This window comes from Bradyrhizobium xenonodulans, from assembly GCF_027594865.1.
In the GTDB taxonomy this organism is placed as follows: Bacteria; Pseudomonadota; Alphaproteobacteria; order Rhizobiales; family Xanthobacteraceae; genus Bradyrhizobium; species Bradyrhizobium xenonodulans.
Map to the genome: position 1 here is coordinate 1,133,509 of NZ_CP089391.1, position 56,693 is coordinate 1,190,201.

General features: G+C 64.9%; 51 protein-coding genes (2 of these 51 only partly in view). 30 read left to right on the forward strand and 21 right to left on the reverse strand.

Features of this window, described 5'->3' with window-relative positions:
• A protein-coding gene (locus I3J27_RS05345; protein WP_270166109.1) for a TetR/AcrR family transcriptional regulator crosses the window boundary here: on the reverse strand, window positions 1-57 show its 5' end (the start). The gene continues 552 nt to the left of window position 1, outside the view; 57 of the gene's 609 nt are visible here — the first part of the coding sequence; its start codon is at window positions 55-57; its stop codon lies beyond the left edge, outside the window.
• Window positions 58-158: 101 nt separating this feature from the next.
• Between I3J27_RS05345 and I3J27_RS05350 the strand changes: the two genes are divergently transcribed.
• The 11 genes from I3J27_RS05350 to I3J27_RS05400 all read left to right on the forward strand — a co-directional run bounded on the left by I3J27_RS05350 (window position 159) and on the right by I3J27_RS05400 (window position 9,651).
• Window positions 159-854, forward strand: a complete 696-nt coding sequence (locus I3J27_RS05350; RefSeq protein ID WP_270166111.1) for a PspA/IM30 family protein — start codon at window positions 159-161, stop codon at window positions 852-854.
• A 51-nt stretch (window positions 855-905) separates the two neighbouring features.
• Window positions 906-1,181, forward strand: coding sequence for a YiaA/YiaB family inner membrane protein (locus I3J27_RS05355; protein WP_014491840.1), 276 nt, complete (start codon window positions 906-908; stop codon window positions 1,179-1,181).
• A gap of 199 nt (window positions 1,182-1,380) precedes the next feature.
• A complete protein-coding gene (locus I3J27_RS05360) occupies window positions 1,381-2,436 on the forward strand; it encodes a GNAT family N-acetyltransferase (RefSeq protein ID WP_270166114.1) in 1,056 nt (351 codons plus the stop codon).
• On the forward strand, window positions 2,433-3,308 hold the full coding sequence (locus I3J27_RS05365) for a HesA/MoeB/ThiF family protein (protein ID WP_270166120.1): 876 nt from the start codon (window positions 2,433-2,435) through the stop codon (window positions 3,306-3,308). Before I3J27_RS05360 ends, I3J27_RS05365 begins: the two co-directional genes overlap by 4 nt.
• Window positions 3,305-4,504, forward strand: coding sequence for a hypothetical protein (locus I3J27_RS05370; protein ID WP_270166122.1), 1,200 nt, complete (start codon window positions 3,305-3,307; stop codon window positions 4,502-4,504). Before I3J27_RS05365 ends, I3J27_RS05370 begins: the two co-directional genes overlap by 4 nt.
• Window positions 4,501-5,622 (forward strand): GNAT family N-acetyltransferase, encoded by a 1,122-nt coding sequence (locus I3J27_RS05375; RefSeq protein ID WP_270166124.1) that lies wholly within the window; start codon window positions 4,501-4,503, stop codon window positions 5,620-5,622. Before I3J27_RS05370 ends, I3J27_RS05375 begins: the two co-directional genes overlap by 4 nt.
• The gene (locus I3J27_RS05380; protein ID WP_270166126.1) at window positions 5,619-6,614 is read left to right on the forward strand and encodes a nitroreductase family protein; all 996 of its coding nucleotides are present in this window, start codon (window positions 5,619-5,621) and stop codon (window positions 6,612-6,614) included. The genes I3J27_RS05375 and I3J27_RS05380 overlap by 4 nt, the downstream gene beginning before the upstream one ends.
• A gap of 148 nt (window positions 6,615-6,762) precedes the next feature.
• Window positions 6,763-7,824 (forward strand): amidohydrolase family protein, encoded by a 1,062-nt coding sequence (locus tag I3J27_RS05385; protein WP_270172575.1) that lies wholly within the window; start codon window positions 6,763-6,765, stop codon window positions 7,822-7,824.
• 15 nt (window positions 7,825-7,839) lie between these two features.
• On the forward strand, window positions 7,840-8,952 hold the full coding sequence (locus I3J27_RS05390; protein ID WP_270166128.1) for an amidohydrolase family protein: 1,113 nt from the start codon (window positions 7,840-7,842) through the stop codon (window positions 8,950-8,952).
• A 5-nt stretch (window positions 8,953-8,957) separates the two neighbouring features.
• Complete coding sequence (locus I3J27_RS05395) at window positions 8,958-9,371, forward strand: Rieske (2Fe-2S) protein (RefSeq protein ID WP_270166130.1); 414 nt, start codon at window positions 8,958-8,960, stop codon at window positions 9,369-9,371.
• Between the two features lie 73 nt (window positions 9,372-9,444).
• A complete protein-coding gene (locus tag I3J27_RS05400) occupies window positions 9,445-9,651 on the forward strand; it encodes a zinc ribbon domain-containing protein (protein WP_270166131.1) in 207 nt (68 codons plus the stop codon).
• A 157-nt stretch (window positions 9,652-9,808) separates the two neighbouring features.
• On the opposite strand, the gene I3J27_RS05405 is transcribed toward I3J27_RS05400, so the two are convergent.
• A complete protein-coding gene (locus I3J27_RS05405) occupies window positions 9,809-10,654 on the reverse strand; it encodes an SDR family NAD(P)-dependent oxidoreductase (protein WP_270166133.1) in 846 nt (281 codons plus the stop codon).
• A gap of 184 nt (window positions 10,655-10,838) precedes the next feature.
• Between I3J27_RS05405 and I3J27_RS05410 the strand changes: the two genes are divergently transcribed.
• From I3J27_RS05410 to I3J27_RS05425, 4 genes are all read left to right on the forward strand, one after another.
• Entirely contained in the window at window positions 10,839-12,335 is a 1,497-nt protein-coding gene (locus I3J27_RS05410) for an aldehyde dehydrogenase family protein (protein ID WP_270166135.1), read from the forward strand.
• 119 nt (window positions 12,336-12,454) lie between these two features.
• The gene (locus I3J27_RS05415) at window positions 12,455-13,582 is read left to right on the forward strand and encodes an alkene reductase (RefSeq protein ID WP_270166137.1); all 1,128 of its coding nucleotides are present in this window, start codon (window positions 12,455-12,457) and stop codon (window positions 13,580-13,582) included.
• Between the two features lie 43 nt (window positions 13,583-13,625).
• Window positions 13,626-14,129 carry a GFA family protein gene (locus I3J27_RS05420; RefSeq protein WP_270166138.1) on the forward strand — a complete coding sequence of 168 codons (504 nt, stop codon included), beginning with the start codon at window positions 13,626-13,628 and terminating at the stop codon, window positions 14,127-14,129.
• Between the two features lie 273 nt (window positions 14,130-14,402).
• Window positions 14,403-16,064: a thiamine pyrophosphate-binding protein gene (locus I3J27_RS05425; protein ID WP_270166140.1), complete on the forward strand. Its 1,662-nt coding sequence runs from the start codon at window positions 14,403-14,405 to the stop codon at window positions 16,062-16,064.
• Between the two features lie 146 nt (window positions 16,065-16,210).
• On the opposite strand, the gene I3J27_RS05430 is transcribed toward I3J27_RS05425, so the two are convergent.
• Window positions 16,211-17,590: an LLM class flavin-dependent oxidoreductase gene (locus I3J27_RS05430; RefSeq protein WP_270166141.1), complete on the reverse strand. Its 1,380-nt coding sequence runs from the start codon at window positions 17,588-17,590 to the stop codon at window positions 16,211-16,213.
• A 264-nt stretch (window positions 17,591-17,854) separates the two neighbouring features.
• On the opposite strand from I3J27_RS05430, the gene I3J27_RS05435 reads away from it, so the two are divergent.
• The 6 genes from I3J27_RS05435 (at window position 17,855) to I3J27_RS05460 (ending at window position 23,519) form a co-directional block, all read left to right on the forward strand.
• Entirely contained in the window at window positions 17,855-19,240 is a 1,386-nt protein-coding gene (locus I3J27_RS05435; protein ID WP_270166143.1) for a M20 family metallopeptidase, read from the forward strand.
• A gap of 85 nt (window positions 19,241-19,325) precedes the next feature.
• Window positions 19,326-20,237 carry an amino acid ABC transporter substrate-binding protein gene (locus I3J27_RS05440; RefSeq protein WP_270166145.1) on the forward strand — a complete coding sequence of 304 codons (912 nt, stop codon included), beginning with the start codon at window positions 19,326-19,328 and terminating at the stop codon, window positions 20,235-20,237.
• 126 nt (window positions 20,238-20,363) lie between these two features.
• Window positions 20,364-21,095: an amino acid ABC transporter permease gene (locus I3J27_RS05445; protein ID WP_270166147.1), complete on the forward strand. Its 732-nt coding sequence runs from the start codon at window positions 20,364-20,366 to the stop codon at window positions 21,093-21,095.
• Between the two features lie 3 nt (window positions 21,096-21,098).
• Window positions 21,099-21,791, forward strand: a complete 693-nt coding sequence (locus tag I3J27_RS05450; RefSeq protein WP_270166149.1) for an amino acid ABC transporter permease — start codon at window positions 21,099-21,101, stop codon at window positions 21,789-21,791.
• A gap of 12 nt (window positions 21,792-21,803) precedes the next feature.
• Window positions 21,804-22,535, forward strand: a complete 732-nt coding sequence (locus tag I3J27_RS05455; RefSeq protein ID WP_270166151.1) for an amino acid ABC transporter ATP-binding protein — start codon at window positions 21,804-21,806, stop codon at window positions 22,533-22,535.
• A gap of 123 nt (window positions 22,536-22,658) precedes the next feature.
• Window positions 22,659-23,519 (forward strand): D-amino-acid transaminase, encoded by an 861-nt coding sequence (locus tag I3J27_RS05460; protein WP_270166153.1) that lies wholly within the window; start codon window positions 22,659-22,661, stop codon window positions 23,517-23,519.
• Between the two features lie 134 nt (window positions 23,520-23,653).
• Here the strand turns inward: I3J27_RS05460 and I3J27_RS05465 are convergent, their stop codons facing one another.
• From I3J27_RS05465 to I3J27_RS05475, 3 genes are all read right to left on the reverse strand, one after another.
• Complete coding sequence (locus I3J27_RS05465) at window positions 23,654-24,115, reverse strand: carboxymuconolactone decarboxylase family protein (RefSeq protein ID WP_270166155.1); 462 nt, start codon at window positions 24,113-24,115, stop codon at window positions 23,654-23,656.
• 29 nt (window positions 24,116-24,144) lie between these two features.
• Window positions 24,145-25,755 (reverse strand): MDR family MFS transporter, encoded by a 1,611-nt coding sequence (locus tag I3J27_RS05470; protein ID WP_270166157.1) that lies wholly within the window; start codon window positions 25,753-25,755, stop codon window positions 24,145-24,147.
• Between the two features lie 115 nt (window positions 25,756-25,870).
• Window positions 25,871-27,052 carry an HlyD family secretion protein gene (locus I3J27_RS05475; RefSeq protein ID WP_270166159.1) on the reverse strand — a complete coding sequence of 394 codons (1,182 nt, stop codon included), beginning with the start codon at window positions 27,050-27,052 and terminating at the stop codon, window positions 25,871-25,873.
• Between the two features lie 298 nt (window positions 27,053-27,350).
• Between I3J27_RS05475 and I3J27_RS05480 the strand changes: the two genes are divergently transcribed.
• Complete coding sequence (locus I3J27_RS05480; RefSeq protein ID WP_270166161.1) at window positions 27,351-28,259, forward strand: LysR family transcriptional regulator; 909 nt, start codon at window positions 27,351-27,353, stop codon at window positions 28,257-28,259.
• A gap of 113 nt (window positions 28,260-28,372) precedes the next feature.
• Here the strand turns inward: I3J27_RS05480 and iaaH are convergent, their stop codons facing one another.
• The gene (iaaH, locus tag I3J27_RS05485; RefSeq protein WP_270166163.1) at window positions 28,373-29,791 is read right to left on the reverse strand and encodes an indoleacetamide hydrolase; all 1,419 of its coding nucleotides are present in this window, start codon (window positions 29,789-29,791) and stop codon (window positions 28,373-28,375) included.
• 75 nt (window positions 29,792-29,866) lie between these two features.
• Window positions 29,867-33,316 carry an indolepyruvate ferredoxin oxidoreductase family protein gene (locus I3J27_RS05490; RefSeq protein WP_270166164.1) on the reverse strand — a complete coding sequence of 1,150 codons (3,450 nt, stop codon included), beginning with the start codon at window positions 33,314-33,316 and terminating at the stop codon, window positions 29,867-29,869.
• A gap of 152 nt (window positions 33,317-33,468) precedes the next feature.
• Between I3J27_RS05490 and I3J27_RS05495 the strand changes: the two genes are divergently transcribed.
• Window positions 33,469-33,924 (forward strand): Lrp/AsnC family transcriptional regulator, encoded by a 456-nt coding sequence (locus I3J27_RS05495; protein ID WP_270166165.1) that lies wholly within the window; start codon window positions 33,469-33,471, stop codon window positions 33,922-33,924.
• 121 nt (window positions 33,925-34,045) lie between these two features.
• On the opposite strand, the gene I3J27_RS05500 is transcribed toward I3J27_RS05495, so the two are convergent.
• The 3 genes from I3J27_RS05500 to I3J27_RS05510 are packed head-to-tail and all read right to left on the reverse strand — an operon-like array spanning window position 34,046 to window position 37,286.
• Window positions 34,046-34,831, reverse strand: a complete 786-nt coding sequence (locus I3J27_RS05500; protein ID WP_270166167.1) for a fumarylacetoacetate hydrolase family protein — start codon at window positions 34,829-34,831, stop codon at window positions 34,046-34,048.
• Between the two features lie 12 nt (window positions 34,832-34,843).
• Window positions 34,844-36,211: an LLM class flavin-dependent oxidoreductase gene (locus tag I3J27_RS05505; RefSeq protein ID WP_270166169.1), complete on the reverse strand. Its 1,368-nt coding sequence runs from the start codon at window positions 36,209-36,211 to the stop codon at window positions 34,844-34,846.
• Between the two features lie 22 nt (window positions 36,212-36,233).
• The gene (locus I3J27_RS05510) at window positions 36,234-37,286 is read right to left on the reverse strand and encodes an Ldh family oxidoreductase (protein WP_270166171.1); all 1,053 of its coding nucleotides are present in this window, start codon (window positions 37,284-37,286) and stop codon (window positions 36,234-36,236) included.
• 296 nt (window positions 37,287-37,582) lie between these two features.
• Between I3J27_RS05510 and I3J27_RS05515 the strand changes: the two genes are divergently transcribed.
• Entirely contained in the window at window positions 37,583-41,149 is a 3,567-nt protein-coding gene (locus I3J27_RS05515) for a bifunctional diguanylate cyclase/phosphodiesterase (RefSeq protein ID WP_270166173.1), read from the forward strand.
• Here I3J27_RS05515 and I3J27_RS05520 read toward each other — a convergent pair.
• The 5 genes from I3J27_RS05520 to I3J27_RS05540 all read right to left on the reverse strand — a co-directional run bounded on the left by I3J27_RS05520 (window position 41,123) and on the right by I3J27_RS05540 (window position 47,075).
• The gene (locus tag I3J27_RS05520) at window positions 41,123-41,464 is read right to left on the reverse strand and encodes a hypothetical protein (protein ID WP_270166175.1); all 342 of its coding nucleotides are present in this window, start codon (window positions 41,462-41,464) and stop codon (window positions 41,123-41,125) included. The genes I3J27_RS05515 and I3J27_RS05520 overlap by 27 nt on opposite strands.
• A 344-nt stretch (window positions 41,465-41,808) precedes the next feature.
• Window positions 41,809-42,801 (reverse strand): UDP-glucose 4-epimerase GalE, encoded by a 993-nt coding sequence (gene galE, locus I3J27_RS05525; protein ID WP_270166177.1) that lies wholly within the window; start codon window positions 42,799-42,801, stop codon window positions 41,809-41,811.
• 19 nt (window positions 42,802-42,820) lie between these two features.
• The gene (locus I3J27_RS05530; protein ID WP_270166179.1) at window positions 42,821-43,624 is read right to left on the reverse strand and encodes a WecB/TagA/CpsF family glycosyltransferase; all 804 of its coding nucleotides are present in this window, start codon (window positions 43,622-43,624) and stop codon (window positions 42,821-42,823) included.
• Complete coding sequence (locus tag I3J27_RS05535; protein WP_270166181.1) at window positions 43,617-45,995, reverse strand: exopolysaccharide transport family protein; 2,379 nt, start codon at window positions 45,993-45,995, stop codon at window positions 43,617-43,619. The genes I3J27_RS05530 and I3J27_RS05535 overlap by 8 nt, the downstream gene beginning before the upstream one ends.
• A gap of 279 nt (window positions 45,996-46,274) precedes the next feature.
• The gene (locus tag I3J27_RS05540; protein ID WP_306417066.1) at window positions 46,275-47,075 is read right to left on the reverse strand and encodes a class I SAM-dependent methyltransferase; all 801 of its coding nucleotides are present in this window, start codon (window positions 47,073-47,075) and stop codon (window positions 46,275-46,277) included.
• Between the two features lie 398 nt (window positions 47,076-47,473).
• Between I3J27_RS05540 and I3J27_RS05545 the strand changes: the two genes are divergently transcribed.
• A complete protein-coding gene (locus tag I3J27_RS05545; protein WP_270166185.1) occupies window positions 47,474-48,502 on the forward strand; it encodes a glycosyltransferase family 2 protein in 1,029 nt (342 codons plus the stop codon).
• A gap of 15 nt (window positions 48,503-48,517) precedes the next feature.
• Here I3J27_RS05545 and I3J27_RS05550 read toward each other — a convergent pair whose 3' ends face one another.
• Entirely contained in the window at window positions 48,518-49,510 is a 993-nt protein-coding gene (locus I3J27_RS05550; RefSeq protein ID WP_270166187.1) for a glycosyltransferase, read from the reverse strand.
• 244 nt (window positions 49,511-49,754) lie between these two features.
• Here I3J27_RS05550 and I3J27_RS05555 point away from each other — a divergent pair, with 244 nt between their 5' ends.
• From I3J27_RS05555 to I3J27_RS05565, 3 genes are all read left to right on the forward strand, one after another.
• Window positions 49,755-50,822: a glycosyltransferase gene (locus tag I3J27_RS05555; RefSeq protein WP_270166189.1), complete on the forward strand. Its 1,068-nt coding sequence runs from the start codon at window positions 49,755-49,757 to the stop codon at window positions 50,820-50,822.
• A gap of 38 nt (window positions 50,823-50,860) precedes the next feature.
• Window positions 50,861-52,213 carry an O-antigen ligase family protein gene (locus I3J27_RS05560; protein ID WP_270166191.1) on the forward strand — a complete coding sequence of 451 codons (1,353 nt, stop codon included), beginning with the start codon at window positions 50,861-50,863 and terminating at the stop codon, window positions 52,211-52,213.
• A gap of 118 nt (window positions 52,214-52,331) precedes the next feature.
• Complete coding sequence (locus tag I3J27_RS05565) at window positions 52,332-53,465, forward strand: GNAT family N-acetyltransferase (protein WP_270166193.1); 1,134 nt, start codon at window positions 52,332-52,334, stop codon at window positions 53,463-53,465.
• A 4-nt stretch (window positions 53,466-53,469) separates the two neighbouring features.
• On the opposite strand, the gene I3J27_RS05570 is transcribed toward I3J27_RS05565, so the two are convergent.
• Window positions 53,470-54,009, reverse strand: coding sequence for an RBBP9/YdeN family alpha/beta hydrolase (locus I3J27_RS05570; RefSeq protein ID WP_270166195.1), 540 nt, complete (start codon window positions 54,007-54,009; stop codon window positions 53,470-53,472).
• Between the two features lie 122 nt (window positions 54,010-54,131).
• On the opposite strand from I3J27_RS05570, the gene I3J27_RS05575 reads away from it, so the two are divergent.
• Window positions 54,132-54,608 carry an Lrp/AsnC family transcriptional regulator gene (locus I3J27_RS05575; RefSeq protein WP_270166197.1) on the forward strand — a complete coding sequence of 159 codons (477 nt, stop codon included), beginning with the start codon at window positions 54,132-54,134 and terminating at the stop codon, window positions 54,606-54,608.
• A 102-nt stretch (window positions 54,609-54,710) separates the two neighbouring features.
• The gene (locus tag I3J27_RS05580; RefSeq protein WP_270166199.1) at window positions 54,711-55,595 is read left to right on the forward strand and encodes a protein-L-isoaspartate O-methyltransferase family protein; all 885 of its coding nucleotides are present in this window, start codon (window positions 54,711-54,713) and stop codon (window positions 55,593-55,595) included.
• A gap of 8 nt (window positions 55,596-55,603) precedes the next feature.
• Here the strand turns inward: I3J27_RS05580 and I3J27_RS05585 are convergent, their stop codons facing one another.
• The 3 genes from I3J27_RS05585 to I3J27_RS05595 all read right to left on the reverse strand — a co-directional run.
• Window positions 55,604-55,738, reverse strand: a complete 135-nt coding sequence (locus tag I3J27_RS05585; RefSeq protein WP_270166201.1) for a hypothetical protein — start codon at window positions 55,736-55,738, stop codon at window positions 55,604-55,606.
• 101 nt (window positions 55,739-55,839) lie between these two features.
• On the reverse strand, window positions 55,840-56,439 hold the full coding sequence (wrbA, locus tag I3J27_RS05590) for an NAD(P)H:quinone oxidoreductase (protein ID WP_270166203.1): 600 nt from the start codon (window positions 56,437-56,439) through the stop codon (window positions 55,840-55,842).
• A gap of 48 nt (window positions 56,440-56,487) precedes the next feature.
• A protein-coding gene (locus I3J27_RS05595) for a pirin family protein (RefSeq protein WP_270166205.1) crosses the window boundary here: on the reverse strand, window positions 56,488-56,693 show its 3' end. The gene runs 493 nt beyond the window's last position; the window shows 206 of its 699 coding nt (coding positions 494-699); its start codon lies beyond the right edge, outside the window — the gene reads right to left on this strand; the stop codon is at window positions 56,488-56,490.

Consider the following 56,693-nt stretch of genomic DNA (forward strand, 5'->3'; position numbering starts at 1 on the left):
CGCCGCCAGGATCAGGTCGGCCCGCAGTTTCTCTCGACGTTCCAAGGCTTTAGACATCCGTTAACCAAATTCGTGAGCGCCGCTCAAATTTCTCTTGAGCGACGCTCAAGATGTGCTACACAGCATCTGTGAGCAATGCTCATAACAGGGAGCAGCAAATGTTCAAGACCGTAGTGACACTTTTCCGCGGCAGCGTGGCCGCCGCGGGCGAAGAACTGGAAGACCGGACGGCCCTCCTGATCCTCGACCAGCAGATGCGCGATGCGGCCGCCGCCGTCGAGCGCAGCAAGCGGACGCTGGCGCTGGCGATCGCGCAGGACCAGCAGGAGGGCCGCAAGCTCGAGGCGACCGTCGCCCGCATCGCCGATCTCGAGACCCGCGCGGTTGCGGCGCTCGACGGCGGCCGCGAGGATCTCGCCAAGGACGCCGCCGAGGCCATCGCGGGTCTGGAAGCCGATCGTGATGCGGCGATGACGGCCCGGGCCTTGTTCGCGACCGAGATCGTCAAACTGAAGCGCCACGTCGCAACCGCGCAGGCCCGCATCACCGAGCTCGACCGCGGCCGCCGCGTCGCCCGCGCCTCGGAAGCGGTGCGCTCGCTCCGCCGCAGCGGCATCGAGGCAGCCCGTCCCTACGAATCCACACTGCCGGAGGCGGAGAGCACATTGCGGCGCCTGCGCGAGCGGCAGATGGAGGCCCAGGCCGCCGACGATGCCCTGGTCGAGCTCGATGCGGCCACCGGTCCGCTCGCCACTGCCGAGAGACTCGCCGAGCAGGGCTTTGGTCCCCGGCTCAAGACGACCGCCGACGACGTGCTGGCGCGGCTGAAGTCCAAGCGTCCGCCGACGGCCTGATCAGACCAATTTCCCCAATTCGATCTTCATTTGAACCAATAGGAGACCATCATGAACCAGAACGGCCAGCCCCACAGCAGCGCCTGGGTGACCTTCACTTACGCGTCCTTCGCCGCCTCCGCCTTCCTCGTCGCCATCGGCATCTTCTTCCTGCCGATCGACCTCTGGATGAAGGGCTATCTCACGATGGGCATCGTGATGCTGATCCAGACCTGCATCACTCTCACCAAGACGGTCCGCGACAATCACGAGAGCAGCCGGCTGGTGAACCGGATCGAGGATGCCAAGGCCGAGCGCCTGCTGATGGAAGTGTCCAAGGCGGCTTGACCAGGACGGCGGCTTGAAGCCGGTCAGGGCTGCCAAGCAAGACAGCGGCGGAGCAACACGCTCCGCCGCTGCTGCGTCCGAACCGAAACTGTCGATGTCTCTGAAGACATAATTTACCTTGCCGTGACACCGCCAGGTTGTGCTTAGCGCTCCTTAATGCGTGCAAGTGCACAGATCCCGACCGATCGAGGGCAGGCAGATGGCGTCTCTGGAGAACGGCGAGCAAGCACCGCGCGCGAAGAAGGGCTTTGCGAAGCTCGGTGCTGCCGCCACGAGGCTGCGCAGCCAGACCGGCTTCTGGCTGGGCGCGCTGTTGCAACCGGCCATCGACCTGAGCTTGCGGACATCGCCGGGACTGCGGACGCGGATCATCGAATTCCCCGGGCTGTCGCTGCCCAGGTCAGAGCTCGATGTGCTGGTCGACCAGCTTCGTATCGTCGCGGCCAAGACGTTGCCGCAGGAGAGCCTGACCTACGGCATCTTCTCCGGCGAGCCGGAGCGGCTGGCGCGCGCCGTCGTCACGCTGATCTGCGAAGAGGAGACCGGGCGCCCGATCGCGTTCAACGCGCTGTCGGTCATGGACGTCACGCTCGACGGCCGGCCGGTCGAGGTCACCCATCTTGGTCTGGTCATGGTCGACCCTGACGTTCGCGGGCAGGGCCTGTCCTGGGTCCTCTACGGACTCACGGCGCTGGTGCTGTTCGCGCGTGACGGCTTGCGCCCGAAATGGATATCCAACGTCACGCAGGTGCCGTCGGTGGTCGGCATGGTCAGCGATACCTTCTCGGATGTGTATCCCTCGCCGCTGCCGGGCGCGCGCCAGAGCTTTGCGCATTTGCAGCTCGCTCGCGGCATTCTGGCCCGTCACCGCGCGGTGTTCGGTGTGGGTGAGGAAGCCGGCTTCGACGAAGCGCGCTCCGTGATCACCAACGCCTATACCGGCGGTTCGGATGCATTGAAGAAGACGTTCGAAGTCGCGCCGAAGCATCGTAACGCCATCTACAACGAGTTTTGCGCGCGCGAGCTGGATTACGCACGCGGCGACGATGTGCTCCAACTCGGCCGTATCGATCTCGCGGGCGCGCGCCGCTACGTCATGAGCGAGGTGCCGCACGGCTCGCTGCCGGCGTTGCTTGCCGCGTCGGCGATGCTGGCCCTGCAACGGCTGGTGCTGCCGCTGGTCTACTGGCTGGACGACACCCGCGCGTATGGTTCGCTGAGGCCGCGCCGCAATGATGCGGAGGGCGCCCGATGAGTTTCGACTATTATTCCTTCACCGGCCGCAACCTCGGCTTCATCGACGAGCGCGAGCAGCAATTGCTGCGGCAGGCGCGCGTCTTCGTCTGCGGCGTCGGCGGCATGGGCGGCGCGGCCTTCATGGCATTGGCCCGCGCCGGGGTCGGCAAGTTCGTCATTGCAGACATCGACCGGTTCGAGGTCTCCAACCTGAACCGACAGGTGTTTGCCTTCGCAGACGAAGTCGGCCGCGAGAAGGCCGAAGTCGCCGCCGAAGCCGCGAGGCGCATCAATCCGACGATCGAGATCGACGTGCTCGGCGAAAGCTGGACCAGCGAGTTGAGCGGCATCGTGGAGCGCTGCCCCGTCGTCGTCAACGGCATGGACGACATTGCCGCCGGCGTGCACCTCTATCGAACCGCGAGGAACGCAGCCGCGACCGTGATCGACGCCTATATGTCGCCGCTGCCATCGGTCATCGTGGTGCGTCCGGACGATCCGAGGCCTGAAGAGCGGCTCAATTTTCCGACGCGGAACAAGGATTGGCGCGACATCAATGAGGATGACCGGCGCGCGGCGATGCTCGCCGAAATCGAGCACGTGATGCTGCACTCCTCCTCGCGCAACTACGTTGATCTCGCCATCGCGGGCGAGGTCGCCGCCGGGCGACGGAGCCGGATGTCGTTTGCGCCGATGGTGATCTCGACCGGCATGCTGATGGCCTATGAGGCGATTGCGCTCATTCTCGGCCGCAAGTCGGGAACCGATTGCCGGGGCTGGTTCCTGAACCCGCATCAACCCGCGATCGAGAAGCCGCGGAACGCCATCGTGGCTGCGCTGATGCGACCGCTGGTGCGCCGCGCCATCGCAGAATTCACGAGCGGCAAATGAGCGCGGGCGCGATCGCCGATTCCATCGTCAATTTATGCGGCGCCATCGGCCTGATCGTGGCGATGATGACGTTCTATCGGCGCGATCCCCGCAGCCCGCTGACGCACCGGTTGCTGGTGGCGCTTGGCGTGATTGCGGCGCTGTTTCTGATCCGCGGCGCGGCGTGGTGGACCGGCAGCGTCGCTCTCGACCGCCTGTCGGTGCTTCCGGCATCGTTGATCCCGCTCGGTGCGCTGATCGTGACCGAAGGCATCTTGCGGCGCCACGCGCCGCGCGCGGCGAAGATTGCTGCGCTCGCCGGCGCTGCGGTGCTGGGGCTCGGCGGCGCGCTCGGTCTCGAGCAGCTCGCAAAACCCTATGCGATGGCGCTGGCGCTGTTCCAGCTTGCCGGCTTCATGACCTGCGGCCTGCTGCTGGCGCGGCGCGATCGCGCAGAGCTGATGGGGTCCGAAAACCGCAGCATCGGTCGGCTCGCCGTCGGCGCGCTGCTGGTGCTGCCCTTCATCCTCACCGACTTCCGCACGCTGTGGCCGGATATCCCGGTTCGGCTGGGCGCACTCGGCGCGCTGCTCACGGTCACCGTGATGCTGATCGCCGGCGGCGGCGCCGAGACGCGGCGGCACGGGCTGACGCTGATGACCCTGCGGCTGGCGAGCTCGGCCCTGCTTGGGATTGCCGCCGCTTTCATGGCATCGGACGTCGATGCGGCGCAGATCATCCGATTTTGTGCGGTCGCAGTGGCCGGCGTGCTCACCATCGGCATGATGACGGACGCACTTCGGGCCCTGTTCGAGTCGCAGGAGCCGGGCCTGCTCAATTCGATGGCCGCGTCTCCGGCGCAGACCCGCGCGGAGCTGGTGGCCGAACTCGCGCGCCATCCGATCTTCGAGAGCGCGCGGCGCTTTCGCTCCACCGAGCTTGCTGCTTACGATCCGCCGCTGCTCCAGGAGCTTCTTGCGACGTCGCGTGTGTTGCGCTGCGCCGAGGCGCCGTGGGGGCTGGCTCTGACCCATCCCGCGGTCGAGCGCATGACCTCCCTGATGACCGCGCACAGTGCGACCCATGTGATCGCGCTCGGGCAGGACCCGATCGATCTGATCGCGCTGGCGGTGCCCGTCACCTCGGCCGATCCCGCCACCGAGACGGCGCTCACTTTGGTGCAGCGGCTGCTGACCCTCACGCCGGAGGCTGCATGACGATCGACATTCGCGAGGGCGACCGCAAGTCCGCGTTCGATGCTGCGCTGAACGCCTATGGGGCCGACAGTCCCTATGTGCCGCCGCTGTGGAGCGATTTTGACCGGACGTTCGATCCCGCCAAAAATCCCTTCGTCACGGAGGGGCATGGCCGCTACGCGCTGTTCTCCGCGCATCGCGACGGCCGGCCGGTCGGCCGGATCGCTGCCTCGATCCATGATGCCTCCAATCGCAAGCACGGCACGACCAATGGCGCGTTCGGCTTCTTCGATTGCGTCGACGACGTCGAGGTCGCCGACGCGCTGTTGCGCGCCGCGGAGCGCTGGCTCGCCGATCGCGGCATGACGGCGATCACAGGCAATTTCAATCTCACGGCGATGCAGCAGATCGGCGTGATGACCGATGGCTTCGACAAGGCGCCCTTCACCGACATGATGTGGAGCGCGCCGCATATCGCCCGCCATCTCGCGCGCGCCGGCTACAAGCCGGTCTTCCCGATGACGACGTTCGAGATCGCGCTGGACCAGGGCCATCCGGAGCAACTGCTCGGCGACAAGCAGCGCGCGGTGCTCGCTGACACCGATTTCGTCTGGCAGCCGATCAAGCGCTCTGCGTTCAAGGTGCGACTGGAGGATGCGAGGCTGATCCTCAACGACGGCTTTGCGGAGAACCCCATGTTCGTGCCGCCGACGGCGGCCGAATATCTGTTCCAGGCCGGCGACATGATGTGGATCATCGACAAGCGGATCTCGACCGTGGTCTATCACCGTGGGCGCCCCGCGGGCGCCATCATCGCGATCCCCGATCTCAATCCGCTGGTGAAGTTGGTCGGCGGCCGGATCGGCCTGTCGGCGCCGTTTCGCTTCCTGAAGCACCGCTTCAGCAACACACGCGCCGTCCTGATCTATCAGTCGGTCTGCCGCAACCTGCACAATCGCGGCCTCAACGGCGCCATGCTCTATCGCACAGCGCTGGCGCTGCGCGAGGCCGGTTACCGTACGCTCGGCGGAACCTGGATCGTCGACGTCAATGGCGCCTCGTTGCGCCAGGTGGAGAAGGTCGGCGCCAGGCCGCTGCACCGGCTGCACCTGTTCACCAAGCCCTTGGCAACGTCATGAGCCTTCTCACGCCGGACCTGTTGCGCGAGCTCGTCGCAGAGGCGCGGCTGGCGCCCAGCGTCCACAACATTCAACCGACGCGCTGGCGGCTGCTGGCCGACGGCCGGCCGGCGCTGGTCGATGACACGACGGTACGGGCACCTATCGCCGATCCCACGGGACACGATGTTCGTATCTCGCACGGCGCGGCGCTGGAGGGGATGAGCCTCGCGCTCAACCGGCGCGGACTGTCGATTGTCGATATCGCGATCGAGGATCAGCCGCTTGCCTCGCCCCATGCGGTGCTGTGTAGGCTGACGATCGGTAGCGGCGCTGATTCCGATCCGCTTGCCGACAACGTGCCCCGACGGATGTCCTGGCGCGGCACTTTCGCTGCGTCCCCGCAGGATGAAGCCGCGCTGGCGCAGCTTGTCGCCTCTCTCGACAATATCGTGTGCATCCGCGATCGCAAACAAATTGCGGACATTGCTGCCTGGGCGGACGAGGCTGAACTCTCCTTCACGCGCGAGGCCGATTTTCGGCGCGAGTTGCTGACATGGATGCGGCTGTCGCCGAACGATCCGCTGTATCTGCAAAGTGGCCTCAACCGCGAGGCGCTTGCGATGAACGCCATCGAGGCGGTCGGCGCCCGCTTGGTGTTGGGTCCGCTGTTCCCGCTGCTCGATAAGCTCGGTCTCGCCGCCGCCTTGCTGTCCGACCGCGCCAAAACCTCATCGGCGGCCGCCATTGTCCTGTTCTGCCGGCCACGTGGCGAGGACCCGCTGGTGAGCGGGCGTCATTTCTATCGCTTATGGCTCGAGATTGATCGTGCGGGCCTCGCCGCCTGTCCGATGTCATCACTTGCCGATAACCCCGCCTTCAATGACAGACTGCGCGCCACGGCCGGGCTGGGTGACGAAGTCCGTCTCGTCAACGCGTTCCGCGTCGGTCGCCCAACGGCATCGATGGCGCCGCGACATTTCCGGCTGCCAGTGGATCAATTGATCGTCTAGCGCCGCCGCGCCTCATATCGCGCCTGCGAGATGCAACCGAGCCATGACGGATCGCGCGGGTGCGCGCCCTTGCGGAACCGGACCGGCAGGGGCACTCTGCGCTGGCGGCGCACAAGAACGTCGCCAATGAGATTGCGTGAGGAAGCTCATGGTGGCGACGCGGATCGACTGCGACATCCACCCGGCGGTTGGCGGCACGCGCACGACGCTGCTGCCCTATCTCAGCGATCACTGGAAAGAGCAGGTGGTGAGCCGTGCCATCGACGGGCTCGATCTCACCTCCTATCCGCCGAGCATGCCGCTGTCAGGCCGCGCCGATTGGCGGCCGAGCAACGGCGCCAAGCCGGGCTCCGATCTTGCCATGGTGCAGAAAGGCGCGTTCGAGCAACTTGGCGCCAGCCACGCGATCCTCAACGTCCTCTATGGCGCGCAGGCCGTGTTCGATGCCTACATGGCGGCCGATTTCTGCAAGGCCATCAACGACTGGATCGCCGCCGAATGGCTGTCGCGCGATCCGCGCCTGCGTGCTTCCATCGTGGTGCCGATGCAGGATCCAGATCTGGCGATCGAGGAGATCGAGCGTCGTGCCGGCGACGATCGCTTCGTCTCCATCCTGGTGCTGGCACAGGGCGAGACGCTGCTGGGGCGGCGGCATTTCTGGCCGGTCTACCGGCTCGCGGAAAAGTACAAGCTGCCGCTCGCGATCCACGCCGGCACGCAGTATCGGCAGGCACCGAGCTCGGCCGGCTGGCCGTCGCATCGCTACGAATATTACTTCGTCGAGGCGCAGGCGTTTCAGGCGCAGATATTGAGCTTGATCTATGAAGGCGTGTTCGGCAAATTCCCGGAGCTCAAGGTCGTGCTGATGGAGAGTGGCGTGAGCTGGCTGCCGGCCTTCATGTGGCGCGCCAACAAGACCTGGCGCGGCGTGCGCGTCGAGGTGCCCTGGGTCGAGCGCGAGCCGGCGGCGATCATCCGCGACAATTTCCGCGTCACCATGCAGCCGTTCGACGCGCCCTCTGATGCCCGAAGCGTCGAGGAGATCATCGACCAGATCGGCTCCGAAAAGATGTTCCTGTTCGCGTCCGACTATCCGCACTGGCAGTTCGACGGCGACGATCCGATCCCGCCGCATCTGCCGAAGAGCATCATCGACAAGATGTGCGTCGACAATCCGCTGGAGACGTTTCCGCGGCTGTCTCTGAACTAGATTTTGGAGGATCGCATGAGTGACGTCATCGACCGCCCATTGCTCGAGGAAGAAAAGACCGCGCCAACGCGCCTGCGCATCGTCGATTGCGACGTGCATCCGAGCCTGAGATCGACGGATGATCTCAACGAGTTCCTGCCGAAACGCTGGCAGCAGCATTTGAAGGAATTTGGCAGCCATCTGCGGACGCCGTATCTCTTCACCACGCCCTATCCACGCTCCTCGCCGCTGATCGCGCGCCGCGATGCCTGGCCGCCGACAGGTGGGCCGCCGGGCTCCGATCTCGCCTTCATGCAGAAGCAGCATCTCGATCCGCTCGACGTCGAGTTCGGAATTCTTCAGGTGCTCGATCTCTTTATCTTTTCGCAGCAGAACCTCGAGTTCGGGGCGGCGATCCAGCGCGCCATCAACGACTGGCAGCTGGCGTTCTGGTCGCATCGCGATCCCCGCCTGAAGGCCTCGATCCTGATCGGGCAGGATGGCGTGGACCTCGCGATTGCCGAGATCGAGCGCTGCGCCAGGATCGGCGAATACATCCAGATCAACGTCTCGCCGCGGGCCAACGAGCCGCTCGGCCGCCGCCGCTACTGGCCGATCTACGAGCGCGCCGAGGCGCTCGACCTGCCGCTCGGCATCCATGTCGGCGGCTATGGCGGCCACGCACCGACCGGCGGCGGCTGGCCGTCTTATTATGTCGAGGAGCACCAGTCGAATGCGCATACGATTGCGGCGCAGCTTGCCAGCCTCGTCATCGAGGGGGTGCCGGAGCGGTTTCCGAAGCTGAAGATCGTCTTCATCGAGGGCGGTTTTGGCTGGATCGCGTCGGCGGTGTGGCGCATGGACCAGCACTTCGAGCGCTTCCGCAGCGAGGTGCCGCATCTCAAGCGCAAGCCGTCCGAATATGTCCGCGAAAACTTCTGGTTCACGACGCAGCCGATCGACGAGCCCGACGAGGCGCGGCACCTGCGCGCGCTGATCGAATGGGTCGGCATCGACCGTCTCTTGTTCTCGTCGGACTATCCCCACTGGGATTTCGACGATCCGCGCTTCGCCTTCAAGGCGCCGCTCACGGAAGCCGAGCGGAGGAAAATCTTCAGCACCAATGCCCGTGCGGTCTACAAGTTCTGAACCTCATGGCCCGTCACATCGTTGCGTCCACCTCGGAGATCCCGCCCGGCGGCAACAAGGTCGTCGATGTCGCCGGCCGCGATATCGTCGTGTTCCACGTCAACGGCGAGTTCTTTGCGCTCTTGAATCGCTGCCCGCACGAGGGCGCTCCGCTGGAGAAGGCCGCCTGCGTGGCGCGGCTGACCTCGCCCGAGCCGGGCGTTTACGAGCGTTCGCGCGTCGGCGAGATGCTGCGATGTCCCTGGCACGGCTGGGAATTCGACATGCGCAACGGCCAGTCCTGGTTCGACCCGAAACGCGTCAGGGTCCGGTCATATCCCGTGGCGGTGGCGCGCGGTGACGAGCTCCAGAAGGGCCCGTATGTTGCCGAGACGTTTCCGGTGCATGTCGAGGACAGCTATGTGATTGTCGAGGTCTGAGCCGGCATTGCCGATTGAGATTCCAGCGCAGGTGCGTTATGGCTCTCGCGCTTTCCAGAGGCGGAGATGAGCTTTGTCGAAACAATCCCTGCGTGAAGAGGCCGAGCGCCTGATCCGCGAATCGATGGAAAAGAAGACCATCGTCGTCAAGCAGGGCGATACCCGTATCGAGGCCGTCTGCGGCAAGTGCGGCGCCCCGAACCGGGTGCAGGCGCCAAAGGGCCAGAACCGCGTCAAGTTCGCCTGCAAGAATTGCGGACACCAGCAAGAGACGCTGTAGGGCGTGGTCGCACCCTCTCCCCTTGCGGGAGAGGGTGGCTTCGCGAAGCGAAGCCGGGTGAGGGGTTCTCTCCTCACGGACAAATCGCGCCAGTTGAGAGAACCCCTCATCCGGCGCTTCGCGCCACCTTCTCCCACAAGGGGAGAGGGGAAAACAGTCACTCCCCCTCCACAAACCTCTTGAACGCATCTGCATGATCCGGGTGCCAGCGCGACAGCGGCGGGCGGTTCTCGACGATGTCGCCGGCGGCCCACAGCATGCGCTTTTCGTCGAGCGCGCGCGGCACGTCATTGTCCGGGCACAGGATGTAGAAGTCGCCGGCCTCCAGCCGTGCCAGCATGAAATCGACGGTCTGCTCCGGCGTCCAGGCGCCGGCCGGCTTCTCGGTGCGGCCCTTCGCAGTGAGGCCTGTGAACACAAAGCCGGGGATCAAGAGATGCGCGCTGATCTTGCAGTCCTTCGTATTGCGCAGCTCGTGCTGGAGCGCTTCCGTAAACGCCTTCACGCCGGCCTTGGAGACGTTGTAGGCGGGATCGCCGGGCGGCGTGGTGATGCCCTGTTTCGAGCCGGTGTTGATGATGAGGCCGGCTTTGCCGCGCGCGATCATGCCGGGTGCGAAGATGCGCGAGCCGTTGATGATGCCCCACATGTTGACGCCGACGATCCGCTGCCAGTTGTCCGGCTCGGCGAACAGCGTGCTGCCCGGCTGGATGCCGGCATTGTTCATGAGGAGATCGGTGCCGCCAAAGCGTTCGTGCACGGCACGCTCCAGTTCCGCGACGCTCTCGGCCTTGCTGACATCGGCGGCGAAGGTCATCACATGTGTGGCGGACGTGACGGATGACAGTTTTGTTGCGGCCTCCGCCAGCCGTGCCTGATCCACGTCAGCGATGCACACCTTCATGCCGGCGCGCGCGAAGGCCGCGGCGGCAGCCAGTCCAATGCCGGATGCGCCACCCGTGATCACGGCGACATTGTCTTTGACGATGGCGGAATGTGGCATGGTTGGTCTCCGGGGGAGGGGCGCGGCCGAGCTATAACATGGCGCTCGCGCGACCCTGCACAAGTCGGCATGGGAGGTCTTCGTTCCACGCCGACTTTACGCCTATCCGGCACCGCTGTATTCTTATCGACCTAACGATCCCGCCCAGATCGAACCAATCAATCATTTGACAGGGAGTGCAGCCATGGCTGTGTCGCAGGCTATTCCGATCACGCGCCATCCGTTCGCCAACGGGTCCTACAAGCAGATGCTGATCGACGGGAAGTGGATCGATGCGGCCTCAGGCAAGCGCTTCGAGACCCACAATCCCGCCACCGGCGAATTGCTCGCAACAGTCGCCGAGGGCGACAAGGAAGACATCGACCGTGCGGTCGCCGCGGCCCGTCGCGCCTTCGAGGGGCCGTGGAGCAAGGTCAAGCCGTTCGAGCGGCAGAACCTGCTCTTGAAGCTTGCCGATCTCGTCGAGAAGAATTTCGACGAATTGTCGCAGCTCGACACGCTCGACATGGGCGCGCCGCTCAGCCGCACCCGCGCCTATCGCCTCCGCGCTGTCGGCATGCTGCGCTATTACGCCGGCCAGACCACCGCGATCCATGGCGAAACCATCGAGAACTCGCTGCCCGGCGAGATATTCTCCTACACGCTGAAGGAGCCGATCGGCGTCGTCGGCGCCATCATTCCCTGGAACGGCCCGCTCACCGCGACGATCTGGAAGATTGGGCCTGCGATCGCGACCGGCTGCACCGTGGTGCTCAAGCCGGCCGAAGAGGCGCCGCTGACCTCGCTGCGCATCGCCGAGCTGGCGATGGAAGCGGGCATTCCGCCGGGTGTCATCAACGTCGTGCCCGGCTATGGCGAGACCGCGGGCGCTGCGCTCGCCTCACATCATGATGTCGACAAGGTCGCCTTCACCGGCTCGCATGTCACGGGCCAGTCGATCATCCGTGCCTCCGCCGGCAACCTCAAGCGCGTCTCGCTCGAGCTCGGCGGCAAGTCGCCGGACATCGTGTTCGCGGATGCCGATCTCGATGCCGCCGTGCCGGGTGCCGCGATGGCGGTGTTCGCCAATTCGGGGCAGATCTGCAGTGCCGGCACGCGTCTGTTCGTCGAGCAGGCGATCTACGAGGAGTTCGTCGGCCGCGTCGCCGAGTTCGGCAAGAAGCTCCAGGTCGGCAACGGCCTCGATCCCAACACCCAGATCGGCCCGCTGGTGTCCGAGCAGCAGCTCGAGCGCGTCACCGGCTATCTCGACATCGGCCAGAAGGAAGGCGCGCGCGCTCTCGCCGGCGGCGGCCGTATCACGGAAGGCGCGCTGTCGAAGGGCTTCTTCGTCTCGCCGACGGTGTTCGCAGGCGTCCAGGACAACATGCGCATCGCGCAGGAGGAGATTTTTGGTCCCGTCATCTCCGCGATCGCGTTCAAGGACATGGACGAACTGGTCAAACGCGCCAACGCCACCACGTTCGGCCTCGGCTCCGGCCTGTGGACGCGCGACGTCAGCAAGGCGCATGCGGTGGCGAAGAGCCTGCGTGCCGGTTCGGTGTGGGTCAATTGCTACCAAGCGATGGATCCGGCCGTGCCGTTCGGCGGCTACAAGATGAGCGGCTATGGCCGTGAATCCGGCAAGCAGCACGTCGAGGAATATCTCAACGTGAAGGCCGTCTGGATCAAGACGGCGTAAGGCCTGGTCTCTCCCGCGTTCCGCGAGAGGGAATATCTGCCTTTAGAGGGGCGGCGCCTTTTCCGGTGGCCGCCCCTCGCTATATGATCCGCATCCTTCCTTAGCCATCCGGGGCCCCCATGAAATTCGAGGCGTTGTTTCAACCGTTGCAGGTCGGTCCGTACAAGCTTGCGCATCGCGTCGCGCTGGCGCCGCTGACGCGCATGCGCGCCGAGCGCGAGAGCTTCTCGCCGCGGCCGCTCAACGCCGAATATTACGGCCAGCGCGCGACAAACGGCGGCCTGCTGATCGCCGAAGCCTCGCCTGTGGTCTCACACGGCCGCGGCAACCCGGCGACGCCGGGCATCTATTCGGACGCGCAAGTAGCCGGCTGGCGCAAGGTGGTCGATGCCGTGCACGCCAAGGGCGGCATCATTTTTCTTCAGCTCTGGCATGTCGGCCGCGTCTCGCATTCCTCCTTTCATGGCGGTGCGCTGCCGGTCTCGGCCTCCGCGATTGCGATCAAGGCCGAGGGCATGAAGGCGATGACGGCCGACGGCAAGATCGCCGATTACGAGACGCCGCGCGCGCTGGAGACGGACGAGGTCAAGGGCATCGTCGAGGCGTTCCGGCAGGGCGCGAAGAACGCGCTCGCCGCCGGGTTCGACGGCGTCGAAATCCACGGCGCCAACGGCTATCTGCTCGAGCAATTTTTGCAATCGCGCAGCAACCAGCGCACCGATCAATACGGCGGTTCAATCGAGAACCGCGCGCGGCTGCTGCTCGACGTCACGCAAGCCGCGATCGACGTCTGGGGTGCGAACCGCGTCGCCGTGCGGCTGTCGCCGCATGGCATCGCCAATGATTCCGGCGAGCCCGATCCGATGCCGCTCTACACGCACGTCGTGAAGGCGCTCGACAAGCTCGGCCTCGCCTATCTCCACTTCATCGAGCCGCGCTCCTCAGGCGCCGGCCGCGCCGACGTCCACTGGGAGAACGTGCCGTCGGCGATGGTGCTGTTCCGCCAATACAACAGCGGTGTGCTGATGACGGCCGGCGGCTTCACCGGCGAGACCGCAAACGCCGCGATCGCCGATGGCCACGCCGACATCATCGCGTTCGGCCGCATTTTCATCTCCAACCCCGATCTGCCGCGGCGCCTGGAGCACGGTTATCCGATCACGCCGTATAATCGTGCGACGTTCTATGGCGGCGAAGAGAAGGGGTACACGGATTATCCTGTTTATGACGAGCTGACGCCGGCCTGACTTGCCGTCATTCCGGGGCGACGCGAAGCGTTGGGAGACTTCCATGGCCAAAGCCGCAGCCGCCGCAGGAATCGCCACCGGGCAATGCCTCTGCGGCAAGGTCACCTTCGAGATCGACATTCCTGCGCGCTGGGCCTGGCACGATCATTCCGCCGCGAGCCGCCGCGCGCACGGCGCGGCTTATGCGACCTATGTCGGAAGCTGGAAGAAGCGCTTTCGCATCACCTCAGGCAAGACCGCGCTCACCCGCTACGAGGACAAGGCAACGAAGACCGCGCGCAGCTTCTGCTCCCATTGCGGCACGCCGATCGCCTATGAGCGCCCGCGCGGCCCGCACATGGTCAACATCCCCCGCGCCCTGTTCAAGGAGCGCACCGGCCGCCAGCCGCTCTACCACATCGCGATCGAAGAGCTGCAGGAATGGGCCTATACCGGCGAGCCGCTGGTGCCGCTGAAGGGCTTTCCCGGCGTGGTCTGGCAGCGCTCGAAAAAGAAGAAGCGGGCCGGCGGCGAGGATCCGTTCGAGCTGGGGCGCGAGGAGATGTAGAGCGCGCCGCGCACTCTGCTCTCGTGCCCCGGACGCAGCGCAGCACCTCTTCGGTGGTGCGCTGAGCCGGGGCCCATGCACCAGCGGGTGCGGTGCCTGTTTCCGGGTCCCGGCTCAGCGTCGCACCGCTCCGCGCTGCGCCGCGTCCGGGACATGAGAGCGCAGTTTGCCGCTCCGGCGCAACGCAGCCATGACCGCGCTCCATTGCGTGCCTCCCAAAACTTCGGCCATCATGTGCTCGTCCTTGCGGCAACGTCCGCTCCTGGAGGAAACATGAAGAACAAGATCACCGGCCGCTCTGCCTTTCTCGCGCTGCTCAAGGACGAGGGCATCACGCATCTGTTCGGCAACCCCGGCACCACCGAGTTGCCGATCATGCATGCGCTGAAGGATCATCCCGATCTCACCTATGTAATGGCGATGCAGGAGAGCCTGGTGGTCGCGATCGCCGACGGCTACAGCCGCGCCTCGGGAAAGCTCGTGGCCTGCAACGTCCATGTCGCGCCCGGCCTCGGCAACGCGATGGGCTCGCTCTACAACGCGCAGTTCACGGGCACGCCGATGATCCTCACGGCCGGCCAGCAGGAGCAGGGCCATGGCCTGATGGAGCCGGTGCTGTATGGCCCGCTGGTGCGTATGGCCGAGCCGCTGGTGAAATGGGCGGTCGAGGTGACACGGCTGGAAGATCTGCCGCGCATCGTGCGGCGCGCCGCCAAGGTCGCGATGACACCGCCGACGGGGCCGGTGTTCATCTCGCTTCCGGGCGACATCCTCAACAGCGAGGCCGGCATCGATCTCGGCCGCTCCACCCGCATCGACGCGCGCACAAGACCGTCGGATGAAGCACTCAGGGCCTTTGCCGCGCGCCTGCTCAAGGCCGAGCGCCCCGTGATCGTCACCATGGACGAGGTGGTCAAGAGTGACGCGCTGAAGGAGGCGGCCGAGCTCGCCGAGCTGCTCGGCGCGGCCGCTTACCAATCTTCGACACCCTACGGCGCACACTTCCTCTCGGAAAGCCCGAGCTTCGTCGGCACGCTGGCGCGCATGCAGAAGGTCGCGCGCGATACGCTGGCGCCTTACGATCTGCTGATCGCGCTCGGCGGCGATCCCCTGCGGATGTCGGTCCATAGCGAGGTCGACGCCCTGCCTGACGGGCTCGGCATCGTTCAGGTCGGCCTTGTCGATTGGGAGATCGCCAAGAACTACGGCGTCGAGATCGCGCTTAAGGCGGACTTGAAGGAAACACTGCGCGCGCTGATCCCGGTGCTGAAGGAGATGGGCGGTGCCGCGCTGGCAAGCCGGGCCAAACAGCGTCTCGCCGAGCTCGCACCGAAGAACTGGACCGCGCGCCGCGCCGGGCTTGTCGAGCAGATCGGCAAGAGCGCGGGCCGTAGCCCCATCGATCCGGATTTTCTGGTGCTGCAAATGGTCGAGGCCATGCCCGACCATGCGATCCTCGTTGACGAAGGCCTCACCTCGAGCCGCCAGATCACGGCGCTGCGTCCGCACCGCGACCGCTATGGCTATCACGGCCTTGCCTCCGGCGGCATCGGCTGGGGCCTGCCGGCGTCAGTCGGCGCCAGCATCGCCAATCCGGATCGTCCCGTGGTGTGCTTCTCCGGCGACGGCAGCGCGATGTATTCGATCCAGTCGCTCTGGACGGCCGCGCATCACAAGCTGCCGCTCAACGTCGTCATCGTCAACAATGGCGGCTACCGCATCATCAAGCAGCGCCTGCTCGCCTTCCATGGCGATGACAATTACGTCGGCATGGATTTCGTCGATCCGCCGGTGGATTTCGCCGGCGTGGCGAAGGCACTCGGCTGCGAGGCGATCAAGGTCAGCGATCCCCGGGAATTGAAGGCGACGCTGGCGTCGGCGTTCAACCGGCCGGGGACGAAGCTGATCGAGGTGATGGTGGACGGGAAGGTCTGAGACGCGATCCAATCTCCATACACTCGGTGTCATCGCCCGGCTTCGTCCGGGCGATCCAGTATTCCAGAGGCGGCTGTTGTCTACGGGAAAGCCGCGGCGTACTGGATTCCCCACCTGCGCGGGGAATGACAGCGTACCCGGGAGCGCTACCCCTTGCTCCCCACGCGATACCCCGCCGCCGGATGCGGTGCGCCGAGCCTCGCCCGGCCGTCGCCGAACAGCTTCTCGCGTAGCGTGCCGTTGGCGTATTCCGGCTTGTACCGCCCGCGCCGGGTCAGCTCCGGCACCAGCATGTCGGCGATGTCCTCGAAATCGCCGGGCGAGATCGCGAACGCGACGTTGAGGCCGTCGACATCGGTCGCCTCGAACCATTGCTCGATCTTGTCGGCGACACTTTCGGGCGTGCCGACCACGACCGGGCCGGCGCCGCCGACCCCGACATGCTCGATGACGTCGCGGACGGTCCAGACGCGGTCAGGATCGGCGCGGGTGACATTGTCCATCGCGCTGCGGCCGGCGTCGTTCTGGACGTGACACACCTGCTGGTCGAAATCGTAGCCGGAGAAGTCGACGCCGGTCCATCCCGACATCAGCGCCAGTGCGCCCTCGGGGCTGATGTGACGGCGATAGTCGGCGTATTTCTCTTTCGCCTCGGCTTCGGTCCGTCCCAGGATGATCGTCATCATCGAGAACATCAGGATCTCGGCCGGATTGCGGCCGAGTGCGGCTGCCTCTTGCCGGATCGCGGAGACGCGCGGTGAGATCACCTTGGCCGACGGTCCCGACATGAACACGCATTCGGCGTGGCGCGCCGCGAACTGCCGGCCACGCGGCGAAGTGCCAGCCTGGTACAGCACGGGCGTACGCTGCGGTGACGGTTCGCTCAAATGAATGGTGTTGTTGATCCGGTAATTCGTGCCCTCGTGGTTGACGCGATGAACTTTGCTGGGATCGGTGAAGATGCCGCGCTTGCGATCCCGCAGCACGGCGTCGTCCTCCCAGCTCCCTTCCCAGAGCTTGTAGACGACTTCCATATATTCGTCGGCGATGTCGTAGCGGTCGTCGTGCCCGGTCTGCTTGTCCTTGCCGGCGCCGCGCGCGGCGCTGTCGAGATAGCCAGTGACGACATTCCAGCCGATCCGTCCCTCGGTGAGATGGTCGAGCGTCGACATTCGCCGCGCAAACGGATAGGGCGGTTCGTACGAGAGATTGCTGGTGACGCCGAAGCCGAGATTTTGCGTCACCGCCGCCATCGCCGACAGCAACAGCAGCGGCTCGTTCGACGGCGTCTGCGCCGCATTGCGCAAGGCTGCGTCAGGGCTGTTGCCATAGACGTCATAGACGCCGAGCACGTCGGCCAGGAATAAGCCGTCGAAACGGCCGCGCTCCAGCGTTCTGGCGAGGTCGATCCAGTAGGGCAGGCGGTTATATTCGGCGGTGCGATCGCGCGGGTGGGTCCACAGGCCCGGCGACTGGTGTGCGACGCAATTCATCGCAAAGGCGTTGAGCCTGATCTGCTTGGCCATGCTGGTCCCTCGGCGCCCTGTACTGAGCGCTCTTCGAATGATAGACGTGCGCCCGAACTTGGCGGAGTTCTTGCATATCCTGAACTTGGATGACGCCACCTTGGCAAGGCCAAAATCGGCGGCCCCGCTGCACTTGGCAAGCCAATCTCAAGAGAGCAAGAACGAAATCCCAAGAGAACTCGAAGAACTATCCAACCCCCGCCACTTTCGAAGGGCTACCTGTCTCGGGTAGGGTCCTTCGTCCGAAAGTCTTGAAAAGCAGCCATGACCAGAGCCGATGCCATCACCCGCGCCCGTGACGATTTCAAATCCGGGGCGTTCCTCAGCGAGCTCGACCGCCGCGTTGCTTATCGGACCGAAAGCCAGAATCCGTCGCGTGGCGCGGAGCTGCGCGGCTATCTCGAACAGGAGATGCAGCCGGCCTTCGCTGCGCTCGATTTTACCAGCCGCATCGTTGAATCTCCCAGCGGCAAGGCCCCGTTCCTGTTCGCCGAGCATCAGGAGAGCGCCTCCGCGCCGACCGTGCTGATCTACGGCCATGGCGACGTCGTCGACGGCATGGAGGGCGAGTGGCGCGACGGCCGCGATCCCTGGCGCACGACGGTTGCGGGTACGCGGCTCTATGGCCGCGGCACCGCCGACAACAAGGGCCAGCACAGCATCAACATGGCGGCGCTTCGCGCGGTGCGCGAGGCCCGTGGCGGCAAGCTCGGCTTCAATGCCAAGTTCATCGTCGAGATGGGCGAGGAGATCGGCTCCCCCGATCTCGGCAAGGTCTGCGATCTCAATCGCGATGCGCTCAAGGCCGATCTGTTCATGGCCTCCGACGGGCCGCGCCTGTCCGCCGACCGGCCGACCTTGTTCCTGGGCTGTCGTGGCGGCATCCGCATTCATCTCGACGTGAATTTGCGCGACGGCGGTCATCATTCCGGCAATTGGGGCGGCGTGCTCGCCAATCCCGCGACTATCCTGGTCAACGCGATCTCGACGCTGGTCGACGGCCATGGTCGCCTCCAGCTCGACGCGCTGAAGCCGCCGCGCCTCACCAACCAGATCCGCAGCTATCTGGCCGACGTGCAGGTGGTCCCAACCGAGGACGAGCCTGCGCTTGCGGAGAATTGGGGCGAGGAGGGCCTGTCGGCCGCCGAGCGGCTCTATGCCTGGAACACGCTCGAAGTGCTGGCGATGTCGTCGGGCAATATCGAGAAGCCGGCCAACGCCATTCCCGGCCACGCCAATGCCGTGCTGCAACTGCGTTTCGTGGTCGGCACCAAGGTCGACGGCCTGGTCGACGCCGTCCGCGCGCATCTGGTCCAGAAGGGTTTTCCGATGGTCGAGGTGCGCGCCGCCCAGAGCTTTGCCGCGTCGCGCACCGATTTCGACAGCCCCTGGATCAAATGGGCGGCGGATTCGGTTCAGGAGACCACCGGCAAGCCGCCGGCGGTGCTGCCGAATTTCGGCGGCTCGCTGCCGAACGACGTGTTTTCCGAGATTCTGGGCCTGCCGACGATCTGGGTCCCGCACTCCTATCCCGGCTGTTCCCAGCATGCGCCCAATGAGCACATCCTGCTGCCCTTGACCGAGGAGGCCTTGACGGTGATGGCCGGGCTGTTCTGGGATCTCGGAGAATTACCACGCCCGTTAACCTGAGCTGCGATCTCGCCGAAAGTCACATTCTAATCCGGGCCGATTTGTGCTTGCATCCGGCCGCATCATCCTGAAAGGGGACAAAAAAGTGAAACATTTCCGTAGCATCGGCCTCGCGCTCGCCGCGACCTTCGCCGTCAGCCAGGCCGGGGCCCAGGAGCTGACCGGCACGCTGAAGAACATCAAGGACACCGGCGCCATCACGCTGGGCTTCCGCGATTCCTCGATCCCGTTCTCCTATCTCGACGACAATCAGAAGCCCGTCGGGTTCGCGATGGACATCTGCTACAAGATCGTCGACGCCGTGAAGAAGGAGCTCAAGCTCGACAAGCTCGAGGTCAAGCTCAACCCGGTCACGTCGGCGACGCGTATTCCGCTGATGGCCAACGGCACGATCGACCTCGAATGCGGCTCGACCACCAACAACGCCGAGCGCCAGAAGCAGGTCGCCTTCACCAACACCCACTTCCTGACCGCCAGCCGCTACGTCTTCAAGAAGTCGAGCGGCCTGAAGTCGATCGACGACCTCAAGGGCAAGACCGTGGTCTCGACTGCCGGCACCACCAACATCAAGCAGTTGACCGAAGCCAACGTCGCCAAGGGCCTCGGCGCCAACATCATCCCGGCCAAGGACCACGCCGAAGCCTTCCTGATGGTCGAGACCGACCGCGCGGTCGCCTTCGTCATGGACGACATCCTGCTCGCGAGCCTCGTCGCCGGCTCGAAGTCGCCGGATGACTACGCCGTCTCCAAGGACGCGTTCTCCAAGCCGGAGCCCTACGGCATCATGCTGCGCAAGGACGACGCCGCCTTCAAGAAAGTCGTCGATGCGGCGACGGCGGCGCTCTACACCTCCGGTGAGGCCCAGAAGATCTATGAGAAGTGGTTCACCGCCAAGATCCCGCCGAAGGGCCTGAACCTCAACACGCCGATCTCGGCCGAGCTGAAGAACGAATTCGCAAAACCTTCGGACTCGCCGAACCCGGACGACTATAAGTAAGATAACCTCGATCTTTCGATCGAGATCATGTCCGGCCACTCTTGACACCAGGGTGGCCGGACATTTGCATAGGCCCGAAGACTTTTCTCAAGACGTCCATGACGGACGCGTTCGCGCGGGGGACACGTGAACTACAACTGGAACTGGGGAATCTTCTTCCAGCCGAACCCGATGGGGACCGGCACCTATCTCGACATGCTGCTGTCGGGCCTGGCGCTGACCCTCAAGACCGCGGCGCTGGCCTGGGTCATCGCGCTGATCACCGGCTCGATCGTCGGCGTGATGCGCACGCTGCCGTCGAAGGGGGCGAACTGGTTCGGCTTCGCTTACGTCGAATTCTTCCGCAACATGCCGCTGCTGGTGCAGCTGTTCCTGTGGTTCTTCGTGCTGCCGGAACTGCTGCCGAAGGCCGCTGGCACCTGGCTGAAGCAACTGCCGAACGCGCCGTTCTGGACGGCCGCGATCGGCGTCGGCTTCTTCATGTCGGCCCGTGTCGCCGTGCAATTGCAGGCCGGCATCGGTTCGCTGCCGCGCGGGCAGAAGATGGCCGCAACCGCGCTGGGTCTGACCACGTTTCAAGGCTATCGCTACGTGCTGCTGCCGATGGCGTTCCGTATCATCCTGCCGCCGCTGACCTCCGAGTTTCTCAACACCATCAAGAACACGGCGGTCGCGATCACCATCGGTCTGCTCGAGCTGACCGGACAGGCGCGCTCGATGCAGGAATTCTCGTTCCAGGTATTCGAGGCCTTCACCGCCGCGACCCTCCTCTATCTCCTCGTCAACGCCGTCGTCGTGACCGCGATGCGCTTCCTCGAACGCTGGGTCGCGATCCCCGGCTACATCACGGGGAAATAAGCGATGTTCGGCAATCTCGATTTCGACGTCATCCGCCGCGCGCTGCCCTATTTGTTCTTCGAGGGCATGACGTTCACGCTGACGCTGACCGGGCTCGCGGCCCTCGGCGGTCTCATCTTCGGAACGGCGCTCGCGCTGATGCGGCTGTCCGGCTACAAGACCCTCGGCCGCATCGCCGGCATCTATGTCGACTTCATGCGCTCGCTGCCGCTGGTGCTGGTCATCTTCTGGTTCTACTTCCTGGTGCCCTATATCGGGCAGTGGGTGACCGGCGCCTCGCGCCCGATCAGTGTCGGTGCGTTCGCCTCCTCGCTCATCACCTTCATCATGTTCGAGGCCGCGTACTTCTCCGAGATCATGCGTGCCGGCATCCAGTCGATCTCGCGCGGACAGCCGGCCGCGGCCAGCGCGCTCGGGCTGACCTACGCCCAGACCATGCGTTACGTCGTGCTGCCGCAGGCCTTCCGCAACATGCTGCCGGTCCTGATCACGCAGACCATCGTGCTGTTCCAGGACACCTCGCTGGTCTACGTGCTGTCGATCACCGACTTCCTCGGCGCCGCCAGCAAGGTCGCGCAGCGCGACGGGCGCCTGGTCGAAATGTATCTGTTCGCAGCTGTCGTCTACTTCACCATTTCCTGTATCGCGTCCTTCGGCGTCCGCCGGCTCCAGGCGCGCATCGCCATCATTCGCTAGGGCTAGCCGCTCATGATCGAAATCAGCCACGTCAACAAATGGTACACGCCGAGTTTCCAGGTGCTGACCGACTGCACGACCAGCGTCACCAAGGGCGAGGTGGTGGTCGTTTGCGGCCCCTCGGGCTCGGGCAAATCGACGCTGATCAAATGCGTCAACGCGCTGGAGCCGTTCCAGAGCGGCGACATCAGCGTTGACGGCACCAAGGTCAACGATCCCAAGACCAATCTGCCAAAACTGCGCTCGCGCGTCGGCATGGTGTTCCAGCACTTCGAGCTGTTCCCGCACCTGAAGATCATCGACAATCTCTGCCTCTCGCAGGAGAAGGTGTTGGGGCGGTCGCACGACAAGGCGGTGACGAAGGGCATGCAGTTGCTCGAGCGCGTCGGCTTGAAGGAGCAGGCGCAGAAATTTCCCGCCCAGCTCTCCGGCGGTCAGCAGCAGCGCGTCGCCATCGCCCGCGCGCTCGCGATGGATCCGATCGTGATGCTGTTCGACGAGCCGACCTCGGCGCTCGACCCTGAAATGGTCAGCGAGGTGCTCGACGTCATGGTCGATCTCGCCCGCGAAGGCATGACCATGATGGTCGTCACCCACGAGATGGGGTTTGCCCGCAAGGTCGCCAACCGCGTCATCTTCATGGATCGCGGCGAGATCGTCGAGGACGCAGCGAAGGACGATTTCTTCGGCAAGCCCCGCAGCGACCGCGCGCAGAAGTTCTTGTCGAAGATCCTGTCGCATTAGCTTTGACCGTCATTCCGGGCTCATTCGCTTTGCGAATGCCTTGGAATGACGGATCGAGGGTTTATCGGATCCGCCAAATCTCCTATACCGGCGGGTAACCCCATTCCCGCCAGGAGACCTGCCTTGGACTCGATCGCCTACGTCAACGGCTCATTCGTTCCGCTCTCGGACGCCAAAGTCTCGGTGCTCGATCGCGGCTTCCTGTTCGCCGACGGCATCTACGAGGTCTCGGCCGTGCTCGACGGCAAGCTGGTCGACAACGCCTCGCATCTGGCGCGGCTGGAACGCTCGGTCGGCGAGATCAAGCTGGCGCTGCCGGAGACGGTCGAGCGCATCACCGAGCTGCAGAAGGAGCTGATCGCGCGCAACAAGGTCGCGAACGGCCTCGTCTATCTCCAGGTCACGCGCGGCGCCGACAAGGGCCGCGACTTCGCGTTCCCCAAGGGTGACGTCAAGTCGAGCCTCGTGATGTTCACCTCGGAGAAGGACATCATCAATGCCGCCGCGGCCAAGACCGGCATCAACGTGATCACGGTGCCCGACATCCGTTGGGAGCGGCGCGACATCAAGAGCGTGGCGCTGCTGGCGCAGGTGCTGGCGAAGCAGGCCGCGGCGGAAGCCGGCGCCGGCGAAGCCTGGATGCTGGAAGACGGCTACGTCACCGAGGGCGGCTCGTCCTCGGCGTTCATCCTGACCAAGGACGACGTCATCGTCACCCGCAAGAATTCCAACGCGATTCTGCCTGGCTGCACCCGCAAGGCTGTGGTGGCGCTTGCCGAAGAGCGCCAGCTCCGTGTCGAGGAACGTTCCTTCACGGTCGCCGAAGCACTCGCGGCGAAGGAAGCCTTTGCGACCTCGGCGTCACTGTTCGTCCAGCCGGTGGTTGCGATCGACGGCAAGACAATCGGCGACGGCAAGCCCGGCCCGATGGCAACGCGGCTGCGCGAGATCTACGTGGAGTTCGCCAAGGCGACGGCGGTCTGAGCCGCACACGCAGCTGCCGTAGGGTGGGCAAAGGCGCATTTGCGCCGTGCCCACCATCCCTCCTGTATTTCGATAGAAGTGGTGGGCACGCTTCGCTTTGCCCACCCTACGAGACCTGCCTTGGGGCGCACCCCTCACGCCACCGACGCCTTCACCTTCACCGGATGCACCGCGCGGAACGCGATCGCGATCCTGTTCCAGGCATTGATGGCCCCGATCAGCATCGTCAGATTCACCGTCTCCGCGTCGGAGAATTGTGCGCGGACCTGCTCGTAGACGTCATCCGGCGCATGCGTCTGCGAGATCAGCGTCACTGATTCCGTCCAGGCCAGCGCGGCGCGCTCGCGGTCGGTATAGAGCGGGGATTCGCGCCAGGCATTGAGCAGATAGATGCGCTGCTCGGTCTCGCCGCGCTTGCGGGCGTCCTCGGTGTGCATGTTGATGCAGAAGGCGCAACCGTTGATCTGCGAGGCCCGGATCTTGACGAGCTCGATCAGCGATTTCTCGAGACCCGTCGACTGGATCTGCTTTTCCAGCGCCATCAGCGCTTTGATCGTATCGGGTGCGGCCTGGTAGTAGTTCATGCGGGGTTTCATGGTCGCTCTCCTTGCTTCTCGGGTTGAGGTCAGTGGGCACCACCGGCCGAGGCCTGGCCGGGCTTGTTCAGGAACAGGACGGCGCCGAGCGCCACGATCAATGCGATACCGAGCAGATAGAACGTGTCGCTGAAGGCGAGGATATAGGCCTGCTTCTGCACGGTATGGCCGATCGCGACATAGGCACGATGCGCGGCGTCCGCACGGTCGAGAATGCCGTGATTGACGAAATATTGCGTGAGCTGTTCCAGCCGGGTCCGCGTCGCCTGCTCGAACACCGAGACCGACTGCATCAGCACGTTGGAGTGATATTGCTCGCGCTTGGTCAGCAGGGTCTGGAGCAGCGCGATGCCGACCGCGCCGCCGAGGTTGCGCATCATGTTGAACAGGCCGGAGGCCGAGCCCGCGTTCTCCGGCTCGATGCCCGATGTCGCGACCGCCGACAGCGGCGCCATCACCAGCGCCTGGCCGATCGCGCGGACGATGTTGGGCCACATCAGCTGGTCGGCGGCATAGTCGTTGGTCATATAGATGTTCATGAAGTTCGAGGCCGCGAACAGCACGAAGCCGACGCCGATGATGATGCGCGCATCGAACTTCTGCATCAGGCGCGGCACCAGCGGGATCAGCAGAAGTTGCGGCAGTCCGGTCCAGGCCAGCACCATGCCGATCTGCTCGGCATTGTAGCCCTGAATGCGTGACAGATATTGCGGCAGGATGAACACCGAGCCGTACAGCGCAACGCCGAGCAGGAAGTTCGCGAGCATGCCGAAGCCGAAATTGCGGCGCACCAGCAGGCGCAGGTTCAGCAGCGGCTTCTTCACTGTCAACTCGATGATCAGGAAAGCGGTCAGCGCGACGGCCGCGATCACCGAGAGCTTGACGATGAAGGGCGAGCCGAACCAGTCGTCCTTGTTGCCTTCCTCGAGCACCGTCTGAAGCGCCGACAGGCCGATCGCCATGGTGATGATGCCGGCCCAGTCACCCTCCGCGAGCAGCGATAGTTTCATCGGCCTGGGCTCGAGCGCGTACCAGAGCATGCCGACCATGATCGCGCCGGGCACGAGGTTGACGTAAAAGATGTACTCCCAGCCGAAATTCTCGGTGAGATAGCCGCCGATCGTCGGGCCGATTGCGGGCGCGAACGTCGCCGACAGTGCGAACAGGGCAAGTCCCACCGGCTGCTTGGCACGCGGCAGCAGCGTGATGATCAGTGTGAAGGCCATCGGGATCAGCACGCCGCCGGTGAAGCCTTGCACGGCGCGCAGCACGATCATCTGCGGCAGGTCCTGCGCCAGCGCGCAGGCGGCGGACAGGATCAGGAACAGGATCGCATTGGTGAGCAGATAGAGCCGGATCGAGAACACCTGCGCCAGCCATCCCGAGAGCGGGATCACCACGATCTCGGCGATCAGATAGGAGGTCGAGATCCAGCCGCCATCGTCGATGCCGGCGCCGATCGCGCCCTGGATGTCGGCGAGCGAGGCGTTGACGATCTGGATGTTCAGCACCGCCATGAAGGCGCCGAGCGTGGCGCCGATCACCGCGATCCAGGTTTTCGCGGAGATCGCCGGGGTGGCGGGCGCAGCGGGCGCGGGGAGGATGGCAGCGGCGTTGACGGTTGGTTGAAGCGTGCTCATGGAAGCCTCGTCTCGGTTACGGAGACAGGATGCATTGGACCGATGGTTTCGATAATCGCGGAAGTCGTGGAAGCATCGTCCGGCAGGACTTGATAATCCCGCCGGTCTTTCGAACTCAGCCGCCGTTCGGACGGCCCGCGTTGTCGGCAACGCGCCTGGCCGTCTCGCGCTCGGCCAGCACGGTGACCTTGGTGTCGATGGTCGGCACCGTGGACATACCGGGGCGCAGCAGGCCGGTGAGGCTGTGGTCGTCGAGCACGATCTTCACCGGCACGCGCTGCACGATCTTGGTGAAATTGCCGGTGGCGTTATCCGGCGGCAGCAATGCGAATTCGAGGCCGCTCGCCGGCGACAGGCTGTCGACATGACCGTGCAGGGTCTGTTCGCGGAAACTGTCGACGTGCAGCTCGACCGGTTGGCCCGGGCGCACATGCGTGAGCTGCGTCTCCTTGAAGTTCGCGATCACATAGACCGCATCGAGCGGCACCACCGCCATCAATTGCGTTCCGGCCTGCACGAACTGGCCGACGCGCAAGCTGCGGGCGCCGACCGTGCCGTCGACCGGCGCGGTGATCTCGGTATAGGACAGGTTGAGCTCGGCCTGCTGAGCGACCGCGCGGGCGCGGTCGAGCTGTGCCGTGGCCTGGGCGCGCTGGGTGGTGAGCACGTCGACCTTGCGCTGCGCGGCGACGAGACCGGATTTCGCATGCTGCAATTGCGCGTTGCTGGCGCGGAGCGCCGCATCGGTCTGCTGCGCGCGCTGGATCGTGCCGGAGCCCGACTTCATGAGATCGTCGTAGCGGGCGCGCTCCTCCTGCGCGAATTTCAGATTGGCGTCGGCTGCGGCGACATCGGCCGTGCTCTGCGCGATGATCGGCTGCTGGAGCTCGAGCTGGGCGTCGATGTTGCGCACCGAGGCTTCGCCGGCGGCGACGTCGGCACGAGACTGGCCGAGCGCCGCCTTGAAGTCGCGGTCGTCGATCTTCGCCAGCGTCTGGCCCGCTTTCACCTTCTCGTTGTCGCCGACCAGCACCTTCGCGATGTAGCCCGAGACCTTCGGCGCGATGATCGTGGAATCGGCCTTCACATAGGCGTCGTCGGTCGTCTCGAGGAAGCGGCCGTTGGTCCAGTAGTCGTGTCCGTAATAGCCAATGGCTGCCGTGCCTGCGAGAAGCGTCAGCACCAGCGCCGCGCGCCGGACCATGTTCCGGGCCGGTATGGCCGGGGATGCCTTTTTATAATCATGAGCGATTTCAGTTGCTTGCTGGAAATTCTCGGTGCGGGGCATCTCGGACATTGCAGTCTCCTGTCGGCTTGGTGAGACTATGGGTCTTTCCAGTTCGGGCGATAATTGGCGAAATGCTGGAAGGATTATCCATCAGGGATGGATAGTCGGAGACATCGCCTTGGTTTGGAGGTCTACCGAACCAGACCCGCGACTGCCCCAGAGCGATTGCCGCGCCTGTCGCGCGATTGCTGCTAACGTATGCGTCCGACGGCCCGCGAAGCCGCAAATGGGAGCCGTGTGTATGATTTGATAGATAATCGGGGCGAATTCCTTGCGATTATCTATCGAAAGCGGATAATCAAGCGGCATGGACCGATTGACCAGCCTCGAAGTGTTCAGCCGGGTGGTCGAGACTGGCGGCTTCTCCGCAGCAGCCCGCAAGCTCAACATGTCGACCACGATGGTGAGCAATCACGTTCAGGCCCTGGAAGACCGGCTCGGGGTGAGGCTGCTTCAGCGCACCACGCGCAAGGTCAATCTCACCGAGATCGGCAAGGCCTATTACGACCGCTGCATCCAGATCCTCGCCGATATCGAGCAGGCCGATGATATCGCCGGTGCGCTGCAATCGACCCCGCGCGGCACGCTGCGCATCCACACCGCCACCCACATGGTGTCGTTCGTGGCCCCAGTGATGGCCGAATTCCTCGCGACCTATCCGGAGGTCAAGGTCGATCTGCGCATGGGCGAGACCAATGTCGATTTGATCGAGGAAGGGTTTGATCTCGCGCTGCGCATGATCGCGCCGCCGGATTCGAGCCTGATCGTGCGGAGCCTTGCGACCTGGCGGCACGTGCTGTGCTGCTCGCACGCCTATATCGAGGCGCATGGGCGCGTTACGAGGCTCGAGGAGCTCGCCGAGCACAATTGCGTGCGCCACGTGAATTATCCGTTCGACGAGTGGCGCTTCTTCGATCGCAAGGGCACGCCGGCCTCGGTGCGCGTCTCGGGCAATCTGATCACCAACAGCGGCGAAGCCCTGCGCGAGGCCGCACTTCAGGGCGCAGGCATCAGCCTCGCCGCCGGCTTCCTGGTCGGCGACGATCTCGACGCCGGCCGGCTGGTGCGCCTCCTGCCGGAATACCGGCCGGTCGAGATGTCGATGAACGCGGTCTATCCGCACAAGCATCATCTGTCGGCGAAGGTCAGGACCTTCATCGACATGCTCGTGCACCACAGTGCCGAGCAGCAGAAGCTGATCAATCCGTATTCGTGAGGTTCAGCGGTCGGTGCCGTAGGGGGGCGAAGGCGCACCGCGCCGTGCCCACCATCCATCAATGATAGCGACAGATGGTGGGCACGCTTCGCTTTGCCCATCCTACGAGAGCGTCAGCGCGGAGGCGGCAAACGTCCAAACACGCTATCCAGCGCGATACCGATCGCAAGCAGGTGGCGGTCGCCTCCCGCCGGACCATCCAGTTCAAGTCCGATAGGCAGCTTACTCGTGGCACCAAGTCCAATCGGAATCTGGATCCCGGGAATGCCGGCATTGCTGCCGGGATCGGTGTTCTGGATGAACAGGCCGAAATTCTCGAGCGTGCTGGACTCCGGATTGGAGGCAATCGCGACGCGCGGGGTGGTCGGGAAGGCGATAGCGTCGAGCTTGTTGCCGGCAAACGTGTTGTTGTAGAGCGCCTGCAGTGCCGGCCGCGCGGTCTTGATCGCGGCGTCGTAGATCGGCCTGGCGTCGAGCAGTGTGTTGTCCGGACCGGGCAGCTTGCGCGGAAGCACCAGGCCTTCATAGGTGCCCTTCACGTCGGCACTCGCGATCTCCTTCACCAGCGTCTCGATCGTGAGACTCGTGCCGGTGTGCCTGAGATACGCGACCATGTCGTCATAGGCCTCGTACAGCGCGACGGGAAAACTGACTTGGCCGTTGAGCTCAGCCAATTGCGGCATCTCGATCCCGACGACCGTGATGCGCTGCGCCTCCACTTTTGCGATCGCTGCATGGAAAGCAGCCCCGGTGTCGGCATCGAGATTGGTCAGCATCGATTTGACGATGCCGATGCGGACCTGCTTCAGATCAGCTGGCGCAATGGCCTCGCCACCCGCGATGACGCGGTCGAGCAGCGCGACATCGGCGATGGTCGCCGCCATCGGCCCCGCGGTGTCGCGGGTGTGCGAGATCGGCGCGATGCCGTCTTGCGGATAGCGCCTGACTGTCGGACGCAGCGAGGCACATCCGTTCAATGCGCCGGGAACCCGCACCGATCCGCCGGTGTCGGTGCCAAGCCCGCCCGCAACGATCCGCGCGCCGATCGCCGCGCCCGTGCCCGACGAGGAGCCGCCGGCGATCAGGGCGCGGTCATAGGCATTGCGTACGCCGAACTCCGCACCGGTCTTGAATGCGGTGTTGTAGCCGGAGATGCCGAAGGCAAGCTCGTGCATGCTGGTTTTGCCGATGATGACTGCGCCCGCGGCCCGCAACTTTGCGACCACGGGTGCATCGGTCTTCGGCACGTAGTCCTTCAGGGCGGGCGTGCCGGCGCTGCAAGGCAATCCCGCAACCTCGATATTGTCCTTGATCACGATGGGAACGCCGCCGAGCGGCTTGCTCCTGTCGCCCGTCGCGTCGAATGCGGCGGCCGCCTTCAGAGCGCCGGCCTCGTCCAGGGTGACGAAGGCATTGAGCTCGGCATTGGCCTTGGCACGGCTCAGGGCTTCCGTTGTGAGCGCGGTGCTCGTGATTTTCCCGGTGCGGAGGTCGGCGGCGGCCTGGGTCAGGGTCAACTGGTCGAAATCCATGATGCATCACCTGATTGCAGGGGGCGCCATCAGGGAGCCCTCAGTTTCGGAGGCTGAAGCCTCGCTGGCGCCGCGTCAACCGGTGGCGTGCATCTTTGGCGATACCGACGTTGCCAAATCCGTGAGCAGCTTTTCTGTCTCGGCTTTCACCTTCGTGATCGCAGCGTCCTTCACCGGGCCATAGCCGCGGATATCCATCGGCCCTTTGGCGATTGCGACGAGGTCGGCCAGATGCGCTCCTTCAAGCCGGCCAAGCATCCGCTCGATCAAGTCTTCGTACCAGGTGATCAGCTCGCGCTCCGCGCGCCGTTCCGCGGCGTAGCCGAACGGATCGAAAGCCGCCCCCCGCAGTCCCTTCAACCGCGCCAGCATGGCGAGCGGCATCTGGATCCACTGACCGAACGCGCGCTTGCGCGGCCGGCCGCGCGCGTCGCGTTTGGACGGGAGGAACGGCGGGGCGAGGTGATACTGGACGCTAAAACCGTCCTCGAACTCGCGCTTTAGCTCGTCGAGGAAGCCGCTCTGCAGGTGCAGGCGCGCCACCTCGTATTCGTCCTTGTAGGCCATCAGCTTGAACAGGGCGCGCGCGACTGTTTCGGTCAGCGCTGCGCTGTTCAATGCGGCTTCGGCGCTGCGGACCTTCGCGACGATCGCCCGGTAGCGCGCGGCATAGGCACCGTTCTGATAGGCAGTAAGGAAATCGGCGCGACGGGCGATGAGCTGGTCCAGCGTCTCGGCTTCAGGTGCCTCGTTTGGCTTCGGCAAAAACGCCGGATCGGCGGCGGCGATCCGGCCCCAGGCAAAAGCCTGCTTGTTGCGCTCGACCGCGACGCCGTTGAGCTCGATGGCGCGCAGCAGCGCCGACAGCGAGATCGGAACCAGCCCGCTCTGCCAGGCAAAGCCGAGCATGATGATGTTGGCATAGACGGCATCTCCGAGCAGCCGTTCGGCCAGCGCGTTGGCATTGATGGTGTCGAGATTGCCGTCTCCGATCACGCAGCCGATCGCGCGCAGCCGCGCGGGGGAGGCGAGATCGGCGTCGCGGAAGCGGACGACGTCGCCGGTCGGCATCTCCGCGGTATTGATTGCCGCGCGCGTGCCGCGGCGATAGGTGCCGGACGCCTTCGGCGAGGAGCTGACGACAAGGTCGCAGCCGATCAGCGCATCGGCCGCGCCTTGGTCGATGCGGACCTGATGCAGCGCCTCGGGCGAGGCGGCAAGCCGGATGTAGCTCAGCACCGGCCCAAATTTCTGCGCAAATCCGGTAAAGTCGAGCACCGAGACGCCGCGACGTTCCAGATGCGCCGCCATGCCGATCAGCGCGCCGACCGTGATCACGCCGGTGCCCCCGACGCCTGTTACGACCAGGTCATAGGGACGATCGAGCGTCGCGGGCGCGGGCAGGGGAAGCGTGGCCGCGCGGCCGACAGCGTCGATCTGGCTGGCGCTCTTCTTTCGGCGCGTGGCGCCCTCGACGGTGACGAAGCTGGGGCAAAAACCGTTGAGGCAGGAAAAGTCCTTGTTGCAGGCCGAGAGGTTGATCTGGCGCTTGCGGCCGAACGGCGTTTCCTTCGGTTCGACGCTGAGGCAGTTGGATTCGACCGAGCAGTCGCCGCAGCCTTCGCAGACGAGGTCGTTGATATAGGCGAAGCGTTTTGGGTCGGTCATCTGCCCGCGCTTGCGCCGGCGCCGTTTCTCGGTGGCGCAGGTTTGCTGATAGATCAGCACGGAGACACCGGCAACCTCGCGTAGCTCGCGCTGCACGGCGTCCATCTCCTCGCGCGGATGGATGGTCACGCCATCAGGGAAATCGGCGGGTGCAAACTGCGCGGGATCGTCCGATACCAGCGCGATGCGCGCAACACCTTCGGCGCGGACGCTGTGCGCGATGGCATGCACGCTGACGGGACCGTCGACCGGCTGGCCGCCGGTCATCGCCACGGCGTCGTTGAACAGGATCTTGTAGGTGATGTGGGCTTTGGCCGCGATCGCCTGCCGGATCGCCATCGAGCCGGAGTGGTAGTAGGTGCCTTCGCCGAGATTCTGGAAGACATGCTTATGGCCAGTGAATCGTGACGATGCCGCCCAGTTCACGCCTTCGCCGCCCATCTGGATCAGCGACGAGGTCTCGCGGTCCATCCAGCTCGCCATGAAATGGCAGCCGATGCCGGCCAGTGCCTTGGATCCCTCAGGCACCTTTGTGGATGTGTTGTGCGGGCAGCCCGAGCAGAAATACGGTGTACGCGTCGCGCCCGGGACGTTGATCGTGCGCGCCGCCTCCGGCATCAAAGCGGCTGCGCGTGCGGCGAGATTGAGGCCCGGAAACATCGGGTCAAGCCGGCGTGCCAGCACAGCAGCGAGCGCGCGCGGCGACAATTCGCCGATCCAGGAGATCAGCCTTGCGCCGGTTTCGTCGTGCTTGCCGACCATCCGCTCGGGCTTGCTGCCGGGATAGTCGTAGAAATATTCCTTGAACTGGCTCTCGATGATGCCGCGCTTCTCCTCGACCACGAGGATCTCGCGCTTGCCCTTCACAAAATCCATCGCGTCGTGCAGCGCCAGCGGCCAGACCATGCCGACCTTGTAGATGTCGATGCCGATGCTGCGGCAGGCGGCTTCGTCGAGGCCGATCAGCCGCAGCGCTTCCATCAGGTCGAGATGCGCCTTGCCTGTGGTGACGATGCCGTAGGTGGCGCCTGGAATGTCGTAGATGTGCCGATCGATGGGGTTGGCCTTTGCGAAGGCGTAGACCGCGTGCTTCTTTGCCTCCAGCCGTTCCTCGATCTGGGGACCGGGCAGATCCGGCCAGCGATAGTGCAGGCCGCCCGGTGGCGGCGTGAAGTCGGGCATCTGGAAAATGCGTGGCGGGCGCAGCGCGACGGAGGCGCCCGACTCGACGATCTCCGAGATCGCCTTGAAGCCAACCCACATGCCGGAGAAGCGGCTCAGCGCGTAGCCATACTCACCAAACGCGAGATACTCGCTGACGCTGGCCGGATGCAGCGTCGGCATGAACCAGCTCATGAAGGCGACGTCGGATTGGTGCGGCATCGAGGATGAGACGCAGCCATGGTCGTCGCCGGCAACGACCAGCACGCCGCCATGCGGTGAGGAGCCGTAGGCGTTACCGTGCTTGAGCGCATCGCCGGAGCGATCGACGCCGGGGCCCTTGCCGTACCAGAGTCCGAACACGCCGTCGACGGTGCGATCTGCCTGCGTTTCGACCTGTTGCGAGCCGAGCACCGCGGTTGCCGCGAGGTCCTCGTTCACCGCCGGCAGGAATTCGATGCGGTCCCGCTTGAGCCGCTCCTGGATGCGCCAGAGCTCGAGGTCGACACCGCCGAGCGGCGAACCGCGATAGCCGGAGATGAAGCCCGCGGTGTTCAGCGCCGCGGCGCGGTCACGGCTGATCTGGTCAAGCGCGATGCGGACGATGGCCTGCGTGCCCGTGAGGAAGACGCGGCCCTCCTTGCGGTCGTAGCGGTCGGAGAGCTCGTAGCTGTCGAGTGACGGAATGGCGTCCATGCGGACCTCCCGCGGCATCCCTGCCGAATGGAAGAAGGGTAGGCCCTGATGGTTGGTAGGTCTTACCTATTTTTCCTGAAATGGCGCCTGTTCTGGTAATATTATCCGATATAGGCTCATACGCGGTGAAATAATCCATTTTGGTGAGGCCGATGATCGAAGACCAGGATGCACGGATTCTCGCGCACCTTCAAAAGGATGGCCGTGCCACCAACCAGCAGCTGGCCGATGAGGTCGGCATGTCCACCTCGGCCTGCTGGCGCCGGGTGCGCGCGCTGGAGGAGAGCGGTGTCATCCAGGGCTATGCGGCGCTGGTCGCGCGCGAGCAGGCGGGCTTTGCCATGTCCGCAATCCTCCACGTCTCACTGGAGCGGCACGACGCTAAATTCGTCGACGAGTTCGTCGCGCGGGTGACCACGCGGCGCGAGGTGCTGGAGTGCTTTGCGACGACGGGCGATGCCGACTACCATCTGCGCGTCGTCGTGCAGGACATGGTGGCCTACAACCGCTTCCTCGACGAGTTCATGTTCCGCATTCCCGGCATCCGCTATGTCCGCAGCAACGTGGTGCTGAAGGAGATCAAGACGGGGGTGGCGCTGCCGTTTTGATACACGGGAGGTGCCGTAGTGCCGTAGGGTGGGCAAAGCGAAGCGTGCCCACCGTTCTTTCTGGCGGCGGAATGATCGTGGGCACGGCGCTACGCGCCTTTGCCCACCCTACGGCACCTTGTCACCGCTCCTCCCGCACAAACCTGTTCCGCAGCACCCCCACACCCGTGATGTCGATCTCCACGACGTCGCCATGCTTGATATCCGGCGACGCGCCATCCGTACCCATCCAGATCACGTCGCCCGGCCATAGCGTGAAATACCTGGTCAGCTCGACCAGGAACGGCACCACGCCAAAAATCATGTCGTTGGTGTGGAAACGGTTGGTCTCCTTGCCGTTGACCCTGACGATCGTTTGCATCTTCGCGAGATCGGCCTCGGTCTCGATCCAAGGGCCCATCGGCTTGAACGTGTCGGCGTTCTTCGACCGCCACAGGCTGCGGTCGGCCTTCTGCCAGCTCCGCTCGCTGACGTCGTTGCCGATGGTGTAGCCGAACACGCAATCCATCGCGTTCTCTTTGGTGAGGTGCTTCACCTTCTTGCCGATGACGACGACGAGCTCGCCTTCGTAGTGGATCTTGTCCGTCGCAAAAGACGGGATCACGACCTCCTCGTCATGCGCGATCAGCGCATTCTGGGCGCGATAGCCGATCTCGGGCCTGTCAGGGACGGCCGGCACCTCGCCGCGCTTGTCGGCGGCTTCCTTCAGGTGCTTGAGGTAATTCAGGCCGACGCAATAGAAGGTGCGCGGGATCAGCGGCAGCTCGATCCTGACGTCGCCAAGCGGATGCGTGCGCGCGGTGCGCTGCCATTCGCCAAAGGGATCGCCATCGACCGCGATGACCCGGTCCCCCTCGACGATTCCCCAGGATGTCTTGTCCGAGGCAGTGAATTTCAGCCAGCGCATAGCGTGTCCTTGTTATTCCGCGGCGTCGCGCGACTGCGCCTTCCAGGCGCCGGCCGTGGGCCGCTTGAGCCCGAGATTTTCGCGTAGCGTCTTGCCGCGATATTCTTTCTGGAACAGGCCGCGCCGTTGCAGCTCCGGCACGACATGTTGCACGAAGTCGGCGTAGGAGCCGGGCACATAGGTCGCCGCGATGACGAAACCGTCGCAGCCGCGCTCGACGAACATTTCCTCCAGCTTGTCCGCGATCTCCCTGGGGCCGCCGACCATCGCGTCATTCACCTGACCGCGGCCGGAGAAGGTGACGAAGTCGCGTGCGCTCGGATTGCTCTTGCCTGAATTCTTCAGCACGCCGTCGCGGATGCCAAGAATGCCCTGCATGCTCTTCAGCTCCTCCGTGGTCAGCGGCGCGTCGAGGTCCTTGCAGGCGAAATCATAGTTGAGCGCCTCGGCGAGCAGCGACAGTGCGTCGATCTCGAGCGGCAGCTTGTTGATCAGCGCCATCCTGTCTTCGGCTTCAGTCTTGGTCGCGGCGCAGACCGGCGTCGTCAGATTGCAGAGGAACATCTGGTCGGGATCGCGGCCGGCCTTCGCGGCCTCGTTGCGCACGGATGTGTAGCCCTCCTTGGCAGCAGTGAGGTTGCGCGCAGCGGTGAAGATCACCTCGCCCCATCGCCCGGCAAAGCGCTGGCCGCGACCGGACGCGCCGGCCTGGATGATGACAGGATGGCCCTGTTGCGAACGCGGGACGGTGAACGGTCCGCGCGACTTGAAAGCAGGCCCCTTGTGATCGAGCCGCTTCACCTTGGCCGGATCGGCAAAGCGGCCGCTGTTTTTGTCCATGATCAGCGCGCCGTCTTCCCAGGTGTCCCAATGGCCGAGCACGACCTCCATGAATTCGTCGGCCTTGTCGTAGCGGGAGTCGTGTTCGGGATGGGAGTCGCGGCCCATGTTGAGCGCCTCGCCGTCATTGAGCGAGGTCACGACATTCCATCCCGCACGCCCCCCGGACATCAGGTCGAGGGTCGCGAAGCGGCGCGCGACGTCGAACGGTTCGTAATAGGTGGTCGAGCAGGTCGCGCCCAGGCCGAGCTTGTCGGTGACTATGCCCATCGTCGTCAGCACGATCAGCGGATCCATCTTCACGCAGCGGATGCCGTATTCGACGGTGTGGGCGTGGTCGTTGCCGTAGCGGTCGGGCATCGCCAGGCGGTCGTCGAAGAAGGCCATGTGGAATTTGCCGGCTTCGAGGATTTTTCCGATCTCCTGATAGTAGTCCGCCGACAAGGAATCGTCGCGCGAGTCCGGATGCCGCCAGGAGCTCGGCAAATTCGTGCAGTTCTGCGCCTGAAGGAAGCCGACAAGGACCATCTGCCGATTCATGCTGCTGTTCTCCAAAATTCCGTCAGGCCAGGTCGAGCACGGTGTCGAGCCGGTACTCGTGCGCCAGCGCGCGCAGCTTCTCCCAGGTCGCATCCTCGATCTCGATGCCGTCGCGCAGGCGCTGCTGCTCGCGCAGGCCCTCGATCTCGCCGGGATAATAAACGCCCTTGCTGCCTTCGGATGGCGGCGTCGATTTCAGGTATTGCGCGAATTCGGTGACCTCGCGCTTGAACTCCTTCAGCGGGCGGAACGCGGCAACATTGAACACCGCCATGAAGCATCCGTCATTGTGCCGGCCAGTGGGCTCGACGCCAAAGCCGAGGCCGGTGAGCAGGCCGCACAGCACTTCGACCATCGCGGCGAGGCCGCTGCCCTTGTAACCCTCGGTGCCGCCGAGCGGCAGCAGCGCGCCGCCCTTGCGGTATTGCGTGGGATCGGTGGTGTGCCGCCCCTCGGCATCAATGATCCATCCGGTCGGAATTTCCTCGCCGCGGGCGACCGCGAGCTGGATCTTGCCGGCCGCCACCGCCGAGGTCGCCATGTCCAGATAGAACGGCGCGTCGAGATCGGACGGCACCGCGATCGAGATCGGGTTGGTGCCAAGCCGCGCCTCCTTGCCGCCGAACGGCGCCACGTGCTTCGGCGAGCGGCCGGAATCCGCCGTCGCAATCCCGATCATGCCTTCGCGCATCGCCATCAGCGGATAGGCGGCGAGGCGGCCGACATGGCTTTGCCGGAACACGGTGCATGCCGCGACATTCGCGGTCTTCGCCTTCTCGATCGTCAGCGCCATCGCTTTCGCATTGACGTGGAAGCCGAACCCCCAATGGCCGTCGATCACGGTCGTGGTCGGCGATTCCCGGACGATGGACCATTTGGTGCCGGGCACGATATGGCCCGCCTTGATGCGGTCGATGTAGGTCGGGACCGCGATCACTCCGTGGGAGTCATGGCCGGCGAGATTGGCGTTGACGCAGCCGGTGGCCACCGCATCGGCCTCTTCCTCGGAAGCTCCGGCGGCGCGGAGCAAAGCGGCGCTGATGCGCGTGAGGCGGTCGGCCTTGACGATGGGCATGGCGCTCCCTTGTCGTTGTGCCCTTAACGGGCCGCTTGTTGGGAGCCATCGTCTCAAAGCGCAGGGCCGATATCAATCTCCCGTAAACCAATACAGGGCTGCAAATTCGTAAAGAGAGCGCGCTTGTCGCCAGGGATTCGTCCCGTGCGGCGGTATTTTCGATAGTTTGCCGTAGGTCATTCGCAGCTCGTTCACTTTGATCGATGGTTTGCAGCGCGCAATAACGACCACTTAGGCGATCGCCCTTCATAAAGGCATCCGGGAGAAATAGGCAGAAATGCCCGGGAGCTGAGATCGTGCCGACGACACTCGCGCGCACCTTTGCGGCGTTGAGCGCCATCAACGAAGCGATCCTCTACGCGAAATCGCCGGACGAGCTGTACCAGAAGGTCTGCGACGCCGGGTTTTCGAGCGGGGATTTTCTGGCCGTCGCCGTGTTCCTGGTGGGGCCGGATGGCGGGCGGTTGCGCTTTGCGGCCGGCTGCGGCGACGACGTTGCGCGGCTGCGTTCGCTCGAGATCACCACCGAGGCCGGCACACCCGAGGGATCGGGCGTCGGCGGCGAAGCATTTCGCGATCAGAAGCTGAGCATCAGCAACGACTACCTGAACGATCCGCGCTCGCGGGCGTGGCGCGAGGGGGCCGCCAGGGCCCATATCGGCGCAGCTGCGGCGCTGCCGCTGCTCTGCAACGGCAAGAGCGTCGGCGTGCTGTATGTGACCCGCAGCGAGGCCGGCTCGCTGAACGAGCAGATGGTGTCGCTGTTCGAGCGCATGTCGGCCAACATTTCCTATGCGCTGGACAATTTCGCGCGCGAGACCGCGCGGCAGACCAGCGAGCGCGCGACGCGACGGCTCAACCGCATGTTCGGCGCGCTCAGCGCGACCAACGAAGCCATCCTGCGCGCGAAGACCGAGCAGGAGCTGTATCAGCTCGTGTGCGACGCCTCCGTGCATGGCGGCAAGTCGCTGGCAACCTTCGTTCTGCTCAAGGAGCCGGACTCGCATTGGCTGAAGCCAGTCGCCGGCACCGGTGAGAATTTGGAGCTCGTGGCCCGGACCCGCTACTCCGTCGATCCCGAAAATCCCTATGGCCGCGGCATTTCCGGTGAGGTGTTCCGGACGCAGAAGCCCAATGTTGAACGCGATCTCGCGCGTCGCACCAGGGGGACGCCGTGGGAGCAGGCCAATATCAACACGGGTGTTGCCGCCTGTATCGCGGCTCCCCTGATCCGGAACGGCCAGAGTATCGGCGTCATCCTGTCCTTCCTCAGCCAGTCCTGGGTGGAGGACGACGGGATCGTCGCGCTCACGCTGCGCATCGCGGAGAATGTCTGCTTCGCCGTCGACAATTTCGACCGCGAGGCCCAGAAAGCGCGGATCGCCGAGGAGGAAGATCGCCTGGCGCGGATGTACGCGGCGCTCAGCGCGACCAACGAGGCGATCCTGCGTGCGCATTCGCGGGCCGAGCTGTTCGACCTCGTCTGCGAAGCGACGGCGAAGGGCGCCAAGTTCACCTCGGCCACCATCGCGCTGGCCGACCATCACGACGAGCTGCTGCGCGTCGTCGCCTGTTACGGCCCGAATTCGGATCAGGTTCGTAATTTCAAATTCTCCACCTCCGACCAGGTGCCCGAAGGGCGCGGGCTGACCGGGACGGCCTTCCGGACGCGCCAACCCTGCATCAGCAACGACGTGCTGTCCGACGACCGGATCAAGCCCTGGCAGGCCAACGCCCGCCGCAACGGGATCAGATCCTCCGCGGCGCTGCCGCTGTTCAGCGGCGATCGCGTCGAAGGCGTCTTCCTCTTCAATTCTCCGGAACGTGGCACGTTCACGCCCGATCTCATCCAGTTGCTGGGGCGCCTCGCAGAAAACGTATCCTTTGCGCTCGACAATTTCGACCGGGCCGAGGAGCGGGCGCGGACCGAGGCGCAGAAGGAGCGCCTGACGCGCATGTTCGCCGCGCTGAGCGCCACCAACGAAGCGATCGTACGGGCGAAGTCGCGCGCCGAGCTGTTCGATCTGGTGTGTCAGGCCGCCTCCACCGGCGGCAAGTTCACATCGACGACCATCGCGCTCGCCAGCGCCGACAGCGATCAGCTCGCGATCGTCGCGGCCGCGGGGCCGTCCGCCGAAACCACGAGGAACGTTCGACTGTCCATCGACGCCGACCGCCCCGAGGGGCGCGGCATGAGTGGCACGGCGTTCCGCACCCGGCGGCCCTGTGTCAGCAACGACTATGTCAACGACAGCCGCGTGAGCGCCTTCCATGCCGTCCTGCAAGGCGACGGGGCGCGCTCCGGCGCGGCATTCCCGCTGATCACGCACGACAGGGCCGTCGGCGTCATGATCTACATGTCGATCGAGCAGGACACTTTCACGACCGAGTTCGTGGAGCTGCTGCAGCGTCTCGCCGACAACGTCTCGTTTGCGATGGAGAATTTCGACCGCGCCGACGAGAAGAACGAGGCCGACGAGCGGGTCGAGTATCTCGCCTCGCATGACAGCCTGACCGATCTTCCGAACCGCGAGACCTTCAATGGTTTGTTGCGCGAGGCGATCGGCGAAGCCCAGCGCCACGATCACCGCTTCGCGGTGCTGTTCATCGATCTCGACCGTTTCAAGGTCATCAACGATTCGCTCGGCCATGAGGCTGGCGATCTGCTCCTGCTCGAAGTGGCGAACCGGCTGCGCGGCGCGCTGCGGGAAAGCGACGTGGTGGCGCGCCTCGGCGGTGACGAGTTCGTGGTGATCCTCGACCAATGCGGCGAGATTGACGACGTCCAGCACATTGCGACCGGGCTGCTGGCGGCGCTCGCCGAGCCCATGGAACTGGCCGGGCACGAATGCCACACCACGGCCTCGATCGGCATCGCGATGTATCCGGCCAACGGTTCCGACGCGCAGACGCTGACCAAGAACGCCGACATGGCGATGTATCTCGCCAAGGAAGACGGCAAGAACGGCTATCGCTTCTTCTCCAAGGAGGTGACGACGCAGTCGATCGAGCGATTGTCGCTGGAGAGCGCGCTGCGGCGGGCGCTGGAGCGCGAGCAGTTCTCGCTGAACTACCAGCCCAAGGTGGACATGGAGACCGGCCAGATCACCGGCGTGGAAGCGCTGCTGCGCTGGACGCACCCCGATCTCGGCAGCATCTCGCCGGCGCAGTTCATTCCGCTCGCGGAAGAGACCGGGCTGATCGTGCCGATCGGACGCTGGGTGGTGAAGGAAGCCTGCGCGCAGGCCATGGCCTGGCAGCGCCGCGGCCTGTTGCCGGTGTCGATGGCGGTCAATTTGTCGCCGCGGCAATTCGTCGACGAACATCTGTTGCAGGACGTCGACGAGGCCCTGGCGGCCTCCGGCATGTCACCGGTGCTGCTCCAGCTAGAGGTCACCGAGAGCATGATGATGCGCAATGTCGGGCGCGCGCTGAAGGTGCTCGACGCCATTCAGAGCCGCGGCATTCGCCTCGCCATCGACGATTTCGGCACCGGCTATTCGTCGATGTCGCTGATGAAGCACTTCCCGATCGACACCATCAAGATCGACCGCTCCTTCGTGCGCGACCTGCCGCAGGATTCGGAGGACCAGGCGATCGCACAGGCGATCATCAGCATGGGCAAGGCGCTGGGCATGACCGTCGTCGCCGAAGGCGTCGAGAATGCCGAGCAGGAGGCATTCCTGCGCACCCATGGCTGCGACGAGATGCAGGGCTTCCTCATCTCCAAGCCGGTGCCGGCGAAGCAGATGGCCGAGCTGCTGCGGCCGATGGTGCTGCCTGTCGCGCCGCCGCTCCAGCCGGAGCAGGACCTTGCGGCCGAGGAAGCCGCGGCATTACGGCTGAAACGCGCCGTCGTCTGACGGCTGCGGGTGCAATTCGCTGACGTCGTCTTGCTTGATCTCCGCCTTGCGCGGAAAATCATCCGGCCAGGTCAGCGAGGTTTGCTCGGCGAACAGCGTGAGAAGAGCGTGCGCACCTTCGGCAAAGCTCGAGCCATCGCCGAGGCCAAGCTCGCAACACCAGTTGTGTCGCATCGGCTCGTGCGTGTCGCACACCGCCATCGCCGGCCCCCACCACCACGCCGGTGCCGGCGAGCGTTCGTCCTCGGGTACGGCGTGCCAGAGGACGAGCTCATCCATCACGCGCTCGAATTGCAGGCTTGCGGCCTGATGCATTCGCTCCGTGCTCCCTGGGCCGCGCCTGAAAACAGGTCGATGCGCGGACTCGATCGTGGCCTTCGCTGTGAAGAATCGGCTCGCGCTACTGGCTGAGCCCGGCGTGCCGCTTCCGTCGGCGGCCATGTGAGCAACATGCGGCGACCGGAACATTCGCCGGCGCGGCTGTGACAATCACTTTAGCCCCTCGGGGGCCCGACCGGCAAGGTGTAATACGGTCGTCTAAAGCGCGATGAGATTGCGATGAATCGTCATCGCGCTTCAGGTTGTTGTTTGAGCATGATCTTTTCGGAAAGCCGCTTCGCACTTTGCGCTAACGCGGCCGTTCGGGTCCGGATCACGCTCTAGCGCGACTTGAGCGGATGGGCTTTCTGATGCCAGGCCCAGGCGGTCCGGATGACCGTCGGCAGGTCGGAGTAACTCGGAACGAAATTCAATACTTTTCGCGCGGCGGAGGCATCGGCGACCAGATAGGTCGGGTCGCCGGCGCGGCGCGGCTTCATGGTGTGCGGCACTTCGCGCCCGGTCTCCTGCTTGATGGCGTCGAGGATCTCGCGCACTGAAAAGCCGGAGCCGGTGCCGAGGTTGAAGCTGCCGCCGGCATGTCCGGTTTCAAGAAGCTTCAGCGCAGCGACATGCGCTGCGGCGAGGTCGGTGACGTGGATATAGTCGCGGATTGCGGTGCCGTCGGGCGTGTCGTAATCGTCGCCGAACACGGCGAAGTCGACATGGCCCTGAAGCGCCATCATGGCGCGCGGAATGAGGTGGGTTTCGTTGTCACGCAGCTCGCCGATGCCGCCGGCCGGATCGGCGCCGCTGGCATTGAAATAGCGCAGGCAGAACGCGCCGAAGCCATAGGCCGCGCGATAATCGGCGAGCATGCGCTCGATCATCCACTTCGATGCGCCGTAGGGATTGATCGGCACGCAGGGGAAGTCTTCCGGCAGCTCCTTGGAATCGGCGTTGCCGTAGACCGCGCCGGTCGAGGAGAACACGATGCGCTGGCAGCCCGCATTGCGCATCGCCTGCAACAGCGACAGCGTGCCCTGCACATTGTTGATGTAGTATTTCTGCGGGTCGGTCATGGACTCGCCGACGAGGCTTGCCGCCGCGAAATGCATCACCGCCGTGACCTTGTGATCGGCGAAGGCGCGCGCGAGCACCGCGCCGTCGAGCAGATCGCCCGTCACCAGGGGGCCGGCAACGAAACTGCGGTGACCTGTCGAGAGATTGTCATAAACGACGGGTTGATAACCGGCGGCGGTGAGTGCGCGGCAGGCATGCGAGCCAATATAGCCCGCGCCCCCGGTGACGAGGACGGTCGGTCGGTCAGTCATGTCGTCTTCTGCTCTTCTCTTAGCGGAGGGGTCGATTGCGGCTGAAGAGAAGATAGAGCGCGCGGGGGTTGGTGGTCAAATAGCGCCAGAACAGGCGGCGTGGCTCGAGCAGGGTGCGCCAGGCCCATTCGAGCCCGATCTTCTGCATCCATTGCGGCGCGCGGGAGCGGCTGCCCGATAAAAAGTTGAACAGGCCGCCGGATGTCTTGATAACGCCAACATTGGTCAGCAGCGGTGTGTATTCCTCCACGAATGCCTGCTCGTTGGGCACGCCGAATGCAACCCACAGATAATCCGGCGCAAGCGCGTTGATCTCCTCGACCTTGGCGCGCAACGCCTCGCCTCGCAGATAGCCGTGGCTGCGCCCGACGATCTTGAGGTTCGGATACATTTTCTGGACGTTCTCGACGGCGGTGATGTTCTCGGCCTCGCTGGCCCCGAACATGTAGAAGGTGCGGCCGACCGCCTCCGCCTTGCGTGCGACGACGTGGAACAGGTCGGTGGTCGCGACGCGCTCCGGTAGCGGAAACCAGGATTGCAGCCGCGAGGCGGCCACCAGCGGCTGGCCGTCGGCGTTGATCAGATCGGCGGCGCGGAACAGGCGCTCGGTCTGCGGCTCGGTCGAGCAGCGCGCCAGCACCTCGCCATTGGCCGAGGTCAGGTACAGCGGACGGCCGATACGATGACGCGGATCGGTCGCCTCGATCATGAAATCGGCGGTCGCTTCGAGGTCGAGCGCGGCCATGCGAAGGCCGCCGACGGTGGTCCGTGGCACGTCGGCAGTTGCGGCCCGGCCGTCCAGATTGACGCGGCGCTCAAGCATATTGTCTGCCTCGCTGGCGTGCTTGGGCCATTGGGGTGAGCTCGTCGAGCACGACGCCGACGAGCTTGCGCTCGGCGCGGCCGAGCGTGCTCAGGATTTCTTCGAGGCCGTCGTTGATGTCGAGGCTGGTCGGCAGCACCGCCACCAGCGCATCGGCGTCGTCGAGCAGCTTGCGGCTGCCGGCGTCGAGCGGCGTCACGGGGCCGTCGAGGACCACGAGATCATAGCCGCCGGCGGCGCGCGCCTGCTCGATCGCCTTGCGGATGGCGTCGGTCGCCTTGCCGGCTTCACCCTCGGTAGCCGGGAGCACCGAAATGCCATTGACCGTCTTGATCTCGCGCGCGGCCTTGCTGCCGATCGAGAGCCAGCCGAGCCGGCTCGGTTCGCTCTTGCCGGAACGGTTGACCTTGTTCGAGAGCAGATGTGCCTGATGATCGGCATCGATCATCAGCACGCGGGCGCCGTCGCGCGCCGCGGCGAGCGCGAAGTTCAGCGCGGTCACGCTGCGCCCAATGGTCTCGCCCGCACCGACGAGCGCGATGACCGGCATCGCCTTACCGCCGGCACGCCCGGCCACGGCAATCCGCATGTCGCGCCAGGCATTGAGTAGCGTCGTCAGGGGAAAGCCGGGACGCAGCGTCGGCCAGCCCAGCCGGGTGAGATCGACGCCGCTGCCGGTGGCGAGAATGGCCCCGAGCGTATGGATGACGTCGGCTTCCTGGAGGCGCGCGATCAGAGGCCTGCCGATCAGCGCATTTTCGTCCATCTCGGGCTGCAACGATGGCGCGGCCAGCTCCGGTAGGGATTGCGCAATCTCCGGAGCTTGCGAGACCTGCAGAGGCGGGGCAATCTCCGGAGCGCGCGGAGGCTCTGCGGCTCGCGGAGTCTGGGGTGCCGGTGTGCGCTCACGGCGGGCCGATGTCGGGGCGGCCGGTGCGGTCGCGCCAGCGGACAACAGCTCTGCCACGACGAACCAGCTTGCAGCTGCGAGCGCGCCGAAGATGAAGCCGATCATGGCGAACATGCTCATCGCCGGCGGGAACGATCGCCGCTGCGGCACTGTGGCTTCACCGATGACGCGAGCCGCCGAGGTGTTCAGGGTCTCCTGCTCCTCGGTCTCGCGCGAGCGCTTGAGGAAGGACTGATAGACGTCGCGGCTGGCATCGGCCTCGCGCTCGAGTTCGCGCAGACGTACGGCGGCCTGGCTGAGCTGGACGCTCTGCCGCTTCTGCGCTTCCAGTGCCCGGTTGAGCGAGGCTTCGAAGTCGCGGGCGCGCGTCAGATCGTTCTTGGCGGACTGGGCGAAGCGGTCGATCTCTTCGTTGATGGTGCGCTTGAGATCCTCGACCTGCTTCTCGGTCTGGCGCAGCGCCGGATGGCGCGGGCCGAGCTCGCCGGCCTGCTCCGCATATTTTTTACGGGCGTCGGCGTATTGCGCGCGCAAATTCGCGATGGTCGGCGATTGCAGCGCTTCGGAGTTCGCGCCGGCATCCGCGGCCGTGCGCCGGCTTGCCTCGATCTGGTCGAGCCGGGCCTGCGCGTCCATCGTCGCCGCGCGGGCCGCCGAAAGCCGCTGGTTGCTGGCGGAGAGCTGCTGGTCGCTGATCAGCGCATCCTGGGTGCCGACGAAATTGTTCTGGGCCTTGTAGGTCGCAAGCGCGGTCTCGGCGTTGCGCAGCCGCTCGCGCAGCTCCTTGAGGCGGCCGGAGAGGTCGCTGGTGGCGCGTCGTGCGGCCGAAGCCTGCGAGTTGCGGGATTCCGCGAGATAGGCGCTGGTCAGCGTGTTGGCGAGCATCGCCGCCTTCGCCGGATCGGTCGACCAGACCTCGATGTCGACGATGAAGCTCTTCTCGGTCTTGCGGATCGTGATGTGCCGGTTCAGCGCGTCGAGCGCCGCAAGCTGCACTTCCTTCTTCTCCGCGGCGGAGGGGGCGGGAGGATGTAGGCCGATCAGGCCGAGCAGCGACGACATCAGGCTCTTGGCGTCACCGCCGCCGCCGAATTCCGGATCCTTGTCGAGACCCGCCTGCTGGATCACCTGGAGCAGCACGCTGTTGGAGGTGATCAGGCGGGCCTGGCTTTCAACCACCATCGCCATGCCGGAAACGTCCTGCGCGCGCGGCGTGAGCTCGCGATCGACGAGCTGAAGCTCGCGCGGGTCGACATAGAGCTGGGCGGTGGCGGTGTAGCGGGGCGTCAGGCTCTTGCCGACGGTGACGGCGAGCGTCGCACCGAGGAGGGCGGCGGCGGCGATCGCGATCTTCCGCCGCCAGAGTAGATTGATGAGCTCCAGCACGTTGAAGCCGGTCTGGGGCTTCTGCCGCGGGGCCTCCGGTCCGGCCCGATCTATCGGCTGGTTATAGTCAAGCATGATCCCCAGCTTTCATTCCAACTGCCGCAGGCTGAGGGGTTACTCTTCGCTCTACGCCATGCACCCGGGATATAGGTGCCCAATCAACGCAACAGGGAAAATTAACCATACTCAGTGAGGGACTATTCACCGAAATGGCAAACAAAGCGTTTAAGCGCAGGCCGCCCTTTGACGCAGCGCCCTGACGGCGGGACCCAGCAGACATTAACGGTTCGTTACCGCGCGCAGCGAGACCGCGAGGCACCGCCCGTCCTGCAATGGACCGCGCATGCGTCATGGTCAGCTCTTTCGCAGGATAACGTGATAATCGCCGCGGCGGACATCGGTGCCGCGCGGCAGCACGGCGTTGAGCACAGCGGCACCGGCATCGACCAGCGCGGCGAACAGCGGCTTGCGCCGGCGCATCTCGGGATAGCGAGGGCTCTCCACCTCACGGCGGTAGATCATCTCGAGGCCGTTGGCGGCTGCGAATGCCTCGAGCCGAGGTAACGTCACCAGCGGATGGAAGAAGGTCGGGAACGGCGGCTCGCCGGGCAAGCCGGCATCCTTGATGCCGCGGACATTCCGGTAGAACCAGACGTGAAACCAGTGCGGCGAGTATTTGGCGACGACGCCGGACAGCGAGCGCGGATTGGGCGCGCCGATCAGGATCATCCCGCCGCGCTTGAGCGCATCGCGGAAGTTCAGGAGCGCGGCGTCGACATGGGGCAGATGCTCGATCACGTTGTAGCAGATCACGAGATCGAAGGTCTCACGCCCGAAGCTGTAGGTCTGCACGTCGCCGAGGATCGCCTCGTCCGCGTAGGTGTTGTTGCGGACCTGATCCTCGTCGATGTCGACGACGGTGACGGTGCTGCGGCCCAGCAATTCCGGCGGCAGAACGCTGCACGAGCCGCCGCCGGCTTCATAGGTCGCGAGCCGGCCCTGCGGCAGTTCGCGGCGCAGCACGTCGTGAACGGCGAGCAGGCTGTCGCGGGCTTCGCCGGGGACCAGATCGTGCAGCGCCTGGGTGGGGGCAGTGGCCGCGGGAATGTTGATCGCCGTGGCTGTCGCGAAATCGATCGTGGCTGGCTTGTTCATTTTTTTCTGACCGCGCTTGTTCGACTCAAATTTACAGGAAAAACCTTCCATGCCCGTAGAGCAAATCTGATGCCGCACCGCTTCACCGGTCGCGGTGCTTACGGTCGGGTTAATGCGTAGGGGCGTTAACTACGGCATTGTCCATGTTGGACCTTCTCCAGCGCAATGGACTGCGAATTGCACTATCACGCATGTAAGGTCTCGCGGGAAAAACGCGCGAAGGCGGTAAAGCGCATGTATGCGGAGAGATCGGCGTTGTGGCACCGGTACAGGCTTCTCGCAGGCCGTTCATTTTGGGACGCATCCGTCCCTGCGGCGATGCGCCGTCACAGGACAGCGGCGGCTCTTGCGCGATTGATGCAGGGCTTTTTCAATAAATCTCGGACATCAAGAACGCCATGACGCTGATCCCGACAGACCTCTCCGCCAGCCGGATCTCGGATGCCGTGCGCGATCCCAACCGGGAGATCGTGGCGAGCTCCGGGATCATCGACCTGTCGGTCGGCATCGTCGTCTGCATTCCCTGCTTCCGCCGTCCGCAGCATCTGCGCCTGACGCTGGACTCCCTCGCCAGCCAGCGGACCCCGCGCTCCTTTGCCGTCGTCATGGTCGAGAACGATGCGGCGGGGCGCGAGAGCGCACCGGTTGCGGCGGAGTATCTGACCGATGGCCGGCTCCAGGGCGTCTGCCTGGTCGAGAAACGGCAGGGCAATTGCCAGGCGATCAACGCCGCGTTCGAAACGGCCCAGGCGCTGTTTCCGGCCGCGACCCGTTTCCTCATGATCGACGACGACGAGATCGCCTCGCCCGACTGGCTCGAGCTGATGGTTCGCACCGCGGAGGCGACCGGCGCCGACATCGTCGGCGGGCCGGTGCTGCCGGTCTTCGACGACGACAGCAAGCCCTGGCTTGCGCGTCATCCCGCCTTCTGTCCCGCCTATGATTACAGCGGTGCGGTGCCGCTGATCTATGGCTGCGGCAATTGCCTGATCACGCGGGGGGCGTTCGAGCGGTTCGACCGTCCCGCCTTCGACCTGCGTTTCAATTTTCTCGGCGGCGGCGACTGCGATTTCTTCGTGCGGTGCCGCGATGCCGGCATGATCTTCCACTGGACGGCGGAGGCGGTCATCACCGAGACCGTGCCGCAGAGCCGCACCAGCCTCGGCTGGATTGCGACGCGCGGCCTGCGTATCGGCGCGATCAATTATCGTGTGCAGTACAAGGCCGCACAAGGCGCCGGCGCGCGGGCGCGGGTGTTCGCGCAGATGCTCGGACGGTTGCCGCTGTCGCTGGTTCGCTCCGCCCGCCTGCTCGCGACGTCGAAAGTCGTCGTCGCGATGCATCCGGCGCTGGTCGCGCTCGGCTCCATGCTGGCAGCATTCGGCTTCGCGCCGAAGCCCTATGAAGCCTCGAAGATCGTATCCTGACGCCCTGATCCCAGGCTAGATGCCGAAGCGGGCGAGGGCAGTCCTCGCCGCGGCGCGCGGCAGCGATTTGAGCGAGCGCCGGCCGATCATCCCGAGATAGGCGAAGGCATCGCGATATCTGCCGACGCGAACCGCCTGCATCGCCGAATAGGTGATAAGATGGAGCTCGGCCGCCAAGCGAAGTCCGGCTGTGGCGCCCTCGGGCAGTCTCGCCATGATCAGGCCGTCGTCGAACACCCGTGCGATTGCCGGGAAGAAATCCTGCGGCGTCCGCACCGCGGCGTTCATGGTGTTGGTCGTGTGCAAGCGATAGTCGAGCAGAAGCTCTGGCGCAAACTCGAACTCGCCGATCGCGGCGAGGCGGCACCAACAATGCCAGTCCTCGCAATATCTGAGCGCAGTGTCGAAGCCGCCGATGGCGCGGAAGGCTTCCGCGCGTGCGAGTGCGACGCCGCCATTGACGATGAAATTGCCTCTGGCAAGCCGCGACAGCACGTCGCCGGACGGCTTGCGGCGTCCCTTCAGCAGGCCGCGCCGGCCGATCTGCCGCCCCTCGCTGTCGATCGTGTTATAGTCGCCATAGACGAGAACCGCGCGCGGGGCACCACGTGCGGCCGCGAGCAGCGCCGCAACAGCGCCGGGGCGCAGGCGGTCATCGGCATCGAGGAAGAGCAGCCATTCGCCGGTCGCATGTCGCGCGCCGAGATTGCGCGCGGCCGATACGCCGGCGGAATCGTTGGTCATCAGGCGCAGCCGCGGATCGCGAATGGTGCGGACGATGGCGGTGGTGTTGTCGGTCGAGCCGTCGTCCACGACGATCACTTCGCCCACCTCGCCCTGCGCCAGCGCGCTGGCGAGGGTTTCGCCGACATAGGCCGCAACGTTCTTGGCGGGAATGACGACCGACACCGATGTGGTCGAGCTCGCCGGCCGCGGCGGACGCACCGCCGGAACGATGCGTGCGGCGGCCGGCAATTCGAGAATTTCTTCGGCGGTGATCTGAGCCACGGCTCGCCTTTAAGAGTCTGTTAACCAGGACGCGTCTGCCGAATGGGCATCGCGATCGATCGCAACTCTGATTGCTTGCGAATGATACCCGCATTACCGGCCAAATCGTTGCCGCGAAGGGCTGCGTGACTGCGGTTTCGTCAATTAGCGTTAAGCCGGTGGCATTAAGCCTGTCGCAAAGTTGGATGAGTGCGACAGCCGGTCCCATGCGAGAATGCAGACCTGATTGCCGCGGATGGATCCGGTGCCCGCAACGACGTTCGAACACGACCCCGATGCCATGATCCTCAACCTCTTCTACGAGGACAAGGACGATCGCTGGTTTCCCGGCGACCGGCATTTGCGGCGCATGGTGCGCCGCATGCTGCTCGGCGAGCCGCGCATGAGCGGGCAGCTTCGCGTGTTCCTCAATCTCTGCGCGGGGCTCGACCGGCTCGGCATCCGCTATCGCGTCAACGACTACCGCTACGTCGCGCAACATCCCGACGAGCTCGCCTGCATCATCGGCCGCACCTTCCTGCTCGACAAGTTCGCGTGGAAGAATCCGATCCTGCTCGGCGTCGCCGCCCACAATCATCCGCTCGACGACCCCGATCTGTTCAAGCGCCTGCCGGTGAAGAAGGTCGTGGTGCCCGGCCCATGGTATGTCGACATGTACCGGCCATACTGGCCCGACACGGAGGCCTGGCCGATCGGCATCGACACCGATCTCTGGGCGCCGTCGCGCTCCTCGCAAAAGACCGTCGACGTCCTGATCTACGACAAGGTCCATTGGGACCGCGACCGCCATGCGCAGGAATTGATCGAGCCTGTCCGCGCCCGCCTCCGCAAGGAGGGCCGTTCGTTCACTGAATTGCGCTATGGCAGTTACAAGGAAGCTGACTATCAGGCCGCGCTGGCGCGTTCGCGCGCGATGATCTTCCTGTGCCAGAACGAAAGCCAGGGCATCGCCTATCAGCAGGCCTTGTCCTGCGGCGTGCCGGTATTCGCCTGGGATCCCGGCGGCCCATGGCGCGACCCCGATTATTATCCGGACCGCGTCCAGTTCGCGCCGGTGTCCTCGGTGCCGTATTGGGACGAGCGTTGCGGCGCCAGGTTCGTGGACATCGCGGGGTTCGAGGCGGGTTGGGGAGACTTCTGGGCCGGCTGCGCCGCCGACAGGTTCGATCCGCGCGGCTTCGTGCTCGACAATCTCACGCTGGAACAGCGCGCGCTGCAATATTACGAGATTGCGCGGAGCATCGTGCGGCCGCGGACGGCGCCGCAGGCCTCGGGCGTGCTGGTTGACGGATGCTTAACAGGGATGAGCTAAGACCTCGAGTTTCCCGGCTTCACTATCTGCACAGAGCCATGGATCGCAGCGCCACTGACATCACCGACGTCGAGGCCCGATCGCTCGGCCGCGTCCTGCACGACGGGCTTGTGGGGCTGAATGCCGTACGGGCGGCGCGTTGCCTCGTCGCAGTTGCGGCGCTGCTTCTCGTATTGGTCACGCTCGATCCGTTTCCCGATCTGCGCAACGAGGATGTGACGACCGTCGTCGGCGGGCGAATGGCGCTCGGCTATATCTCGTGGGGCCTGCTGGCTGCGGTCGCGATGCTGTTCGTCGCCGTCACGGACGCGCCCGCACTGAAGAGCCTGGTGACGCCGCTGCATCTCTGCCTCGTCGGCTGGCTGTTGCTCAACATCGTCTTCTCCGAGAGCCGGGGCGTTTCGATCCAGCGCTTCGTGCTCGCGGCCAGCGTGACGTCGCTCGCCGTGCTTCTGCCGCTGCTGCCGCCGACGCAGCGCAGCTTCAATCTTTGCCTTGGCGCCGCCGCGCTGGCCCTGCTGGTGCTGTGCTATCTCGGCGTCTTCCTCGCGCCGCAATATGCGATGCACACCGCGCTCGACATTGGCGAGCCGCAGCTCGCCGGCGACTGGCGCGGCAGCTTTGGCCACAAGAACGTTGCCTCGCCGGTGATGACAATCCTGGTCTATGTCGGCATTTACCTGTGCGCCGTCGGCTCGTTCGTGATGGGGCCGGCGATCGCAGCGCTGGCCGGCATCTTCCTGATCTTCACCGGCGGCAAGACCTCCTCGGTGCTGTGCCTTGCGATCTACGCGCTCGCATCGCTGGTCTATGTGACGCGAAGCCTGTGGCTGAAGCGGCTCATCTGCTTCGTGCCGCTGATCGTGATGAACCTGCTGACGGTCGGCAGCGTGCTGAGCCCCGCGCTTGGGTCAGTGACGCGGATGCTTCCACTTGATCCCACTTTCACTGGCCGTTCCGCGATATGGGAGTTCGCGCTCGCCGCCGTCGCCGAGAAGCCGATCATCGGTCACGGCTATGCGGCATTCTGGGACGACGTGACCGCACGGCAGACGGCCCAGGGGTCCGAGTGGGCGACGAGCGCCGCGCACAGCCACAACAGCTATCTCGACCTCGCCGTCACCATCGGCCTGCCGGGGCTGATGCTGGTGATCCTCGTCTTCGTGCTCGCACCGCTCGTCAATTTTCAGTCAGCCCAGGCTCACAGCCACAGCAGCGCGCTGGCGAAGCTGTTCCTGACCGTGTGGCTGTTCGGCCTTTATTATGGGACGACCGAAACCTTCCTGCTCGAACGGCAGAATCCGATCTGGTTCATGTTCGCTCTCGCCGTCGCCGGCCTGCATTTCCTCGCCAGGTTCCAATGCGTCGCGCAGATGGAACCGGAACGCTGACAGCTTGTCGCAGCCGTCGCGGCGTTGGTGGCATCGGCTTAACGATAAGCGGCAACGTTTCTTGTGGTCTGCGGCAAAACATCTATCTGGAAACATTCAGTAATCGTATGTCCCGCGGATGACGTTTCTCAGCGTCGAGCAACTCAACGGTCAAGTGTCCAGCACGTCGGGAATCTCGGTCGATTTCGTGCGTGACTGGCGGCAGGTCGCATTGCGCCTGAGCGCAGGGCATCGCACCGCGTTCCAGCATGGCGACTGGCTCGGTCCCTGGTACGAGGCGTTCCACGATCTCGCGCCGCTGATCGCGGTGATCTCCGATGCCGCGACCGGCAAGGACATCGCGGTGGTGCCGATGATCAGCCATGTCAGGCGCGGCATCCGCATCGTCGAGTTCGCCGACCTCGGCGTCTCCGACAACAACGTGCCGATCCTGGCGCTCGATGCCGAGCTGGACGCGGACGCTGTCAACAAGGCGCTGGTCGACGCCTTGCGCGCCTTGCCCGACCGTTTCGATCTGCTGCGCCTGAAGAAGATGCCGGCGCATGTCGGCGGCAAGCCGAACCCGCTGGTGTCGCTCGGCCGGATCGGGTCCAGCTCGCTCAACGGCAATCTCGTGCTGACGGGTGACGACTACGGAGACTACCAGGCCTCGATCAAGCGCATGCAGATGCCACGCTGCTGGCGTGTGTTCAGCCGGCATGACGGCGCACGGTTCGAGATCGCCACGGATGTGGCGCGTGCCCACGAGCTGCTCGACGTGATGGATGCCCAGCAGCAGGCGCGGATGCACAAGCTCGGCTCGCGCTTCGTTCTCAATGACAAGACGCATGCGCGGTTCTATCGCGGGGTCGCCCGCCAGGGCGTTGCGGACGGTTACGCTGTCGTCTCGGCGCTGGTGTGCGACGAGGCGGTCGTCGCCACCGCGTTCGGCGTCAGATATGGCGCGACCTATTTTCTCCTGCGCATCAGCCACGCCGGCGATTCATGGTCGAGCTGCTCGCCGGGGCTGCTCGTGACCGAGCGCACCATGGCGGCGCTGCATGCAGAGGGCGTGCGCCGTTTCGACCTCAGCATCGGCAACCAGGATTACAAGCGCCGCTTCGGCGCCGAGCAGGTGCCTCTGACCGATGTCAGCGTCGCGCTGTCCTGGCGCGGCGCGCCCTATGCATGGCGCGACCATGCCGCGCAGGGCCTGCGCCGCTATCCGAGGCTCGCTGCCATCGCCACTCCGGCGCTGCGCAGGATGCGCTGAGCTGTCATCTCGAAAGGCCGGCACTGAAGGCTTCGAGCAACGCGCGTCCTTGTAGCCAATCGCCGAGCCCGCTCGATGCATTGATGTGGCCGAGCGCGCCGAGCACGACCAGGCCGGACTGCCAATCGCGCGCCCGCTGTCGCGTCGTCTCGATGGCGCCATAGGGATCGTTCGTGCTGGCGATGATGAGGGAAGGGAAGCGCAACGCGCGATCCGGTACCGGCTTGAACGTAGCGGCCTCCGCGGGAAAATTGTCGCCGTCGGGATCGGGCACCGCGACCAGAAACGCGCCCGCGATCGCGGATGGGAAGCGAGCGGCCCAGTGCGCGACCAGCGGGCAAGCGAGGCTATGTGCGACCAGCACAGGCGGCTTGGCGCAGCGCCTGACTGCCCGCTCCAGCGATTGCTCCCAGTCGTCGAGATCGGGCCGGTCCCAGCTCGCCGGCTGAAACCGCGTGAAGCGCGCATCGTCGCGCTCCCAGAGCGTCTGCCAATGGCTGTCTCCCGAGCCGCCGAGGCCGGGCAAGGTGATGATGTCGTGCATGATCGTCCCGTGATATCTGAGATGGAGGCGCAGTGTGGCCGGTCCCGGTGCTGCGTGACATGGCAAGTCATCGGCGGAATCGAGCATCTGCCGATGATCTCAAGGCGGAATGGAGAATTTTGTTGGATCGTTTCGGGAGCATCGATGCCAAGGATCTGAAGATCCTCGAGGCGTTGCAAGCCAATGCGCGCGCGTCGCTGTCCGAGCTCGGCCGTTCCGTCGGATTGTCCCAGCCGGCGGTCTCCGAGCGCGTCAAAAGGCTGGAGGAAGCCGGGATCATCGAAGGCTATGGTGCCCGGATCAATCCGCGCGCACTCGGGCTCGGCCTGATGGCGCTGGTTCGCCTGCGTACCACGCATGAGCACATCAAGACCTGCCTGAAACGGTTTTCCGAGATTCCTCACATCATCGAGGTCCATCGCGTGACCGGGGATGATTGCTTCGTGCTGAAAGTGCTCGTTCCGGCGCCGGAAGACCTCGAGACGATCGTGGACCGCATCGCCGGCTTTGGCGCCGTCACGACCTCGCTGGTGCTGCGGAGCGAGCCGGTGCGGCCGATCGGGCGGGACCTCGTCAGGAGAAAAGCCGAGCGGAGTTGAGCGGTCGTCGATGCGTCATCGCACCGACACAAAACGCACGATTGCGCCGTGCTTCCGATCATCGCGCGCGTTGTGCTAACGTCGCCCCCTCACGGAGGCGACATGGAAGATCGTTCGGCAAAATATCGCGCGTTCTATGCGCAGTTGATCTGCGCCGCGGCCAAGGCGACGGATCCCCGGATCGAGCAGGCCTTTCGCACCGTCAGGCGCGAGCCCTTCGCCGGACCCGGACCGTGGTCGATCTCCGTCGGTGGCCATCCCTATGTCGTGACGCCCGACGACGATGCCGCCTTCCTCTATCAGAACACGCTTCTGGCGCTGGACCCGGCGCGTGGCCTCAATATCGGGATGCCCGGCGCGCATGCCTATTGGCTCAGCGGCTGCGGCGTGAGGGAAGGCGAGACGGTGATCCAGATCGGCGCCGGCAGCGGATATTATACGGCCATTCTCGCCGAGCTCACCGGACCTTCAGGCCATGTGCATGCCTATGAAATCGACCAGCGCCTGGCGGCACTGGCACGCGAAAATCTGAAGGACATCCCGCATGTCGAGCTGAAGGATCGCTCGGGCATCGCGTCCGATCTACCCGGCGCGGACGTGATCTATGTCTGTGCGGGCGCGGCGCAGCCGGCCGCCGAATGGCTCGAGGCGCTGCGCCCCCGCGGGCGGCTGATGTTTCCGTTGGCACCGGAAGGCATGCTCGGCGGGATGTTGATGATCACGCGCCCGGATGAGGGCGCAATGTGGCCGGCGAAATTCGTGGGCCGTGCCCAGTTCATCGGCTGCGCGGGATTGCAGGATGCCGATGCCGCCCGGCGACTGGCCGACGCGTTCGCAAAAGGATGGGAGAGCGTGCAGTCGCTGCGCAGAGCGGGCGCTCCGGACGAGACCTGTTGGTTTGCCGGTGAGGGCTGGTGGCTTTCGACGGCGCCGGCACCGGTCCAGACCGATCCGATCAGACCGCACGCCGACCTTACGCAGACCTAGCGCGGCTCTTACGAGCTCGGACATCCGGTGCAGCGCAGCCGGCCGCGCGAGGCGCGGACGAGGCTGCGGCAATACCAGCGCCGCGCCAGCGCTTGCGCGGGCTTGCGGATCATCTGCGCAATCAGGAAGATTTCAAAAGCCATGATCGTCAAATGGGGCGGCATTCCCGAATGAGAATGCCGCCCACCTCGCATCAGCCATGCCGTCGATCGTCAAGCTTAATGGTGGGGCTTAACCGTGCAGCTTAGCCATGTAGCTTTCTCGCGGTCTCCGCGATCTGGCGTCCCTGATAACGTGCGCCGGCGAGCTCGTTGGCGCTGGGTTGGCGGCTGCCGTCGCCGCCGGTGATCGTGGTGGCGCCGTAGGGCGCGCCGCCGGTGACCTCGTCGAGCTTCATCTGGCCGGCAAAGCCGTAATTCATGCCGACCACGACCATGCCGAAATGCAAGAGGTTGGTGATGATCGAGAACAGCGTCGTCTCCTGGCCGCCATGCTGGGTCGCGGTCGCGGTGAAGGCACCGCCGACCTTGCCGTGCAGCGCGCCCTTGGCCCAGAGCCCGCCGGCCTGGTCGAGGAAGTTCGCCATCTGCGAGGCCATGCGGCCGAAGCGGGTGCCGGTGCCGACGATGATCGCGTCGTAATTGGTGAGATCTTCGATCTTGGCGACGGGTGCGGCCTGATCGACCTTGTAGTAGGAGGCTTTTGCGACCTCGGCCGGCACCAGCTCGGGCACGCGCTTGATGTCGACGGTGGCGCCGGCTTCGCGCGCGCCTTCGGCAACGGCATTGGCCATCGCTTCGATGTGGCCATAGGCGGAATAATAGAGGACGAGAACTTTGGTCATGGTGGTCTCCGTTGAGGGGTGAGTTGGGTTGTTCTGTGTGACCGGCGCTTACGCCGCGTCGACGAGCACGAGCTCGGAGTCTTCCAGCGCCGTGATTGTCAGCCTGTCCTCGTCGCGGATCGCGGCGCCGTCGCGGGCATTGATGCGCACGCCATTGACCTCGACTGAACCCGCCGCCGGCACGAGGTAGAGGTGCCGCGACTTCTGTGGCGCGTACTCCGCGCTCTCACCGGCTTTCAACGTGGTGGCGAGCA

What these genes read in the sequence shown, in the direction of transcription:
- I3J27_RS05505 (WP_270166169.1), bottom strand. Translation starts at nt 36,211, where the DNA reads ATGAATCGGCAGATGGTCCTTGTCGGCTTCCTTCAGGCGCAGAACTGC.
- I3J27_RS05500 (WP_270166167.1), bottom strand. Translation starts at nt 34,831, where the DNA reads ATGCGCTGGCTGAAATTCACTGCCTCGGACAAGACATCCTGGGGAATC.
- I3J27_RS05520 (WP_270166175.1), bottom strand. Translation starts at nt 41,464, where the DNA reads ATGCATCAGGCCGCAAGCCTGCAATTCGAGCGCGTGATGGATGAGCTC.
- I3J27_RS05375 (WP_270166124.1), top strand. Translation starts at nt 4,501, where the DNA reads ATGACGATCGACATTCGCGAGGGCGACCGCAAGTCCGCGTTCGATGCT.
- galE (WP_270166177.1), bottom strand. Translation starts at nt 42,801, where the DNA reads ATGACTGACCGACCGACCGTCCTCGTCACCGGGGGCGCGGGCTATATT.
- I3J27_RS05405 (WP_270166133.1), bottom strand. Translation starts at nt 10,654, where the DNA reads ATGCCACATTCCGCCATCGTCAAAGACAATGTCGCCGTGATCACGGGT.
- I3J27_RS05455 (WP_270166151.1), top strand. Translation starts at nt 21,804, where the DNA reads ATGATCGAAATCAGCCACGTCAACAAATGGTACACGCCGAGTTTCCAG.
- I3J27_RS05425 (WP_270166140.1), top strand. Translation starts at nt 14,403, where the DNA reads ATGAAGAACAAGATCACCGGCCGCTCTGCCTTTCTCGCGCTGCTCAAG.
- I3J27_RS05430 (WP_270166141.1), bottom strand. Translation starts at nt 17,590, where the DNA reads ATGGCCAAGCAGATCAGGCTCAACGCCTTTGCGATGAATTGCGTCGCA.
- I3J27_RS05385 (WP_270172575.1), top strand. Translation starts at nt 6,763, where the DNA reads ATGGTGGCGACGCGGATCGACTGCGACATCCACCCGGCGGTTGGCGGC.
- I3J27_RS05530 (WP_270166179.1), bottom strand. Translation starts at nt 43,624, where the DNA reads ATGCTTGAGCGCCGCGTCAATCTGGACGGCCGGGCCGCAACTGCCGAC.
- I3J27_RS05510 (WP_270166171.1), bottom strand. Translation starts at nt 37,286, where the DNA reads ATGCCCATCGTCAAGGCCGACCGCCTCACGCGCATCAGCGCCGCTTTG.
- I3J27_RS05545 (WP_270166185.1), top strand. Translation starts at nt 47,474, where the DNA reads ATGACGCTGATCCCGACAGACCTCTCCGCCAGCCGGATCTCGGATGCC.
- I3J27_RS05380 (WP_270166126.1), top strand. Translation starts at nt 5,619, where the DNA reads ATGAGCCTTCTCACGCCGGACCTGTTGCGCGAGCTCGTCGCAGAGGCG.
- I3J27_RS05365 (WP_270166120.1), top strand. Translation starts at nt 2,433, where the DNA reads ATGAGTTTCGACTATTATTCCTTCACCGGCCGCAACCTCGGCTTCATC.
- I3J27_RS05475 (WP_270166159.1), bottom strand. Translation starts at nt 27,052, where the DNA reads ATGTCCGAGATGCCCCGCACCGAGAATTTCCAGCAAGCAACTGAAATC.
- I3J27_RS05585 (WP_270166201.1), bottom strand. Translation starts at nt 55,738, where the DNA reads ATGGCTTTTGAAATCTTCCTGATTGCGCAGATGATCCGCAAGCCCGCG.
- I3J27_RS05410 (WP_270166135.1), top strand. Translation starts at nt 10,839, where the DNA reads ATGGCTGTGTCGCAGGCTATTCCGATCACGCGCCATCCGTTCGCCAAC.
- I3J27_RS05360 (WP_270166114.1), top strand. Translation starts at nt 1,381, where the DNA reads ATGGCGTCTCTGGAGAACGGCGAGCAAGCACCGCGCGCGAAGAAGGGC.
- I3J27_RS05480 (WP_270166161.1), top strand. Translation starts at nt 27,351, where the DNA reads ATGGACCGATTGACCAGCCTCGAAGTGTTCAGCCGGGTGGTCGAGACT.
- I3J27_RS05495 (WP_270166165.1), top strand. Translation starts at nt 33,469, where the DNA reads ATGATCGAAGACCAGGATGCACGGATTCTCGCGCACCTTCAAAAGGAT.
- I3J27_RS05560 (WP_270166191.1), top strand. Translation starts at nt 50,861, where the DNA reads ATGGATCGCAGCGCCACTGACATCACCGACGTCGAGGCCCGATCGCTC.
- I3J27_RS05370 (WP_270166122.1), top strand. Translation starts at nt 3,305, where the DNA reads ATGAGCGCGGGCGCGATCGCCGATTCCATCGTCAATTTATGCGGCGCC.
- I3J27_RS05570 (WP_270166195.1), bottom strand. Translation starts at nt 54,009, where the DNA reads ATGCACGACATCATCACCTTGCCCGGCCTCGGCGGCTCGGGAGACAGC.
- I3J27_RS05415 (WP_270166137.1), top strand. Translation starts at nt 12,455, where the DNA reads ATGAAATTCGAGGCGTTGTTTCAACCGTTGCAGGTCGGTCCGTACAAG.
- I3J27_RS05350 (WP_270166111.1), top strand. Translation starts at nt 159, where the DNA reads ATGTTCAAGACCGTAGTGACACTTTTCCGCGGCAGCGTGGCCGCCGCG.
- I3J27_RS05435 (WP_270166143.1), top strand. Translation starts at nt 17,855, where the DNA reads ATGACCAGAGCCGATGCCATCACCCGCGCCCGTGACGATTTCAAATCC.
- I3J27_RS05355 (WP_014491840.1), top strand. Translation starts at nt 906, where the DNA reads ATGAACCAGAACGGCCAGCCCCACAGCAGCGCCTGGGTGACCTTCACT.
- I3J27_RS05390 (WP_270166128.1), top strand. Translation starts at nt 7,840, where the DNA reads ATGAGTGACGTCATCGACCGCCCATTGCTCGAGGAAGAAAAGACCGCG.
- I3J27_RS05465 (WP_270166155.1), bottom strand. Translation starts at nt 24,115, where the DNA reads ATGAAACCCCGCATGAACTACTACCAGGCCGCACCCGATACGATCAAA.
- I3J27_RS05450 (WP_270166149.1), top strand. Translation starts at nt 21,099, where the DNA reads ATGTTCGGCAATCTCGATTTCGACGTCATCCGCCGCGCGCTGCCCTAT.
- I3J27_RS05470 (WP_270166157.1), bottom strand. Translation starts at nt 25,755, where the DNA reads ATGAGCACGCTTCAACCAACCGTCAACGCCGCTGCCATCCTCCCCGCG.
- I3J27_RS05540 (WP_306417066.1), bottom strand. Translation starts at nt 47,075, where the DNA reads ATGAACAAGCCAGCCACGATCGATTTCGCGACAGCCACGGCGATCAAC.
- I3J27_RS05535 (WP_270166181.1), bottom strand. Translation starts at nt 45,995, where the DNA reads ATGCTTGACTATAACCAGCCGATAGATCGGGCCGGACCGGAGGCCCCG.
- wrbA (WP_270166203.1), bottom strand. Translation starts at nt 56,439, where the DNA reads ATGACCAAAGTTCTCGTCCTCTATTATTCCGCCTATGGCCACATCGAA.
- iaaH (WP_270166163.1), bottom strand. Translation starts at nt 29,791, where the DNA reads ATGGATTTCGACCAGTTGACCCTGACCCAGGCCGCCGCCGACCTCCGC.
- I3J27_RS05580 (WP_270166199.1), top strand. Translation starts at nt 54,711, where the DNA reads ATGGAAGATCGTTCGGCAAAATATCGCGCGTTCTATGCGCAGTTGATC.
- I3J27_RS05395 (WP_270166130.1), top strand. Translation starts at nt 8,958, where the DNA reads ATGGCCCGTCACATCGTTGCGTCCACCTCGGAGATCCCGCCCGGCGGC.
- I3J27_RS05420 (WP_270166138.1), top strand. Translation starts at nt 13,626, where the DNA reads ATGGCCAAAGCCGCAGCCGCCGCAGGAATCGCCACCGGGCAATGCCTC.
- I3J27_RS05565 (WP_270166193.1), top strand. Translation starts at nt 52,332, where the DNA reads ATGACGTTTCTCAGCGTCGAGCAACTCAACGGTCAAGTGTCCAGCACG.
- I3J27_RS05490 (WP_270166164.1), bottom strand. Translation starts at nt 33,316, where the DNA reads ATGGACGCCATTCCGTCACTCGACAGCTACGAGCTCTCCGACCGCTAC.